This window comes from Pseudomonas sp. GW821-FHT09D08, from assembly GCF_059416305.1.
Genome location: NZ_JBWKOX010000030.1, coordinates 1 through 54,255 on the forward strand (window position 1 = coordinate 1; position 54,255 = coordinate 54,255).

The following is a 54,255-nucleotide window of genomic DNA, read 5'->3' on the forward strand; positions in this document are numbered from 1 at the left end:
AGCCTGTAAACCATGTCCCCGGTTAGAAATGTAAACGATGTCCCCGGTTTGTACCGGGGCAAGCCCCCTCCCACATTTGAATCGTCAACAATCTGCAGAATGCACAAAGGCCACCCGAAGGTGGCCTTTGCTGGTAAAGCGTCAGCTAAGCGCGAGGCTTACTTGACAGCCCAACCGGTCAGCTCGGCCAAGGCCTTGCCGATGTCTGCCAGCGAACGCACGGTTTTAACGCCTGCGTCTTGCAGTGCAGCGAATTTCTCGTCTGCAGTGCCTTTGCCGCCAGAGATGATTGCGCCCGCATGGCCCATGCGCTTGCCCGCAGGGGCAGTCACACCAGCGATGTAGGAAACAACCGGCTTGGTTACGTGTGCCTTGATGTAGGCAGCCGCTTCTTCTTCAGCCGAACCGCCGATCTCACCGATCATCACGATCGCTTCGGTCTTCGGGTCTTCCTGGAACAGCTTCAGGATATCGATGAAGTTGGAGCCTGGGATCGGGTCACCGCCGATGCCGACGCAAGTCGACTGACCGAAACCGGCGTCAGTAGTTTGCTTCACAGCTTCGTAGGTCAGGGTGCCGGAACGGGAAACGATACCGACTTTACCTGGCAAGTGAATGTGACCTGGCATGATGCCGATCTTGCATTCGCCTGGAGTGATCACGCCTGGGCAGTTAGGGCCGATCAGGACTACACCCAGCTCGTCGCACTTAACTTTAGCGTCCAGCATGTCCAGGGTAGGAATGCCTTCGGTGATGCACACGATCAGCTTGATGCCGCCGAATGCCGCTTCCAGGATCGAGTCCTTGCAGAAAGGAGCTGGAACGTAGATCACGCTGGCGGTGGCGCCAGTGGCAGCTACAGCGTCTTTCACGGTGTTGAACACTGGCAGGCCCAGGTGCTCGGTGCCGCCTTTGCCCGGTGTTACGCCGCCAACCATCTTGGTGCCGTATTCGATGGCTTGCTGGGTGTGGAAACTACCTTGCGAACCGGTAATACCCTGGCAGATAACTTTGGTGTCTTTATTGATCAGGACGCTCATTATTTGCCCTCCGCAGCTTTGACAACTTGTTGAGCAGCGTCGGTCAGGCTGGTAGCCGCGATGATGTTCAAACCGCTTTCTGCCAGTACTTTAGCGCCCAGTTCAGCGTTGTTGCCTTCAAGGCGAACAACAACCGGGATTTTAACGCCGACTTCTTTCACTGCACCGATGATGCCTTCGGCAATCATGTCGCAACGAACGATGCCGCCGAAGATGTTGACCAGTACTGCAGCGACGTTGGAGTCGGACAGGATGATCTTGAAGGCTTCGGTTACGCGTTCTTTGGTAGCACCACCGCCTACGTCGAGGAAGTTGGCTGGTTTGCCGCCATGCAGGTTGACGATGTCCATGGTACCCATGGCCAGGCCGGCACCGTTGACCATGCAACCGATGTTACCTTCCAGGGCTACGTAGTTCAGTTCGAACTTGGCAGCGTGCGCTTCGCGCGGATCGTCCTGGGACGGATCGTGGAAAGTCTTCAGCTTAGGCTGACGGTACATAGCGTTGGCGTCGATGTTGATCTTGGCGTCGAGGCAGTGCAGATCGCCGTCAGCCTTGATCACCAGCGGGTTCACTTCCAGCAGGGCCAGATCGTGATCCTGGAACAGTTTGGCCAGACCTACGAAGATCTTGGCGAACTGGGCAACTTGCTTGCCTTCCAGGCCCAGCTGGAAAGCCAGCTCGCGACCCTGGAATGGCTGGGCGCCAACCAGTGGGTCGATAGTGGCTTTCAGAATTTTTTCTGGGGTTTCGTGAGCGATCTTCTCGATGTCCACGCCACCTTCGGTGGAAGCCATGAACACGATGCGACGGCTCGAACGGTCAACGACAGCGCCCAGGTACAGCTCTTTAGCGATATCAGTGCACGATTCAACCAGGATCTTGGTGACTGGCTGGCCATTGGCATCAGTCTGGTAAGTCACCAGACGCTTGCCCAGCCACTGCTGTGCGAAGGCCTTGGCGTCTTCTTTGCTGCGAACCAGCTTAACGCCGCCCGCTTTACCGCGACCACCAGCGTGGACCTGGGCTTTGACAACCCACTCGGTGCCGCCGATTTTGTCGCAAGCTTCTGCTGCTGCTTCCGGGGTGTCTACTGCGTAGCCCTTGGAAACTGGCAGGCCGTATTCAGCGAACAGCTGCTTACCCTGATACTCGTGAAGATTCATGCTTTTTACCGTCTTCGTTAGGTACTGCGCATTCGGCGCTGCGCTCATTATGAGTGCCGCGCCACCTGTGACTGCTGCTTGCGCAACTTGCGGGGCTCAAGGCCCGTAAAGCTGCGCAAGACTGCGTCCAGCGGATATTCCGCGGTGAGTCTTGCGCGCAAGGCTCACGACGGGCAACTCCGCCGTGGTTTCTTATTATCTCGCTTAGCGCTTCTTCTTGTTGGCGATGTGGATGGCATGGCCATTCACTGCCAACGCGGCTTCGTGCAGCGCTTCGGACAGGGTCGGATGGGAGAAGACCATCATGCCGATGTCCTCGGCACTGGTGCCGAATTCCATACCGATCGCGCCCTGCTGAACCAGTTCTGCTGCGCCTGGGCCAATCACGTGGACGCCCAATACGCGGTCAGTCTTGGCATCAGCGATGACTTTGACAAAACCACCGGTGTCGTTGGCTGCCATGGCACGGCCAGAAGCGGCGAACGGGAAGGTGCCGACGTTAACTTCAACGCCTTCAGCTTTCAACTGCTGTTCGTTCTTGCCGACCCATGCAATTTCCGGGTGGGTGTAGATAACCGATGGGATCAGGTCGTAGTTCATCTGGGTCTTGTGACCCTTGATGCGCTCGACGACCATGATGCCTTCTTCGGAAGCCTTGTGCGCGAGCATCATGCCGCGAACCACGTCGCCAATGGCGTAGACGCCCGGAACGGTGGTAGCGCAGTGATCGTCAACGTGGATGAAGCCACGCTCGTCGATGTTCACGCCGCTGTCGGAAGCCAGCAGGTCGGTGGTCACTGGACGGCGACCAACGGCCACGATCAGCTTGTCGAACGTGATGGTCTGTTCGCCATCCTTGTCGGTGTAGGTCACAACGACTTCTTCGCCGTTAACCTTAGAGCCGGTCACGCGAGCGCCCAGCTTGATGTCCAGACCTTGTTTGGTCAGGGTTTTCAGCGCTTCCTTGGATACCGCGGTGTCGGCAGCCAGCAGGAACGTGTCCAGGGCTTCCAGCACGGTCACTTCGGAACCCAGGCGGGACCAGACCGAACCCAGTTCCAGGCCGATGACGCCAGCGCCGATCACGCCCAGGCGTTTAGGCACGGCCTGGAATTCCAGGGCGCCGGTCGAATCAACGATCACGTTCTGGTCAACCGGAGCCGGTGGAATGTCGATTGGACGCGAACCTGGGGCCAGGATCACGTTCTCGGCTTCGATGACTTCTACCGAACCGTCCGGCTTGGTGATTTCAACTTTCTTGCCGGCCAGCAGCTTGCCGTGGCCTTGCAGGGAAGTCACGCCGTTGGCCTTGAACAAGGTCGCAACGCCGGAAGTCAGGCCTTTGACGATGTTGGCTTTACGGCCGACCATTGCTGGCACGTCCATGGTCACGCCGGCATGGTTGATGCCGTGGATCGCGAAGCCGTCCTGGGCTTCGTGGAATTTCCAGGAGCTGTCCAGCAGCGCCTTGGACGGAATGCAACCGACGTTCAGGCAAGTACCGCCCAGTGCCAGTTTGCCTTCCTTGTCGGTGTATTTTTCGATGCAAGCAGTCGAGAGGCCCAGTTGTGCGGCCTTGATGGCGGCAACGTAGCCGCCAGGACCCGCACCAATCACTACAACGTCAAATTTCTGCGACATGAAAATAGTTCCTCTATTTAGCAGCAAGCTTTCAAGCCGCAAGCCCCAAGCCCAACTGCCTTATCCGGCAATCTGTCACTTGAAGCCTGCAGCTGCTTCTATCAGATATCCAGCAGCAGACGAGCCGGGTCTTCCAGCAGGTTCTTGATGGTCACCAGGAAAGTCACGGCTTCTTTACCATCGATCAGGCGGTGATCGTAAGACAGCGCCAGGTACATCATTGGGCGGATCACGACTTGGCCGTTGATGGCCATCGGACGCTGGATGATGTTGTGCATGCCAAGGATCGCGGCTTGTGGTGGGTTAACGATCGGCGTCGACATCATCGAACCGAAGGTACCACCGTTGGTGATGGTGAAGGTACCACCGGTCATCTCGTCGATGGTCAGCTTGCCGTCACGGGCTTTCTTGCCGAAGCCGGCGATGCCGCCTTCGATTTCGGCCAAGCTCATCAGTTCGGCGTTACGCAGGACCGGAACCACCAGGCCACGGTCGCTGGACACGGCAACGCCGACGTCTGCATAACCGTGGTAAACGATGTCGCCGCCGTCGATGGAAGCGTTGACTGCCGGGAAGCGTTTCAGCGCTTCGGTGGCCGCTTTCACGAAGAACGACATGAAGCCCAGGCGCACGCCGTTGTGGGACTTCTCGAACAGATCCTTGTACTTCGAACGCAGGGCCATGACTTCGGTCATGTCGACTTCGTTGAAAGTGGTCAGCATCGCCATGTTCGACTGTGCTTCAACCAGGCGCTTGGCCACGGTGGCACGCACGCGGGTCATCGGTACACGCTTCTCGGTGCGGTCGCCGGCAGCGAACACAGGCGCAGCGGCAGCCGGGGCAGCAGCCTTGGCAGGCGCGGCAGCCGGAGCGTTTTTCTTGGCTTCAACAGCAGCGACCACGTCTTCCTTGGTCACACGGCCGTCTTTGCCGGTGCCTTTGATGGACGCCAGGTTGATGCCGTTTTCTTCAGCCAACTGGCGAGCAGCCGGTGCAGCGATTGGATCTTCTGCGCCAGCAGCCGGAGCGGCAGCAGGTGCCGAAGCGGCGGCCGGTGCAGCAGCGGCAGCAGGAGCAGCGGCAGCGCTGCCCTCTTCGATCGAGCCCAGTACCTGGTTCGACAGAACGGTGGCGCCCTCTTCGGCAACGATTGCGCCCAGCACGCCGTCAGCTTCGGCCAACACTTCCAGCACGACTTTGTCGGTCTCGATGTCGACGATCAGGTCGTCACGCTTGACGGCCTCACCTGGTTTCTTGTGCCAGGTGGCAACGGTGCCATCGGCAACCGATTCCGGGAATGACGGGGCTTTGATTTCGATAGCCATTATCTGTGGGTCCTTAAAATTCGGTTTCAGTCAGCGCGAAGGCGTTAAACAGTGAAAGCATCTTGCAGCAGTTTTTCCTGCTGCTCGGCGTGCATCGACGCATAACCACACGCAGGTGCAGCGGAAGCATCACGGCCGGCGTACTCCAGGCCCAGGGCCTTGTTGTGGTTACCGATGCTGCGACGCAGGTGATGCTGGCTGCTGTACCACGCGCCCTGGTTCATCGGCTCTTCCTGACACCACACCACGTTAGTGAGGTTGGTGTAAGGCGCGATGGCCTCCATCAGGTCGTCTTCCGGGAACGGATAAAGCTGCTCGATACGCACGATGGCGATGTCTTCGCGGCCTTCGGCACGGCGTTTTTCCAGCAGGTCGTAGTAGACCTTGCCGCTGCACAGCACCAGGCGAGTCACCTTGGCCGGGGCCAGCGTGTCGATTTCTGGAATAACGGTCTGGAACGAGCCATCCGCCAGATCTTCCAGGGTCGAGATGGCCAGTTTGTGACGCAGCAGCGACTTCGGCGTCAGCACGACCAGCGGCTTGCGCAGCGGGCGGATTACCTGGCGACGCAGCAAGTGGTAGATCTGTGCCGGGGTGGTCGGCACGCACACCTGGATGTTGTGCTCGGCGCACAGTTGCAGGTAACGCTCCAGACGGGCCGAGGAGTGCTCAGGGCCCTGACCTTCATAGCCATGTGGCAGCAGCATGGTCAGACCGCACAGGCGACCCCACTTGTGCTCGCCGCTGGTGATGAACTGGTCGATAACCACTTGGGCGCCGTTGGCGAAGTCGCCGAACTGGGCTTCCCAGATCACCAGCGCATTCGGCGTGGTGGTCGAGTAACCGTATTCGAACGCCAGTACCGCTTCTTCGGACAGGAACGAATCGTACAGGTCGAAACGTGGCTGGCCTTCGTAGAGGTGCTTCAGCGGAACGTAGGTGCTTGCGTCTTTCTGGTTGTGCAGAACCGCGTGACGGTGCGAGAACGTACCACGGCCGATGTCCTGGCCAGTCATGCGGATCGGGTGACCTTCGAACGCCAGGGTCGCGTACGCCATGGTTTCGGCGTAACCCCAGTTGATCGGCAGGCCGCCGGCTTGCATCTTCTGACGGTCTTCGTAGATCTTCGCAACCTGGCGCTGCACCACGAAGCCTTCCGGAATTTCCAGCAGCTTGGCGGACAGTTCCTGCAGGGTCTTCAGATCGAACGAGGTGTCGTGACGCGCCGTCCAGGTGTGACCCAGGTACGGACGCCAGTCAACGAACAGCTCTTTGTTCGGCTCCTTGACCAGGCTTTTTACGACATGCAGACCATTGTCCAGCGCGTTGCGGTATTCATCGATCTTCGCCTGAACACGTTCATCGTCAACGATACCGGCCTTGGTCAGGCTTTCGGCATACAGCTCACGGGTGGTGCGCTGCTTGGTGATCTGCTGGTACATCAACGGCTGGGTGCCGCTTGGTTCGTCGGCTTCGTTGTGACCGCGGCGGCGGTAGCAAACCAGGTCGATCACTACGTCACGCTTGAATTGCATGCGGTAGTCGACAGCCAGTTGGGTCACGAACAGCACGGCCTCCGGATCATCGCCATTCACATGGAGGATCGGCGCCTGGATCATCTTGGCAACGTCGGTGGCGTACTCGGTGGAACGCGCGTCCAACGGGTTGCTGATGGTGAAGCCAACCTGGTTGTTGATGACGATGTGAACGGTACCGCCGGTCTTGAAGCCGCGGGTCTGCGACATCTGGAACGTTTCCAGGACCACACCTTGACCGGCGAATGCCGCGTCACCGTGGATGGAAATCGGCAGGACCTTTTCACCGGTAGTGTCGTTACGACGATCCTGGCGAGCACGGACCGAACCCTCGACCACTGGGGAAACGATTTCCAGGTGGGATGGGTTGAACGCCATGGCCAGGTGAACTTCACCGCCGGTGGTCATCACGTTGGACGAGAAGCCCTGGTGGTATTTAACGTCACCGGAACCCAGCTCGACCTTCTTCTTGCCTTCGAACTCGTCGAACAGCTCACGCGGGTTCTTGCCGAAGGTGTTGACCAACACGTTCAAGCGACCACGGTGGGCCATGCCGATCACGATTTCCTTGGTGCCGTAGGAACCGGAACGCTGGATCAGCTCGTCGAGCATCGGAATCAGGCTCTCGCCGCCTTCCAGGCCGAAACGCTTGGTGCCCGGGTATTTGGTACCCAGGTATTTTTCCAGGCCCTCGGCTGCGGTCACGCGCTCAAGCAGGTGGCTGCGCACGTCGGCGGACAATACCGGACGGCCACGCACGCCTTCCAGGCGATGCTGGAACCAGTGGCGTTGCTCGGAATCGGTGATGTGCGTGAACTCAGCGCCGATGGTGCGGCAATATGTCTGCTGCAATGCTTCGTGAATTTCGCGTAGGCTCGCTTCCTCTTTGCCGATGAACAGGTCGCCGGCACGGAAGGTCGTATCAAGATCGGCATTGGTCAAGCCGTAATGATTGATCGACAGGTCTGCAGGTGCAGGACGCTGCCACAGCCCCAGCGGGTCAAGCTGGGCTGCCTGGTGGCCACGCATACGGTAGGCCTGGATCAGTCGCAGTACTTCAACTTGCTTCTTCTCGTGCTCACTGCTCACGCTGCCGGCGGAAACCGGTTGGGCGCGGCGCTGGTTCTTTGCCAGCAGCACGAACTGATCGCGAATTGTTGCGTGCGATACATCGGTGGCAGCGTTGCCGTCTGAAGACAACGTCTGAAATTTGGTGCGCCATTCTTCTGGCACAGCGTTAGGGTCGTGCAGGTAGAGCTCATAAAGCTCTTCCACATAGGCAGCGTTACCACCTGAAAGATAGCCGCTGTTCCACATGCGCTGCATCACGCTTTCTTGCATGCTTGGTCACCCTCGATTTGGGGACACCACCGGCGAAAACACCGAGTTTGCTTGCAAAAGGCCAAGTGCAGCGACCAAAACAAGCCACTTAGGATCACGCTGATAGTTCGGGTACCAACCCGAATGCCCCTGCTTGTCTCATTTCTTCAAAATAAGAGCTGCGGCTTTGTAAGTCGCTGCTCAAGTTAAAACTACGGCGCCGGTTGAAGCCTGCGCCGTAGCATTTACGGGCACAACGGTCCTGCTTTGTTACAACGTCAGTTACACACCGCTTTGCAGCAGCATGTTACGGATGTGACCAATGGCCTTAGTCGGGTTCAGGCCTTTAGGACATACGTTGACGCAGTTCATGATCCCGCGGCAGCGGAATACGCTGAACGGGTCATCCAGCGAAGCCAGACGCTCGGACGTCTTGGTGTCACGGCTGTCTGCCAGGAAGCGATACGCTTGCAGCAGGGCAGCAGGACCCAGGAACTTGTCCGGGTTCCACCAGAAGGACGGGCACGAGGTCGAGCAGCAAGCGCACAGGATGCACTCGTACAGACCGTCGAGCTTTTCACGCTCTTCCGGGGACTGCAGACGCTCGATGGCCGGAGCCGGCGTGTCGTTCTGCAGGAACGGCTTAACTTTCTCGTATTGCTTGTAGAAGATGCTCATATCGACGACCAGGTCACGGATAACCGGCAAACCTGGCAGAGGACGAACGATCAGCTTGTTGCCTTTGACAACGGCGGACAGCGGCGTAATGCACGCCAGGCCGTTTTTGCCGTTGATGTTCATGCCGTCGGAACCGCACACACCTTCACGGCAAGAGCGACGATAGGAGAAACCTTCGTCCTGCTCTTTGATCAGTGCCAATACATCCAGCACCATCAGGTCTTTACCACCGGTATCGACCTGGAACTCCTGCATGAACGGCGCAGCGTCCTGATCAGGGTTGTAGCGATAAACACTGACTTTCAACATGGCAGCCACCCTTAGTAAGTCCGAATCTTCGGTTCAAACGTCGGAACCGTCTTCGGCGAGAAGTTCACGGCACGCTTGGTTACGCGCTTGTCACCCGGGAAGTACAGGGTGTGGCACAACCAGTTTTCGTCATCGCGATCTTCAAAGTCTTCACGAGCGTGGGCACCACGGGATTCCTTACGAACCTCGGCGGCGATCGCAGTCGCTTCAGCCACTTCCAGCAGGTTTTGCAGTTCAAGGGCTTCGATACGAGCGGTGTTGAACGCCTGGCTCTTATCGTTGATCTTGACGTTGGCGATGCGCTTGCGCAGATCGGCCAGCTGGGCAATACCCTTCTGCATGTATTCGCCGGTACGGAATACACCGAAGTAGTTCTGCATGCAGCTTTGCAGCTCGCGACGCAGGGTTGCCACGTCTTCGCCATCAGTGCGCTCGTTCAGAGCGTTCAGGCGCGCCAGGGCGGCCTCGATGTTGGCGTCGGTGGCGTCATCGTATTCGATGCCGTCGGTCAGGGCTTTTTCCAGGTGCAGGCCTGCCGCGCGGCCGAATACCACCAGGTCGAGCAGCGAGTTGCCGCCCAGGCGGTTGGCACCGTGTACCGATACGCAGGCCACTTCGCCTACCGCGAACAGACCGTGGATGATCTCGTCCACGCCTTCGGCGTTCTGGGTGATCGCCTGGCCATGAATGTTGGTCGGAACACCGCCCATCATGTAGTGGCAGGTTGGAACAACCGGAACCGGAGCAACCACCGGGTCCACGTGGGCAAAGGTCTTGGACAGTTCACAGATACCCGGCAGGCGGCTGTGCAGCACTTCTTCACCCAGGTGATCCAGCTTCAGCAGTACGTGGTCGCCATTCGGGCCACAGCCGTTACCGGCGATGATTTCCTTGACCATCGAACGGGCAACGACGTCACGACCCGCCAGGTCTTTCGCGTTCGGAGCATAACGCTCCATGAAACGCTCGCCGTGCTTGTTGATCAGGTAACCACCTTCACCACGGCAACCTTCGGTGACCAGTACACCGGCGCCGGCGATGCCGGTCGGGTGGAACTGCCACATTTCGATGTCCTGCACCGGCACGCCGGCACGCAGTGCCATGCCGACGCCGTCACCGGTGTTGATCAGGGCATTGGTGGTGGAAGCGTAGATACGACCTGCACCGCCGGTCGCCAGAACGGTAGCCTTGGCGCGGATGTAGGTGGTTTCACCGGTTTCGATGCAGATGGCGATCACGCCAACGAATGCACCGTCGGCGTTCTTCACCAGATCCACTGCGTAGTATTCGTTCAGGAACGTGGTGCCGGCTTTCAGGTTGCCCTGATAAAGGGTGTGCAGCAGCGCGTGACCGGTACGGTCGGACGCGGCGCAGGTACGGGCAGCCTGGCCGCCTTTACCGTAGTCCTTCGACTGGCCGCCGAATGGACGCTGGTAGATGCGACCCTGTTCGGTACGGGAGAACGGCAGACCCATGTGGTCCAGCTCGAACACCGCGGCCGGGCCTTCCTGACACATGTATTCGATAGCGTCCTGGTCACCGATGTAGTCGGAACCCTTGACGGTATCGTACATGTGCCAGCGCCAGTCATCATTCGGGTCGGCGGACGCGATGGCGCAGGTGATGCCACCCTGGGCCGATACGGTGTGGGAGCGAGTCGGGAATACCTTGGTGATCACGGCAGTCTTGTGACCGCCTTGGGCCAGCTGCAGCGCTGCGCGCATGCCGGCACCGCCGCCACCAATAATGATGGCGTCGAAGGAAATAGTTGGAATGTTAGCCATGAATCAGATACCCCAAAGAATCTGCACACCCCAGACGAAGTAAGCGAACATCGCGACGCCGCATACTGCCTGGAAGAGGAAACGGACTGCGGTCGCGGACTTGCCCAGCGCCATCGGCGTCAGGTAGTCGGTCGCGATGGTCCACATGCCGACCCAGGCGTGAGCGCCCAGGGCTACAAGGGCCAGCAGGCTGAAGATTCGCATCGCATTGTGGGAAAACAGCCCGTGCCATTGCTCGTAGCCAATGCCCGGGTTTGCGACGAGGTATCCGATCAGGAAAATGAAATAAGCCGCGAGAACGACCGCAGACACACGCTGCGCCATCCAGTCATAGAGGCCCGAACGCGATAGGTTCGTAACGCTGGTTACCATATCCAAACTCCTGCCAGAACGATCAGCACCACGGAAATGGCGATGATGATTTTCGAGCCCAGGCGGCCGCCTTCCAGCGTCTCACCGATGCCCATGTCCATGATCAAGTGGCGCACACCGGCTACCAGGTGATACAGCAGAGCGGACAGGAGGCCCCATGCTACGAACTTGGCCAGCGGGCTGGTCAAGCATGCCTTCACCTCGGCGTATCCTTCCTCGGAACCCAGGGATTTGCTCAATGCATAAAGCATGATGCCCAAGCCCAGGAACAGGATGATGCCGGAAACACGGTGCAGGAACGACGTAACGCCGGTGATGGGGAGTTTGATGGTCCTTAGGTCTAGGTTTACAGGTCGTTGGCTATTCACGGCTTTTTTTCACACTGAAGAGCCCCTAACAATCAGGGCAAAGTTGTTGGGGAGTGCGACTGGTCAGGTAAGCACCACCCAGGGAGTGCGACCCCCAATGAAAGCAAGCCCAAAAGCCCTTGGCGGTCGGTGGCCGAGTATAGACAGTTAGGTTACTAATGACAACGCGCGCACCTCACCCTAATAGCGGATTGCGCTGGCGGGATAAAAGGCGTAAATGGCAGGCAATTTCGAGGAAAAAGTCCGGTTAAAGCCTTCTGGGGCAAGACTTTAGGCAAATTGACATCTGAATTTATCTCACTATAGTGGTGCGGGCCCTGCGTGGGGGGTCTGTCTGATGATTTGAAGCATAAATAGGAGGCCACATGGCTGACAAAAAAGCGCAGTTGATCATCGAGGGCGCAGCCCCCGTCGAGCTGCCCATTTTAACCGGCACCGTTGGTCCCGATGTTATCGACGTACGGGGCCTGACGGCCACGGGCCGTTTCACTTTCGACCCAGGCTTCATGTCGACCGCCTCTTGCGAGTCGAAGATCACCTATATCGACGGCGACAATGGCATCCTGCTGCACCGGGGCTACCCGATCGAGCAACTGGCGGAAAAATCGGACTATCTGGAAACCTGCTACCTGCTGCTAAATGGCGAATTGCCAACAGCCGAGCAAAAAGCCCAGTTCGTCAGCACCGTGAAGAACCACACCATGGTTCACGAACAGTTGAAGACCTTCTTCAACGGCTTCCGTCGCGACGCCCACCCGATGGCGGTCATGTGCGGCGTGGTCGGCGCCCTGTCGGCCTTCTATCACGACTCCCTCGACATCAATAACCCGCAGCATCGCGAAATTTCCGCGATCCGCCTGGTTGCCAAGATGCCGACCCTGGCCGCAATGGTTTACAAGTACTCCATGGGCCAACCCATGATGTACCCGCGCAACGACCTGACGTACGCGGAAAACTTCCTGCACATGATGTTCAACACCCCGTGCGAGATCAAACCGATCAGCCCGGTGCTGGCCAAGGCAATGGACCGGATCTTCATCCTCCACGCCGACCACGAGCAAAACGCCTCGACGTCCACCGTGCGCCTGGCAGGCTCTTCGGGTGCCAACCCGTTCGCCTGTATCGCCGCCGGCATCGCCGCGCTGTGGGGCCCTGCCCACGGCGGTGCGAACGAAGCCGTATTGACCATGCTCGATGAAATCGGCGATGTGTCCAACATCGACACGTTCATCGCCAAGGCCAAGGACAAAAACGATCCGTTCAAGTTGATGGGCTTCGGTCACCGGGTCTACAAGAACCGCGACCCACGCGCCACCGTCATGAAGCAGACCTGCGACGAAGTGCTGAAGGAACTGGGCATCAACAACGATCCGCAACTCGAACTGGCCATGCGCCTGGAAGAGATCGCCCTGACCGACCCGTACTTCATCGAACGCTCGCTGTACCCGAACGTCGACTTCTACTCGGGGATCATCCTCAAGGCGATCGGCATTCCAACCAGCATGTTCACCGTGATCTTCGCCCTGGCGCGGACCGTGGGCTGGATCTCCCACTGGAAAGAAATGCTCTCCAGCCCGTACAAGATTGGCCGTCCACGCCAGCTGTACACCGGCTACGAGTCGCGTGACATTACCAAGCTGGAAGATCGCAAGTAAGCAATCAGCCGCTTAGCTGCACTGAACAAGGCCTCCTCTGGAGGCCTTGTTCGTTTTGCCGCAGCGACCATGCCTGCAACGACACATCCCAATCGGTAGCGAGCAACTCGAACGCCGCCGCCCCCGGTATTTGCCGGCGCGACTTGACGCCTCCCCGGTACTGATCTTGAATCCAGCGTACCGCTAGGTATCCGTAGTCAGCGCTCACTTTCCGGCCGATGTGCCCCGCGCTGCCCTCTGCATGCAGCCAAACCCGTCGCCGGGTTTCTTGAACTGGCTCCTGCTTGCAGGTAAAGGATTTGCCATGGCTAATCTGGTGATTTGCTGCGACGGTACCTGGAATACCCCCGACCAACTCGATCAGGGCATCCCCGCCCCCACCAACGTGGTGCGACTGTTTAACGCCCTGGCCGACTTCGACGCCCAGGGCGTCGCGCAAACCAAATACTATCACCCAGGTGTCGGCACCAACGGCAGCTGGTGGGATAAAGCCGTCGGCGGCGGCACCGGCGCCGGCCTTGATAACAACATCATGAGCGCCTACCAGAAGCTCTGTTACTGCTACCAGCCCGGCGATGCGATCTATCTGTTCGGCTTCAGCCGCGGGGCCTACACGGTGCGCAGCCTTGCCGGATTCATCGGCCGCTGCGGGCTGTTGCGGATCGCCGGACTACCGCCAGCAGAGGTCTGGACACGCATTCAGGCGCTGCTCACCTACGGCTACCGACGTAAAACCGAAGAGCGTGGAGACTGGAGCGCCCAGGGCTGGGAATTCCACAACAAGGCCGGCGAACCCATCCCGATTCAGTTCATTGGGGTCTGGGACACCGTTGGCGCGCTGGGCATCCCCGACGACATGGCTTTGCTCAACCTGCTCGACAATCGCGAACGCTACACCTTCCACGACACCACGCTACACCCCTCGGTCAAGCATGCGCGTCACGCACTGGCGATGGACGAACGCCGCGCCTCGTTCCAGCCGACGCTGTGGAACCAGCCATCATCGAAGGACACCGAACTCAAGCAGATCTGGTTTCCCGGCGTGCACTCGGACGTCGGCGGCGGCTATCAAAACTGCGGCCTGGCCGATGGCGCACTGCTGTGGATGCTGGATGAAGCGAGCGCGACGGGCCTGGATTTCGCGGCGGATATTGTCAAGCAGATCAAGCCCGACCTCTACGACACCATGCACGACTCCTGCGACGGCGTGTTCAATGTGCTGGCGACTCAGCCGCGCAGCGTGGCCAACCTCAACACGCAACCGGCACTGTTCCACAGTTCCGCACTGGCGCGGCAGAAAACCCCACCCATCACTCAATCGCCTTACCGCAAAGCGCGCCTGCTGACGCCCCCGACCCCGCTGGTACTGGACATCTCAGCACGCCTGCCGTGGAACGAAACCGGCCTATGGCTCAACGCGGGCACGACGTACACCTTCAGCGCCAGCGGCGAGTGGCTGGACGCTTCGATCGTCTGCGACCCTGATGGCCCAGTTGACAACCATTTCCAACCCGGTGAACTGGCCTACCTGGCCGGCACCGCACTGGGCAAACTGGAAAACTGGTACGGCAAGCTGTTCAACAACAGCGATGCAAACTTTTACTTCACCCGCCGCCACGAGAATTACCCCTGGTTCAGCCTTATCGGCGCCATCACCAACAGCGATGGTGTTGACGCCAAGGGCATCCTGCTGAAACCGGAGTCCTTCCTCATCGGCCACGGCTGCACCTATACGCCCAAACGCTCAGGGTATCTGTATGCCTATGCCAACGACGCGTGGAATTGCTACGGCAATAACAAGGGGCATGTTGCGTTGACGATTCAATAATCCGTGGCTCATCACCCACTCGCTTGAGGGAGTACGCTCCATGACGGATAAACCCGCTGAACAAAAAATGGGCGCCGAGCTGTCTTCGCTGCTCAACTTCATACCCAGCGCTTACTACGACCTGATTGCGCGAGTGTGCCCAGGAATGGCGTTCTGGGTAGCACTGGCCTACAAGATGGATTTCATCATCACGCCCAGCAAACCGAACGCGCTGGCTTCCGGGGCCGATCTGTTCATTCTGATTTTGCTCAGCTACGTATCAGGCATTGTGCTGACCGGCTTCTGTGTCATCTGGGACGCTATATCGATCTTCATCCTGGAGCGCGTGCCCTTCTGCAAGGTATTGAACCTGGACAACGGCGCCACCTTTACCCAGCGCTGGAAGCAGGTCTCCGTGCATATCGATCAGGTGGGCAAAGCAAATGACACCGCCGGCCGCATCCTGGTCAAAGCCATGGCCGAAGTGACACTGTGCCAAAACTTGCTGAGCGGCCTGATCGTGCTCATGTTCATCGGCTTTTTTTCCGACGGCGTAAAATTCTACGCAGTGCAGCCTTACTACCTCTATTACTCGTTCATCGGCGGCGCGCTGTTCCTTGCCATGATGTTTCGCCAAGTGATGTTTCTTGGACGCGTGATGGGCCTGCACGCGCTGTATACCGACAACATTCCCCCGCCAGCTATAACCGTGACCGCCGAAGTAAATCCGCAGCCATAAAAAAATGCCCCGGCCTTTCGACCGGGGCATTCCTTACCCAACAACAAACTTAGTGATTAACCGCCCCACTCGCCCCCAGGCCAGTCTGCGAACGCACAAACTGCGGGAAGTACAGCGCGCGCTCTTTCTCTGCCGCCGCCGACTTGTCGGTGATGGAGAAGAACCAGATACCGATGAACGCAATGATCATCGAGAACAGCGCCGGGTATTCGTACGGGAAGATGGCTTTTTCGTGATGCAGGATCGAGACCCAGATGGTCGGACCCAGGATCATCAGGCCAACGGCACTGATCAGGCCCAGCCAGCCGCCAATCATCGCGCCACGGGTGGTGAGGTTTTTCCAGTACATGGAAAGCAGCAACACCGGGAAGTTGCAGCTGGCGGCAATCGAGAACGCCAGGCCGACCATGAACGCGATGTTCTGGCTTTCGAACAGGATGCCCAGGCCAATCGCCAGCACTGCCAGGGCGATGGTGGTGATCTTCGATACGCGAATCTCATCCTTCTCGTTGGCCTTGCCTTTCTTGATCACGCTGGCGTACAGGTCATGGGACACCGCCGAAGCACCGGCCAGGGTCAAGCCGGCAACCACGGCCAGGATGGTGGCGAAGGCCACCGCCGAGATGAAGCCCAGGAAGATACTGCCACCCACCGCGTTGGCCAGGTGCACCGCCGCCATGTTGTTACCGCCCAGCAAGGCGCCTGCAGCATCCTTGAACGCCGGGTTGGTGCTGACCAGCAGGATCGCGCCAAAACCGATGATAAAGGTCAGGATATAGAAGTAGCCGATGAAGCCAGTGGCATACAGCACGCTCTTCCGCGCTTCCTTGGCATCGCTTACGGTGAAGAAGCGCATCAGGATGTGCGGCAGGCCGGCGGTACCGAACATCAGTGCCAGGCCCAGGGAGAACGCGGAGATCGGGTCTTTCACCAGGCCGCCGGGGCTCATGATCGCTTCACCTTTAGGGTGAACCTTGATCGCCTCGGAGAACAGCGTGTTGAAGTCGAAGTTGACGTGCTTCATCACCATCAGCGCCATGAACGAAGCACCGGACAGCAACAGCACCGCCTTGATGATCTGCACCCAGGTGGTCGCCAGCATGCCGCCGAACAGCACATACAGGCACATCAGGATCCCGACCAGGATCACCGCCACATGGTAGTCGAGGCCGAACAGCAGCTGGATCAGCTTGCCCGCCCCCACCATTTGCGCGATCAGGTAGAACGCCACCACCACCAGGGAACCACAGGCCGACAGGCTGCGGATCTGGGTTTGCCCGAGGCGATAGGACGCCACGTCGGCAAAGGTGTACTTGCCCAGGTTACGCAGGCGCTCGGCGATCAGGAACAGAATGATCGGCCAGCCCACCAGGAAGCCGATCGAGTAGATCAGGCCGTCGTAGCCGGAGGTGAACACCAGTGCGGAAATTCCCAGGAAGGACGCGGCCGACATGTAGTCGCCGGCAATCGCCAGGCCGTTCTGGAAACCGGTGATCTTGCCGCCGGCCGCATAGTAGTCGGCCGCCGACTTGTTGCGCTTGGAAGCCCAGTAGGTGATGCACAACGTCGCGCCGACAAAGGCCACGAACATCAGGATCGCTGCGATATTCAGCGGTTGTTTGTGCACTTCACCGGTCAATGCATCCGCCGCCCACACCGCAGGAGCGAAGACCGAAGCGCCGAATACTGCCAATAGACGACGGATCATTGCGCAGCCTCCTTGAGAATCGCATTGTTCAGGTCGTCGAATTCGCCGTTGGCGCGTCGCACATAGATGCCGGTGAGGACAAAGGCCGACACAATCAGCCCGACCCCGATGGGGATGCCCCAGGTGATGGATGAGCCGGGGCTGAGTTTAGCCCCCAGTACTTGTGGCCCGTAGGCGATCAACAGGATGAATCCGGAGTACAGCCCTAGCATGATCGCCGAGAGAATCCAGGCGAACCTTTCCCTTTTTCTCACCAGCTCCTTGAAACGCGGGCTGTTTTGAATCGAGAGGTAAATGCTGTCGTTCATTGTTTTTATCCTCGCAGCACAGCTTTTTTATTATTGGTACGTATCCACTGTATGCGGCTACGGAACAGGTTCCAGACGACCTTAGTATTAGACGGAGTGTAGCGAGGGATTGAGAGGGCGCAGAAACATTTGCGGGTGACGAAAATAATGTGGGAGGGGGCTTGCTCCCGATAGTGGTGAGCCAGTCAGATCATTGACGACTGACGCACCGCAATCGGGGGCAAGCCCCCTCCCACTGGGGCTGTATCAAGGCATTGGGGAGTTATTTAGCGGTCCACTCGGCAACGCGCTCAGGGTGCTTGGCAACCCACTCCTTGGCCGCTGCATCAGGCTTGGCGCCTTCCTGGATAGCGAGCATGACTTCGCCGATCTCATCCTTGGAGGCCCACTGGAATTTCTTCAGGAACGCCGCGACTTCCGGCGCTTTCTTCTCCAGGCCCTTGCTGCCGATGCTGTTGACGGTTTCAGCAGCACCATAAATCCCTTTTGGATCGTCCAGGAAACGCAGTTTCCACTTGGCGAACATCCAGTGTGGCACCCAGCCGGTGACCGCAATGGATTCCTGCTTGTCTTCGGCACGGGTCAGCTCGGCGATCATCGCCGCACCCGAACTGGCTTGCAGTTTGTAGTCGAGGCCGTACTGCTTGATGGCTTCGTCGGTCTTGAGCATCACGCCTGAACCGGCGTCGATGCCGACGATCTTGTTCTTGAAGGTGGTGTCGGTCTTGAGGTCTTCGATGGACTTGGCCTTGACGTACTCCGGCACGATCAAGCCGATCTTCGCATCCTTGAAGTTAGGGCCGTAGTCGACCACCTTGTCCTTGTTCTTGGTCCAATACTCGCCGTGGGTCACGGGCAGCCAGGCGGAGAGCATGGCATCGAGCTTGCCGGTGGCCACGCCCTGCCACATGATCCCGGTGGCGACCGCTTGCAGTTTGACGTCATAACCGAGCTTTTCCCTGATCACCTCTGCCGCCACATGCGTGGTGGCAACGCTGTCGGACCAGCCATCTACATAACCGATGCTCAGGGTTTTGCTGTCGGCGCTGGCCAGTGTGGAGCTCATCGCAACTACCAGAGTGGCAGCTGCGCCCAAGAGTCGTCGCATCTTCATCGTACTTCCCCGAAAGTGCTGCGCCCGACGGATGTCGAGCGACGTCAACCTGTTGTTATGTGGTGCGCCGCGCCCCCTTCACGCGCATCGATCCGGCTGCTGCGACATCAGTGGAGTGCTGACACCTCGATCATCAACCTGCCGCAGCCTTCGACCTGCTCTGTCAGCGACCTCATGCAAGCAAGAAACGACATCACATCGCCAGTAGGACTTTTTGTAGGATTTAACCCCACGATCCCGCCTGAACTTTGCATGTCAAAATTATGCAGCCCCACTGGGATAGCGCAAATCCGGGTAAGATGCGCGCCTTTGCTCCCCCAGATAAGCCGACCATGCCCGCCACTGCCCGCTTCCCTGCCTTGCCCTATTGCTTCGCTTTGATCCTCGGCCTGCTGACCCTTGTCGGTTACTGGTATGGCCTCGGCCGGCCGGTGGTGCTGCCGGATGTGGCCAGTGCCAGTCACAAACTGCAATGCGCGTCGTACACACCGTTCGACAAGGACCAATCGCCCTTCGACCAACCGTTCACACTGCGCCCCGCGCGCATGGACGCCGACCTCGCCCTGCTGGCCACCCGCTTCGAGTGCATCCGCACCTACTCCATGACCGGCCTGGAAGCCTTGCCGGACCTGGCGCGTAAGCACGGCCTGAAGGTGATGGCGGGCGCCTGGGTCAGCAGCGACCCGGTCGCAACCGAAAAAGAGGTCGACCAACTGATCGCCTCGGCGAATGCCAACCCCGATGTGGTCACCTCGGTGATCGTCGGCAACGAAGCGCTGCTGCGCAAGGAAGTCACCGCCAAACAGCTGGTGGCGCTGATCCATAAGGTCAAAAGCCAGATCAAGCAGCCGGTTACCTACGCCGACGTCTGGGAGTTCTGGCTGCAGCACCCGGAAATCGCTCCGGCGGTGGACTTCCTGACCATCCACCTGCTGCCCTACTGGGAAGATGACCCCTCCGGTATCGACCAGGCCCTCAAGCATGTGGGCGATGTACGCCAGACTTTTGGCAACAAATTCGCGCTCAAGGACATATTGATCGGCGAGACCGGCTGGCCCAGCGAAGGCCGCCAACGCGAAACCGCGGTACCGAGTCGTGTCAACGAAGCCAAGTTCATGCGTGGCTTCGTGGCCATGGCCGAGGCCAATGGCTGGCACTACAACCTGATCGAAGCGTTTGACCAGCCGTGGAAGCGCGCCAGTGAAGGTGCCGTGGGCGGTTACTGGGGCCTGTTCGATGCCGACCGTCAGGACAAGGGCATCCTCGCCGGGCCGGTGACCAATGTGCCGCACTGGCCGCTGTGGCTGGGGGTCGGCGGGATTATCCTGCTGGGCACGCTGGTGCTCGGTGGTCGCGTCCGCAGCACGCGCGCCGCGATCGCCCTGCCCCTGCTGGGTGCTGTGGCTGCCTGCGCCATCGGCACCTGGGCCGAACTGACCCGCGTGACTGCGCGCTTCAACGATGAGTGGGCATGGGCCGGTTTACTCGTGGCGCTGAACCTGCTGGTGCTGGCCCACGCGGCCCTGGCCCTGAGTGCCCGTGAAGGCTGGCGCGAACGCCTGTTCAACTGGCTGGAACAACGCGCCGGCTGGCTGGTGGCAATCGCCGGGTTCGCGGGCGCCGTAATGATGCTGGCACTGGTGTTTGACCCACGCTACCGCAGCTTCCCGAGTGCGGCGCTGCTGCTGCCGGCGTTGGTGTATCTGGTTCGTCCGGTGGCCGGGCCACGCCGGGAGATTGCCTTGCTGACCTTTATCATCGGGGCCGGCATTGCGCCACAGCTGTACCGTGAAGGCCTGCTGAACCAGCAGGCGTGGGGTTGGGCGGTGGTCAGTGGGTTGATGGTTGTGGCTTTGTGGCGGTGCTTGCGGATGCGCAAGGCTTAAGAGCGCCATCGGGGCAAGCCCCCTCCCACCTTTGGACTGCGTTCTCATGTGGGAGGGGGCTTGCCCCCGATTGGCTTGATCAGGCGCGCCGCGACTGCCTGACCAACCGCAACCCCGCAATCACCACCGCAAACACCGCAAACGAGGTGTTGTACAACGCCAGGGCCGGTAGCCCGAACACCAGCCCCAGCACCGCCAAGCCCCATCCCGCACGGCCCGGTACGAAAAACGCCAGCACCGAGGTCACCAGCGCGGCCCAGCCCAGCACCTTGAAGTGAATCATCAAGCCCAGGTTCGAACGTACCTGGCATTCCCAGCGGCTGGCCTCGTCGGCACAAATGCCGACCCACTGGCCATCTTCCATAAAGCCGTAACGCGCGCCATAACTGGCAGCCAGCCATAACGGCAGGGCAATAAGCAGCAAAATCAACGGCAAGCGGCGGGACATGGAGCACTCCGATAGGCAAAAACGGCGCTCAGCTTAATGCGCCGGCGGCCGTTAGCAAGGTGCGTACACACAATTAGTGTTCACTAATGCATGGCAAAGTGTATCGTCTCGCTACTATTACCCCGAATCCGACGTTATTTTCCGACTTTTCGTGCCGAGGGCTGGCACTTCGGTGGCAACGCGGTGGTCATAGCCTGCGAACTTCATTTAGCACGTTTCCTCTTAGGGATTAAGTCATGCTCCGTTCCTTGCGCTGTGCTGCTCTGCTGGGCAGCCTTTTTTTGAGTGCGTCAGCACTGGCCGTCGATATCGACCAAGCCAGCTATGGCTACCCTTTGACCAACCCGTTCGAAGCGACCATCGCCACCACCCCGCCCGACCTTCGGCCGACATTGCCGACCGACGACCAGATCAACCAGTCCGACTACACCCTGAACATGCGCCCCGAGCGCGAGTTCAGCCTGCCGGACAATTTCTGGGCAGTGAAGAAGCTCACTTACCGCATCGCCAAGCAGGACCGCGCCGCGCCGCTGATCTTCCTGATCGCGGGCACCGGTGCGCGGTTTGACAGCAGCATCAACGAATACCTGAAAAAACTGTATTACCAGGCCGGCTACCACGTGGTGCAACTGTCGTCGCCCACCAGCTTCGACTTCATCGCCTCGGCATCGCGCTTCGCCACCCCCGGCATCAGCCAGGAAGATGCCGAAGACATGTACCGCGTGATGCAAGCCGTGCGCGCCCAGAACGCTTCGCTGCCGGTGACCGACTTCTACCTCACCGGCTACAGCCTCGGTGCGCTGGATGCGGCGTTTGTCAGCAAGCTCGACGAGACCCGCCGCAGCTTCAACTTCAAGAAAGTGTTGCTGCTCAACCCGCCGGTCAACCTCTACACCTCGATCACCAACCTCGACAAGCTGGTACAGACCGAGGTCAAGGGCATCAACAACACCACCACCTTCTATGAACTGGTGTTGAACAAGCTGACCCGTTACTTCCAGCAAAAGGGCTACATCGACCTCAACGACGCCCTGCTCTACGACTTCCAGCAATCCAAGCAGCACCTGACCAACGAACAGATGGCCATGCTGATCGGCACCTCGTTCCGCTTCTCGGCGGCCGACATCGCCTTTACTTCGGACCTGATCAACCGCCGTGGCCTGATCATCCCGCCGAAGTACCCGATCAGCGAAGGCACCAGCCTCACGCCGTTCCTCAAGCGTGCGCTGCAATGCGACTTCGATTGCTACCTCACCGAACAGGTGATCCCGATGTGGCGCGCCCGCTCCGACGGCGGCAGCCTGCTGCAACTGGTTGACCAGGTCAGCCTGTACGCCCTCAAGGACTACCTCCACGCCAGCCCGAAAATCGCCGTCATGCACAACGCCGACGACGTGATCCTCGGCCCGGGCGACCTGGGCTTCCTGCGCAAGACCTTCGGCGATCGCTTGACCGTCTACCCCCTGGGCGGCCATTGCGGCAACCTCAATTACCGCGTCAACGCCGACGCCATGCTGGAGTTCTTCCGTGGCTAAATATCTTCTGCTGCTTGCCGCCCTGATGTGCGCAGGCGTTGCCAACGCCGACAACAGCAAGGCTCACGCGCCTGTGGTGATGGACTCCGACGGATTCAAGGAGCCGTTGAGCAAACTCAAGTTCAACCCGGGCCTGGACCAACGCGAATTCGAACGCTCGTCGGTCAACGCCCTCAACGTGTATGACCCGCTCGAATCGTGGAACCGCCGCGTGTACCACTTCAACTACCGCTTTGACCAATGGGTGTTCCTGCCGGTGGTCGACGGTTACCGCTACGTCACGCCAAGCTTCCTGCGCACCGGCGTGAGCAACTTCTTCAACAACTTGGGCGACGTCCCCAACCTGTTGAACAGCTTGCTGCAGCTCAAAGGCCACCGTTCCCTGGAAACCACCGGGCGCCTGCTGCTCAACACCACCGTCGGCGTCGCCGGCCTGTGGGACCCGGCGACCGCCATGGGGCTGCCGCGCCAGAGTGAAGACTTCGGCCAGACCCTGGGCTTCTACGGCGTGCCCGGCGGGGCCTACCTGGTGCTGCCGATCTTCGGCCCGTCGAACCTGCGCGACACCGGCGGCTTGCTGGTGGACTACACCGCCGAGTCCCAGATCAACTTCCTCAACGTCTCCGAAGTCAGCTCCAACCACCCGGAAATCTGGGCCCTGCGCGCGGTGGACAAGCGCTACCAGACCAGCTTCCGCTACGGTCAGATGAACTCGCCGTTCGAGTATGAGAAGGTGCGGTATATCTATACGGAATCACGCAAGTTGCAGATTGCCGAGTAAATAACGCCGACAAAAAAGGCCATTCGAATGAATGGCCTTTTTTTTGCGCGAAGTGGCGGTAACAGCAGCATGACGGGAACCAGCCGCACAGCCACGCCACACAGAGTCCAGGTCCCCCACAGACAAGCCTGACAAACATCAGGCGGATGAGGCGGTTACCCACCTTGAACTTTGAGTGGATATTTCAATATGACGCAATCTATTTCCTCCAGCCCTTCCTCCGCCCCTACTGCGTATAGCCCTCAAGCAGCCGAACCGCAGGCATCGAAGAACGCTGGCACGGGCGCTCCCACAGGTGCTTATGGCAGGCCTGCCGGCGATCACCGCGGCGCAGAAAAAATCTTCAGCGATAATCCGGCGCTCAAAGACGTGCTCAAACAGGACGGCCCTTTCTCCAACGACTTTCTTAACAAGCTCAAAAAGCAGACCGGCGATTGGGGCCCCGCCAACGACAATTCTGAATCCCGTGCGGATGCGGCCTATAACCTGTCGGAAGTGGTGAACCACATCGATGGTCGCGAAGGCCTCAAGCGGCAGGGTTCATCGCAACAAGGCGATCACCGCATGCAGGGCTTTGGCCAGTTCGGCAGTGTGTCCACCGGTTCCGAAGCGCAGTTGCTCAAGGCTTTCAGCGAAAAAGGCTACAGCGCCTTGCAATAACCCCCTGAAGTAAACGCGGCGGGCGTGCCGCTGAACTCAAGTGCTCAGGGTACGCCTCGGGACCGTGTACACCGATACTCACGAGCTTGACGTAAACCGGTAATTTCCCCGACACGCAGACCACTAGATTTCCTAGGTCTACGGGAACCGTTTCATTCGGGAAAACCACTTAAGGCGCGAACCCACGGGTTCCCAATCAGACGCCTAATCATTGAAAAACGGAAAACCTTGATGGATGTAAACAACTCCAGCGGCTCCAATCAATACAATACCGGATACGCCCAGGCAAACGGCCCGGCAGGCTCCCAGTCGTCGACAGGCCAGCAGGGGCACGCCTCTATCAGTGCGCCTACCGGCAATACGGGCAGGGCACCTGGCGATCATCGCAGCGTCGACGCCATTACCAACACCCCGCTTTTTGCGAGCGCGCGCGAAGCGCTCAAGGATGACAAACTGACGGGGATCAAGTCTCAGACAGGCGATTGGGACGACATGAATGCGTCGAACGATACTCGGGCCGACCGGGCCGCAAATGCCGAGCGCGTATTCCAATACGCCGATGCCAAGGGCGGCACCGAGTCGACACCCAATAACAACCAGATAGAAGGGACGCTTTACACCCGACCAATGACTGCAAGCGCCTCCTCTGACAGTAGCTATGACTACGTGAAAGGTTCAGAAGCAAACACGCTTTACAACTTCGAGCAGAATGGCTACAAGGCCTTCGCCCAGTAATCGGCAAGGTTGCAGGCGGCGGGCGTGACGACGCGCGCTGCGCTGATACACGTCGGTGGCCTGACCGAAATGTCAGGCCCTCGCAGTACGCCACAACCGACCGACCACCGACACCACCACCAATACCGCCGCCCCGGCGACAATCCCCACACCCGCGTTCAACAGGGTCGGCATCAGCCACGCCACCCCACCGACACTCTGGCTCACCGTTTCCACCCAATGATGCACCACCGGCACACCATGGGTAAGGATGCCACCGCCGACCATGAACATCGCCGCCGTGCCGATCACCGACAGGCTCTTCATCATGTACGGTGCCGCGCGCAGAATGCCGCCACCGATACTGCGAGCCATCTGGCCAGGCTTCTGGGTAAGCCACAGGCCCAGGTCATCCAGCTTGACGATGCCAGCTACAAGCCCGTAGACGCCGATGGTCATGACGATGGCGATGCCCGACAGGACAATCACTTGCTGCATCAACGGCGCATCGGCCACGGTGCCGAGGGTGATGGCGATGATTTCCGCAGAGAGGATGAAGTCAGTCCGGATCGCGCCTTTGATCTTGTCCTTTTCAAAAGCCACCAGATCAGTAGCCGGGTTAGCCACCGCTTCAACCAACTGCGCATGGTCGGCCTGGACTTCAGCCTTGCTGTGCAGGAATTTATGCGCGAGCTTCTCGAAACCTTCGAAACACAGGTAGGCGCCGCCGAGCATCAACAACGGTGTCACGGCCCAGGGAGCGAAGGCGCTGATCAACAACGCGGTGGGCACCAGGATCAACTTGTTGATGAAGGAACCCTTGGCAACGGCCCATACCACCGGGATTTCCCGCTCGGCACGCACACCGGAAACCTGCTGGGCGTTGAGCGCCAGGTCATCGCCGAGCACCCCGGCGGTTTTCTTGGCGGCCATCTTGGTCATCAGGGCAACATCGTCGAGGACGGTGGCAATGTCGTCGATCAGTACCAGTAAGCTGCTTCCTGCCATGAAACGCACTTCCGTAAGAGAAAAGATGACGCGAGCATAGCGCGGCGCAAGGCGTTGCGGACACATTGTTGAGGCTCGCGGATAGCCGGTGCTAACATGCCCGACCGCCTGCACTGGCAAGGAAAACCCTGGTTTATGAGCACCATTCGCGAGCGCAACAAAGAAAAGATCCTGCGGGCGGCAAGCGAGGAGTTTGCCGACAAGGGCTTCGCCGCGACCAAAACCAGCGACATCGCCGCCAAGGCCGGGCTGCCCAAGCCCAACGTGTATTACTACTTCAAGTCCAAGGACAACCTCTACCGCGAGGTGCTCGAAAGCATTATCGAGCCGATCCTGGCGGCATCCACGCCGTTCAACCCCGAGGGCGAGCCTTCAGCGGTACTGAGCAACTACATCCGCTCGAAAATCCGCATCTCCCGCGACCTGCCCTTCGCCTCCAAGGTGTTCGCCAGCGAAATCATGCATGGCGCACCGCACCTGAGTGCCGAGCAGGTCCAACAACTCAATGCCCAGGCCAAGCACAATATCGACTGCATCCAGAGCTGGGTGGATCGCGGGTTGATTGCAGCTATCGACCCTCATCACCTGATGTTCAGCATCTGGGCGGCGACGCAGACCTATGCGGATTTCGACTGGCAGATTTCCGCGGTGACCGGCAAAGCCAAGCTGGATGAGGCCGATTATGAAGCGGCGGCGCAGACGATTATTCGGTTGGTGCTCAAGGGCTGTGCGCCGGACTGATGCACCGAGATGCCTATGCCAATCGGGGGCAAGCCCCCTCCCACCTATTGAACCGTGAATACGCTCAAGACTGTGGGAGGGGGCTTGCTCCCGATGAGGCCCTTACAGTCACACGCGACTCACGCTGACACCCCCGCATCCGCCCTCAGCCCCAGCCCCTCGATCGCCGTGATCGCACACTGCTCATCAATATCCGACGTATCCCCGCTGATCCCGATCGCCCCCAGTACCGCCCCCGCCTGATCCCGAATCAACACCCCACCCGGCGCCGGCACCACGCTGCCTTGCCCCAGGCTGTTCAACGCCGCGATAAACGCAGGCCGTTGCTGTGCGTCCAGCGCCAGCAAGCGCGAGCCCTTGCCCAGCGCAATCGCGCCCCAGGCCTTGCCGATGGCGATTTGCGGGCGCAGTAGGCTGGCGCCGTCTTCGCGCTGCACGGTGATCAGGTGGCCACCGCTGTCGAGCACCGCAACGGTCAGCGGTGCGGCTGAGATCGTGCGCCCTGCGCTGAGGGCCTGGCCGGCCAGTTGGGTGGCAATCTTCAAGGTTAAAGCGCTCATGGTGCCGTCCTTCTTTTGTTATTGGGAAAGCGGTGGAGGTCTGTTTGATCAGATGCTCGATCAAACAAATAGAACACAATGATATTTATTTTTGTATACAATATTTTCAAACAAAGGCTCCATACGTCGAAAAAAGCGGTTCCGACGAACGCAAAGACCAACCAATAAAATGGATTGACCTGTGCCTCCCGCCGTGAATACACTTTGGACAGACACCACTTGTATACAATTACAAAACGCAAGAGGCACCAAAATCATGAGCAAAATGAGAGCAATCGAAGCCGCCGTCCTCGTCATGCGCCGTGAAGGCGTGGACACCGCCTTCGGTATCCCAGGCGCTGCGATCAACCCGCTGTACTCAGCCTTGCAGAAGGTGGGTGGCATCGATCACGTCCTTGCTCGCCACGTTGAAGGCGCCTCGCACATGGCCGAGGGTTACACCCGCACCAAGGCCGGCAATATCGGCGTGTGCATCGGCACCTCGGGCCCGGCGGGCACCGACATGGTCACCGGCCTCTACAGCGCCTCCGCCGACTCGATCCCGATCCTGTGCATCACCGGCCAGGCACCGCGGGCCCGCCTGCACAAGGAAGATTTCCAGGCCGTGGACATCACCAGCATCGTCAAGCCGGTGACCAAGTGGGCGACCACCGTCCTCGAGCCGGGCCAAGTGCCGTATGCGTTCCAGAAAGCCTTCTATGAAATGCGCTCCGGCCGCCCTGGTCCGGTGCTGATCGACCTGCCGTTCGACGTGCAGATGGCCGAGATCGAATTCGATATCGACGCCTACCAGCCGCTGCCACTGGCCAAGCCATTGGCCACCCGCATCCAGGTCGAAAAGGCCCTGGCCCTGCTGGATCAGGCGGAACGCCCGTTGCTGGTGAGCGGCGGCGGTGTGATCAACGCCGACGCCAGCGAGCTGTTGGTGGAGTTCGCCGAACTGACCGGCATCCCGGTGATCCCGACGCTGATGGGCTGGGGCACCATTCCCGACGATCACCCACAGATGGTCGGTATGGTTGGCCTGCAAACCTCCCACCGCTACGGCAACGCGACGCTGCTCAAATCGGACGTGGTACTGGGTATCGGTAACCGTTGGGCCAACCGCCACACCGGTTCGGTCGAGGTCTACACCGAAGGGCGTAAATTCATTCACGTCGACATCGAGCCGACGCAGATTGGCCGCGTATTCACCCCGGACCTGGGCATCGTGTCCGACGCCGGCTCCGCGCTGACGATGTTCATCGAAGTCGCCCGCGAGTGGAAAGCCGCCGGCAAGCTCAAGGACCGCAGCGCCTGGCTGCATGACTGCCAGCAGCGCAAGGCGACCCTGCAGCGCAAGACCCACTTCGACAACGTGCCGGTCAAGCCGCAACGGGTGTACGAAGAGATGAACCAGGTGTTCGGCAAAGACACCTGCTACGTCAGCACCATCGGCCTGTCGCAGATTGCCGGCGCGCAGTTCCTGCATGTGTACAAGCCCCGCCACTGGATCAACTGCGGCCAGGCCGGCCCGTTGGGCTGGACCATTCCTGCGGCGCTGGGCGTGGTCAAGGCCGACTCTAGCCGCAAGGTGGTGGCGCTGTCCGGCGACTATGACTTCCAGTTCATGATCGAAGAACTGGCCGTGGGCGCGCAGTTCAAGCTGCCGTACATCCACGTGGTGGTGAACAACTCTTACCTGGGGCTGATCCGCCAGGCCCAGCGCGGGTTTGAAATGGACTACTGCGTGCAGTTGTCTTTCGACAACCTCAACGCACCAGAGCTGAACGGCTATGGCGTCGACCACGTTGCCGTCGCTGAAGGCCTGGGTTGCAAGGCCCTGCGCGTGTTCGAGCCAGGGCAAATCCAGCCGGCATTGCGCCGCGCCGAGGAAATGATCGAAGAGTTCAAGGTGCCGGTGATCGTCGAGATCATTCTGGAGCGCGTGACCAATATTTCCATGGGCACCGAGATCAACGCCGTCAACGAATTCGAAGACCTGGCCCTGGTCGGCAACGATGCGCCGACCGCCATTTCCCTGCTCGATTAAGGAGAACCCTATGCCACGCTTTGCCGCCAACCTGTCCATGCTGTTTACCGAGCAGGACTTTCTCGCGCGCTTCAAGGCTGCTGCCGATGCCGGTTTCCAGGGTGTCGAGTACCTGTTCCCCTATGAATTCAGCTCGGCTGAAATCAAGGCCCAGCTCGATACCCATGGCCTGACCCAGGTGCTGTTCAACCTGCCGGCCGGTGACTGGGCCAAGGGCGAACGCGGCCTGGCGTGCCACCCGGACCGGGTCGAGGAGTTCCGCGCCGGGGTCACCCTGGCCATCGCCTACGCCCAGGTGCTGGGCAATACCCAGATCAACTGCCTGGCGGGGATTCGGCCCCAGGGTGTGGATGATGAAACCGTGGAAAGGACCTTTGTCGCCAACCTCAAGTACGCCGCCGACAAGCTGCAGGCGGCGGGCATCAAGCTGGTGATGGAAGCGATCAACACCCGCGACATTCCGGGTTTCTACCTCAACAACACTGCACAGGCCCTGTCGATTCGCGAACAGGTGGGCAGTGACAACCTGTTCCTGCAGTACGACATCTACCACATGCAAATCATGGAAGGCGACCTGGCCCGGACCATGGCGGCGCATCTGGAGGAGATCAATCACATCCAGCTGGCGGACAACCCTGGGCGCAATGAGCCGGGAACCGGGGAGATCAACTACCGCTTCCTGTTCGAACATCTGGACCGCATCGGGTACGCGGGCTGGGTCGGCTGTGAGTACAAGCCGCTGACCACCACCGAAGCGGGTTTGGGCTGGCTTAAAGCCCACAACGCCATCTAACCAACACCACACAAAACCTTGTGGGAGGGGGTTGCTGTAGTGAGGGGGCTTGTCCCCCGACGGGTTCACCACAGACCCCATGGGGCTGCTACGCAGCCAGCGCGGGACAAGCCCGCTCACCACAACAAGCCCCTCACCACTGCAAGCCCAGCGCCCACAGAGCATAAAAAGAGGATTTCATCATGGCTAAAATCGGATTTATCGGCACCGGCATCATGGGCCAACCCATGGCCGCAAACCTGCAGAAAGCCGGTCATCAACTGTTGCTTTCCGAACACCACGGCAAGGCACCGGCCGAGCTGATCAGCGCCGGCGCAGTGGCCCTGGCCACCCCGCAGCAAGTGGCCCAGGAAGCCGAGTTCATTATCGTCATGGTCCCCGACACCCCGCAGGTCGACGACGTGCTGTTCCGCGCCGACGGTGTGGCCGCGGGCCTGTCGCCGAACAAGGTGGTGATCGACATGAGTTCGATCTCTCCCACAGCCACCAAGGCGTTTGCGGCGAAGATCAACGAGCACGGCGCGCAGTACCTCGACGCCCCGGTGTCCGGCGGTGAAGTCGGCGCCAAGGCCGGTACCTTGAGCATCATGGTCGGTGGCGAACCACAGACCTTCGAACGTGCCCTGCCGCTGTTCAAGAGCATGGGCAAGAACATCACCCTGGTGGGCGGCAATGGCGATGGCCAGACCGCCAAAGTGGCCAACCAGATCATCGTCGCGCTGAATATCCAGGCGGTGGCCGAAGCGCTGCTGTTCGCCTCCAGGAACGGCGCCGACCCGGCCAAGGTGCGTGAAGCGCTGATGGGCGGCTTTGCCTCATCAAAGATCCTCGAAGTGCACGGCGAACGCATGATCAAGGGCACCTTCGATCCGGGTTTCCGCATCAACCTGCACCAGAAGGACCTGAACCTGGCCCTGGCCGGTGCCAGGGAACTGGGGATCAACCTGCCGAACACCGCCGGCACCCAGCAGGTGTTCAGCACCTGCGCGGCGCTTGGCGGCGGTAACTGGGACCACTCGGCGCTGATCAAGGGGTTGGAGCATATGGCGAACTTTTCGATTCGCGATAAGTAACCCCCCTTTGAAAGGGCTGTACCTCTAATAACAAAAATACCCGGGAGCCCGCTTATGTCGGTCGATCCGCAACACCTGCTTCGCGAGCTGTTTGCCACAGCCATCGATGCCGCCCACCCCCGGCACGTCCTCGAACCCTGCCTGCCCGCCGACCGCAGCGGCCGCGTGATCGTGATCGGCGCCGGCAAGGCGGCGGCCGCCATGGCGCTGGTCGTCGAGAATTGCTGGCAAGGCGACGTCTCAGGCCTGGTGGTGACCCGCTACGGCCACGGCGCCCCTTGCCAGAAAATCGAAGTGGTCGAAGCCGCCCACCCGGTGCCCGATGCCGCCGGCCTTGCAGTGGCCAAGCGCGTGCTGGAATTGATCAGCAACCTGGGCGAAGACGACCGGGTGATCTTCCTGCTCTCCGGCGGCGGCTCGGCACTCCTGGCACTGCCTGCCGAAGGCATCAGCCTGGCCGACAAGCAGGCCATCAACAAAGCCCTGCTCAAATCCGGCGCCACCATTGGCGAGATGAATTGCGTACGCAAGCACCTCTCGGCAATCAAGGGCGGTCGGCTGGCCAAGGCGGCCTGGCCGGCGACGGTCTACACCTACGCGATTTCCGATGTGCCGGGCGACCAGGCCACGGTCATCGCCTCCGGCCCCACGGTCGGCGACCCGAGCACTTCGCAACAGGCTCTGGCAATCCTCAAGCGCTACGGTATCGATGCCCCGGCGTCCGTGCGCAGCTGGTTGCAGAACCCGGCCTCGGAAACCGTCAAGCCCGGCGACCCGGTACTCGCCCGCAGCCACTTCCAGCTGATCGCACGCCCGCAACAATCCCTGGAAGCGGTGGCGGTGAAAGCGCGCCAGGCCGGTTTCAGCGCGCTGATCCTCGGCGACCTGGAAGGCGAAGCGCGGGAGGTGGCCAAAGTGCACGCCGGCATCGCGCGGCAAATCGTGCAGCACGGCCAGCCGTTGGCGGCGCCGTGCGTGATCCTCTCCGGTGGGGAAACCACCGTCACCGTGCGCGGCAATGGCCGTGGCGGGCGCAACGCCGAATTCCTGTTGAGCCTGACCGACAGCCTCAAAGGCCTGCCGGGCGTGTACGCCCTGGCCGGCGACACCGACGGCATCGACGGCTCGGAAGACAACGCCGGCGCAATCATGACCCCGTGCAGCTATGCGCGCGCCGAAGCCCTGGGCCTCTCGGCCAGCGACGAGTTGGATAACAACAACGGTTATGGCTACTTCGCCGCCCTCGACGGCTTGATCGTTACCGAGCCGACCCGCACCAATGTCAATGACGTGCGCGCCATCCTGATTCTTGAGACTGCCCACCATGACGCCTGACAAGAAGGTCAAGATCCTCGCCACCCTGGGCCCGGCCACCGACGGTATCGACGATATCCGTGAGCTGGTGCAAGCCGGGGTGAATATCTTTCGCCTCAACTTCAGCCACGGTGAGCATGCCGATCACGCCCGGCGCTACCACTGGATTCGCCAGGTGGAGCGCCAGCTCAACTACCCGCTAGGCATCCTCATGGACCTGCAGGGACCGAAGCTGCGCGTCGGGACGTTTGCCGAAGGCAAGGTGCAACTGGTGCGTGGCCAGGCCCTGCGCCTGGACCTGGACCCGACGCCGGGTGACCAGCGCCGGGTCAACCTGCCCCACCCGGAAATCATCGCCGCCCTGGAACCGGGCATGGACCTGTTGCTCGACGACGGCAAGCTGCGCCTGCGCGTGATCACCCGGCACGCCGCTGCCATCGACACCACCGTACTGAATGGCGGCGAGTTGTCCGACCGTAAAGGCGTCAACGTCCCACAAGCCTTGCTGGAACTCAGCCCGCTCACCGCCAAGGACCGTCGCGACCTGAGCTTCGGCCTGGAGCTGGGCGTGGACTGGGTGGCGCTGTCGTTTGTGCAGCGCCCGGAAGACATCCGCGAGGCTCGCGAGCTGATCGGCGACAAGGCCTTCCTGATGGCCAAGATCGAGAAGCCCTCAGCCGTACAACGCCTGCGGGAAATCGCCGAGCTGAGCGACGCGATCATGGTGGCCCGGGGCGACCTGGGCGTGGAAGTGCCGGCCGAGAGCGTGCCGCAAATCCAGAAAGACATCATCCGCACCTGCCGCCAGTTGGGCAAACCGGTGGTAGTGGCGACGCAGATGCTGGAGTCCATGCGCTTCTCGCCGGCGCCGACCCGCGCGGAAGTGACGGATGTCGCCAATGCCGTGGCCGAAGGCGCGGATGCGGTGATGCTGTCGGCGGAAACCGCGTCGGGCGAGTACCCGCTGGAAGCCGTGCAGATGATGAGCAAGATCATCCGCCAGGTGGAAAACGGCCCGGACTACCAGACCCAGCTCGACGTCAGCCGGCCCAAGGCCGATGCCACGGTGTCGGACGCCATCAGCTGCGCGATCCGGCGCATCAGCAGCATCCTGCCGGTGGCGGTGCTGGTGAACTACAGCGAGTCGGGCAGTTCCAGCTTGCGCGCAGCGCGGGAACGGCCGGTGGCGCCGATTCTCAACCTCACGCCGAACCTGTCCACCGCACGCCGCTTGAGTGTGGCGTGGGGCGTGCATTCGGTGGTCAATGATCGACTGAGGCAGGTGGATGAAGTGTGTTCCACCGCGCTGGAGATTGCCCAGGCCCAGGGCATGGCGCAGCGCGGGGATACCTTGGTGATTACTGCCGGGGTGCCGTTCGGGCAACCGGGGTCGACCAACTCCTTGCGCATAGAGACGCTGATCTAGCGCCTGTAGAGGCCCCATCGGGGGCAAGCCCCCTCCCACATTGGACGGCATTCACACATCTAACTATGTGAACCCAATCAAGTGTGGGAGGGGCTTGCCCCCGATGGGCCCAACTCGGTCCCACTGAATACCCATCATGCACACCCCAACCTGCCCCGACTGGGCCGAAGCCCTGCTCAACGGTTTCAGCCAGATCTTCCTGCAACGCCATCCGCTGTGCGGCCTGCTGTGCCTGTTGGCGATCCTGGTCAGCGCCCCTGCCTTGCTTGGCGGGGCGCTGCTGGGGGGTGTCGCCGGGTTGCTCACGGCCCAGCGTCGCGACTATCCCAAGGCCGAGCGCCAGGCCGGGCTGTATAGCTACAACGGCGTATTGCTAGGCCTGTTGATCAGCCAGCATTTCGCCTGGTCGGCGTTGTTGCCGCCGCTGATCCTCGCGTGCGGCGGATTGAGCGCGATCCTCACGCGGCAGTGGCTGAAACACGCCAGCCGGCCGCACGACCTGCCCGCCTACACCGCGCCCTTTGTCGGCCTGGGCTGGCTGCTGCTGGGCAGCGTCCCACACAGTGCCTTGGCCCTGGGCGAGCCCGAGACCCTGGCGGTGCTCGGCGCGCTGTTCACCGGCCTCGCGCAAATCATGCTGCTGGACCAGCCGCTGGCGGGCGTGCTGATTGCCCTCGGCCTGTGGCTGGCGAACCGGCGTGCCGCGGTCTGGGCCATGATCGGCGCCAGCAGCGGCGTACTGATCGGATTGCTGCTGGACGACAGCAGCGCCGCCCTCCTCGGCCTGCACAGCTACAACCCGGCTCTGGCGGCCCTGGCGCTGAGCCAGGCACGGCGCCAACCCTGGCTGCCGCTGCTCGGCATCCTGCTGGCGATCGCCCTCACACCGGGCTTTGCTGCCCTGCACCTGCCCGCACTCACCGCGCCGTTTATCCTCGCCTGCTGGCTGGTACGCGCCGGCGCCCGAATACTCAGGAAACCCCGCATGGACAGCCCCTTCGAATCCCCCTAGGCTTGCTCGATATTCGATTCAGGCGGGCTTTATGGACAGCAACAACGACTGGCGTCAGCGGCTCTACGTCATGGTTTTTCAAAGCGACACGGTCGCCGGGCGGCGCTTTGACGGCATCCTGCTGTTGATCATCCTCGCCAGCCTGGTGATCGTGATGCTCGACAGCATCGACCAGGTCCACCAGAACTACGCCGATGTGCTGGCCTACATTGAATGGGGCTTCACCCTGATCTTCCTGATCGAGTACGGGTTGCGCCTGTACTGCTCGCCCAAGCCGTTGCGCTACGCCTTCAGCTTTTACGGGCTGGTGGATCTGCTCGCCATCGTGCCCGGCATCCTTGCGCTGTACTACAGCGACGCGCAGTACCTGCTGATCATCCGCATCATCCGGATGCTGCGGATTTTCCGCGTGCTCAAGCTCAGCCCGTACCTCAAGCAGGCCAACTACCTGATGGCGGCGCTGCGCGGCAGCAAGCAGAAGATCGTGGTGTTCCTGGTGAGCGTGTGCACCCTGGTGACGGTGTTCGGCACCTTGATGTATGTGATCGAAGGCCCGGAGCACGGCTTCACCAGTATCCCCAAGGGCATCTATTGGGCGATCGTGACGCTGACCACCGTAGGCTTTGGCGATATCGTGCCCAAGACGCCGTTGGGCCAGGTGATTTCGTCGCTGGTGATGATCACCGGTTACTCGATCATCGCCGTGCCCACGGGTATTTTTACGGCCGAACTGGCCAGTGCCATGCGCGGTGAGCAACTGCAACACGACTGCCCGGTGTGCAGGAAAAACAGCCACGAGCCCAACGCGGCGTTCTGTTCGCGCTGTGGCAGCGCCCTTTTTAAGAAAGTGGAATAAGCAAAGTTCTTTTTAATCTTTAAGCGACTAAGTGCCCCCGGCTATAGTCGCTGGCAATGTGCCTCCCCTCTTCTCCCGAACAACAAGGAATGAGCAGTGAAAAAACTCGTAAGCGCCTCTCTCCTGGCCGCCGGCCTTGCCCTCGCGGGCGCCGTCCAGGCCGCCCCGGTCACTCTGCTCAACGTCTCCTACGACGTGATGCGCGATTTCTACAAGGACTACAACGCCGCCTTCCAGAAGCACTGGGAAGCCGAGCACCCGAACGACAAGCTGACCCTGCAGATGTCCTTCGGCGGTTCCAGCAAACAAGCGCGCTCGGTGATCGACGGCCTGCCGGCTGACGTGATCACCATGAACATGGCCACCGACATCAACGCCCTGGTCGACAACGGCAAACTGGTGCCGGACAACTGGGTCACCCGCCTGCCGAACAACAGCGCGCCGTTTACCTCGGCCACCGTGTTCATCGTGCGCAAGGGCAACCCGAAAGCCCTGAAAGACTGGCCGGACCTGCTCAAGGATGGCGTGCAGGTGATCGTGCCCAACCCGAAAACCTCGGGTAACGGCCGCTACACCTACCTGTCGGCCTGGGGTTATGTGCTCAAGAACGGCGGTGACGAAGACAAGGCCAAGGCCTTTGTCGGCAAGCTGTTCAAACAGGCGCCCGTGCTGGACACCGGTGGCCGCGCCGCCACCACCACGTTCATGACCAACCAGATCGGCGACGTGCTGGTGACCTTCGAGAACGAAGCCGAAATGATCGCCCGTGAATTCGGCCGTGATCAGTTCGAAGTGATCTACCCAAGCGTCTCCGCCGAAGCCGAGCCGCCGGTGTCGGTGGTGGATAAAGTGGTCGAGAAGAAAGGCACTCGCGTGGCGGCAGAAGACTACCTGAAGTACCTGTGGTCGCCGCAAGGCCAGGAAATCGCCGCCAACAACTACCTGCGCCCGCGGGATCCGAAGGTGCTGGCCAAGTACACCGACCGCTTCCCGAAAGTCGACTTCCTGTCGGTGGAGAAGACCTTTGGTGACTGGCGCACCGTGCAGAAAACCCACTTCAATGATGGTGGGGTTTTCGACCAGATCTACTCCGGTCAGTAACTGACAAATGTGGGAGGAGGCTTGCCCCTCCCACATTTAGATCTGGGTTTTGCAGTTACATCGGCGGTGTCACGCCATCCTTGCCGGCTGAAATGGCTTGGGCAGTGATTTTCCCATCCGCCCCCTGCGCGGCAAACAACACCACCTTCACCCCCGGCTTGAGCAAGCTGCGGTCCCCCGGTTCCAGGTTGACGATCGGCACATCCTCCGGCACCACGATCTTCTGTTCGCCGCCTTTGTATTTCACGGTCAACGTCCGCCCTTTGCTGACCACCAGGTCGCCGACGGTGCCGTTGGTCATGCTGCTGCCTTCCTTCAGGTCAAACGCCCGATGCCCGTCGCCGGTGCCGGCCATGGCCGGTGGGAACACATGCACTTCCAGCGCCGTCAGGGTACCGTCGGCGTTGGGCATGGCGGCCGAGCCGATGTAGCTGCCCGGCTTGATTTCATCGATCCTGGCCAGGGTGACGGCGCGCACCTGGGTGTCCTTGGTCAGGTGCACGGTGACGTCTTCACCGCTGTTGACCTTGACCTGCATCGCATCACCGTCCATCGCGGTGATTGCCCCGCGTACGCCTACGCGCGGCGCATCGGCGGCATTGGCCAGGCCCAGGGCCATCGCAGCAGCGAGGCTTGAAGCCAGGAGCATCTTGTTCAACGTGATTTTCATGGCGCTGGATTTCCTGTTTCGGCAGTTGTGTCTGAATGTATCATCACCCGGCATAAGTGATATCACCACAAGCGGCCTACTCGCCGTTGAGCCTTGTCTTTACTCTCGCTCGCCATCCTCCTTCGCTTTTATGAGAACACCATGAATGCTACCCCCCACGCTACGAGCACCATGACCCGCGCGATGGTGATGCTGTTTGCGTTTTGCTGCGGCGCCATCGTCGCCAACATCTACTACGCCCAGCCGATCATCGAACTGATCGCACCGGACATCGGCCTCACCCCCGCAATGGCCAGCCTGATCGTGTCCCTGACGCAGATCGGCTATGCCCTCGGCCTGTTCTTCCTGGTGCCTTTGGGCGACCTGCTGGAAAACCGCAAGTTGATGATCATCACGACCGTGGTGGCAATTGCCAGCCTGTTGGGCGCGGCCTTTACCGAACAACCGAACCTGTTCCTGCTGGTGTCGTTGCTGATCGGCTTCAGTTCGGTGTCGGTACAGATCCTGATCCCCCTGGCCGCACACCTGGCGCCCGCCGAGTCTCGGGGTCGGGTGGTCGGCAGCATCATGGGTGGGCTGCTGTTGGGCATCCTGCTGGCGCGACCAGTGTCCAGCGTCGTGGCTGACCATTTTGGCTGGCGCGCGATGTTCATGGCCGCCGCCGCGTTGATGGTATTTATCAGCGTGGTGCTGATGCTGACCATCCCCAAGCGCCAGCCGGACCACAGCGCCAGCTATGGCCAATTGCTGCGCTCCCTGGGCACCCTGCTGCGTGAACAACCGTTGCTGCGTCAACGCGCGTTTTACCAAGGCTGCATGTTCGCCACGTTCAGCCTGTTCTGGACCGCCGCCCCGCTGGAACTGGTGCGCAACCATGGCCTGAGCCAGACCCAGATCGCGATCTTCGCCCTGGTCGGTGCCATCGGCGCCATTGCCGCCCCCATCGCCGGACGCCTGGCCGATGCCGGCCACACCCACCGCGCGTCGCTGCTGGCCATGGTCTTTGCGGTGTTGAGCTTCCTGCCGGCCTTTGTGCACCCACTGTACAGCGTGATCGGCCTGGCGGTGACCGGCGTGGTCCTGGACTTCTGCGTGCAGATGAACATGGTCCTCGGCCAACGCGCCATCTATGCACTCGACGCCAACAGCCGCAGCCGCTTGAACGCGCTGTACATGACCAGCATCTTCATCGGCGGTGCCTTCGGCTCGGCGATTGCCAGCAGCGTGTACGAACACGGCGGCTGGCTGGGTGTGATGCTGGTGGGCAGCGCGTTCCCGCTGCTGGCCTTGGTGCGGTTCCTGAGCGCCTCGCGTCGGGGAGCCGTCGCCACTGCCTGATTGCTCTTAAGAACGCACCAACTTCTCCAAAGCCGCATCCGCCAGAAATGACGAGCGGCTTTTGACCTTGTGCTCGCGCACATAGCGGTCGATTCGCTGGATGACATAGCCGGGCAAGGTCACATTGACCTTCTCGGTCTTGCCCAGATAGGGCGAGATGTCCAGTTCGAGCATACCCCAGCCCATCCCGGCGTAATCTTCGTGGGTGTGATGATCGGCCACCGACGTTGGCATCGGAATCACCCCGCCCTCTGCGGCGATCTCCTGCAGCAGGATGTGCGCGACTTCTACCGCGGCGTTGTAGGCCTCTTCGAAACTGTCCCCGGCGGTGACTGCGCCTGGAATATCGGGGATCTGGATACCGGTGGCGGTGAAGTCATCGCCCCATTCGATACAGATTGGGTATTGCATGAATACTCTCCTTAAAACTGAAACAGCCCGGCACGTTTCCTGATGCTTCTGATGGTGCCCAGCGGCAGATCCTTCTTCGGATGCGGCACCGGGATCGTGTACGGGCTATAGCGGTGGGTAAAAATATGATGACTGCCCGTGACCCGATCCAGCACCCAACCCGCCTCTTGCAGCTCCTTGATCAATAGCCTGCTTTGCACCCCAGCCTCCTTGGCTTGGCCTAAACAAAAGTAACCCTAGAGTTATCTTCACTCAAGCACAAAATAGGTCAGGCTGACTGATGGTTGTTTTGCGCCATGTTGAAAACCACCAACCGGATGACACTCCATGGGCATTACCCTTAGGCTTGTACGCTGCGCTGCCTCGCGATGCGCTCAATCCAGCAAGGAACACCCGATGGACCGTCTCACCGCCATGGAAACCTTCGTCCACGTTGTCGAGACCGGCTCGTTCTCCGCCGCCGCCAAGCGCCTGGGCATCGGTCAACCGGCCGTGTCCAAGAGCGTCGCGCAATTGGAGGCACGGCTGGCGGTACGCTTGGTGATGCGTTCGACAAGAGGCCTGACGCCAACCGAGGCGGGGCTGGCGTTTTTCGATAAAGCCAAGCGCGCCATCGATGAGGCCAACGCGGCCGACGAAGCGGCGCGCGGTGCCGGCTCCGGACTCTCGGGGAACCTGCGGATCAGCGCGCCGGTGACCTTCGCCCGCCTGCACATCATTGCGCACCTGGGGCCGTTCCTGGCGCAATTTCCCGGCATGAACGTGGACGTGGTGCTCGATGACCGCAGCCTCAACCTGGTGGAAGAAGGTATCGACGTTGCCCTGCGCATGGGCAACCTGAATGATTCAAGCCTCACGGCGCGCAAGATCGGCGAATCGCCCTGCGTCATCCTCGGCACCCCCGCCTACTTCGAACGCTTCGGCGAACCCGCTACCCCCGCCGACCTGCTGCAACACCAGGCGATCATCTACACCCGCGGCGAAGGCGCGCACTGGAACTTCACCCAAGGCGATACCCTCGCCCCCATCGTCGCCCAGGGCCGTATGCGCGTCACTGCAGCTGAAGGTGTGCGCGCAGCCGTGCTGAGTCATTTGGGGCTGACCCTGTCGTCAACCTGGATGTTTTCTCCGGAGCTGGCCAGCGGCGAGGTCAAGGCCGTGTTGACTGACTGGGCATTGCCGTCGCGGGATTTATGGGCGGTGTTCCCTTCCGGGCGCATGGCAAGTGCCAAGGCGCGAGCGTTTGTCGACTATGTGCAGGCGCTGATCAAGGCCTGAGCCTGTCAGCGCCTCGTTATGTGGCAATGTTATCTGCGGGCATCCGACTGGACGATACCTTGCATCCATTGCAACAAGGCCGCCAACGCCTTGGCCATCACCTCCCGCAACGCGGCAAGCGGGTCCGTGTTGGTATCAAGCGGGGGCGCAGGGGCTGGTGTGGGGACAACCCTCGGTGCGGGGCTCACGTCCGGCTTTTGCCCCTGCCACTGCACATCGCCCGGTTTGATCTGGCCAATGCTCTTGACCACCAGGTCGGCGCTGCCGCTCCCCTTCAGATCTATCTCCAGGCTTGAACGCCCCGTGGCCGCGTCGTGCCTGAGCAATGCCTCGCCGGCGCGACCCGTGAACCGATCAGTGAACGTCAGGGCTCCGACGCGCGCCTCTCTCAATGCACCCGAGACGTCAATCTTGTCCGTCCCGCTGGTAAAGTCCTCGATCAGGTCAGGCTGCTGCGGTGTGGAGTCGCTGGCCTTGTCGTAGTCAAAAATATCCGCCCCGCCGCCGCCCCGCAGCCTGTCTGCACCCAAGCCGCCCTTGAGCCGATTGTCTGCCTCATTCCCCGTCAACACGTCACGTCCGGCCCCACCGATGGCGTTTTCAAGCACGCAGCCCTTGGCGATGGAAACATTGCCCTTCAAGCCGCCCACATCGGAAAACGACTCGGCGTTCAAATTGATGTTCTGGTTCTGGGAAAACCCGGAACAATCCAGGGTGTCGTTACCGCCACCATCCCATACGCAAAAGATAGGTTTATCCCTGGCGCTGGTGAGGGTCATGGCTTCGCAGCCGGTATTGGAATTGAAGCCGTAGGTGGTGTCGGTGTTGCGGGTTTTGTGATTGGCCCCATAGAGCCGCTGAACGGCTGCGATGTCATCCATCATCGGGGCAGAGGGATTCGAATACCGAAAGTCGTGACCAGCCTGGTTTTTCTCCGACCAGTAGCTCATCACACTGCGCGCCTTTGTATCGCCGGCATATTTGGCACCATTGTTGTAATCAGCACCGCCGCCATTGTAATCACCCGGATGCTGCAGGCCGATGGCGTGGCCGACCTCATGCACGGCAGTGACTGAAAAGTGGCTGCCCAGCGCCGGCGAACTACTTTCTCGCAGTGTGCCGACCGTGGCGGTGGTGCTGGTAATCCCGCGCGAGGGTGAGCTGGCGACGCCACGGTCACCTTTGGGGTTGTTTCTGATGTGGACCGTGCCGTCGGCACCGGCTGCCCGTTCCTTGAAACTGATGTTGGCCACGTCCTCCCAATGTTGCACCGCCTGGCGCACTCGGCGTTGCTGCGCGGCGCTGAACGTCGGGTCTACCGTATAGGAGAGGTCGATGCGCTTGTCGCCATTACGGTCGTGGAAGTGCAGGTTGTCGCGGGTAATGTACTTTCCGGCCTGTTCCGTCGTGAAGGTTGGTTTGCGACCGGCGCCCACACCATAGGGGCCAGGATCGGAAGGCGGCAGGTTTTCAAGTGATACGTTGAGACGAGAACATTCAGAGTTAATCATGAGATAGCGCTCCCTACAGCAAGTTAATGAGCCGAGTCAATCAGATTCGACGCAATAAGCTCCCATGTAGAAAACACTCAGGACAGCACTGTTTTAGTTCCTACTGAAACACACTAAGGTGGCGCAACATGCGCTAAGACACGCAATAAACCGCTTGCACTTTAAACAACTGAACACACACTTTCGCGCCAAAAAACTTATTGGATTCTCAGAAAAAAAACAAAATCCTACACAATGGCGCTGATTTGACTACACCAAATCTGCCCTCAGACAGATACATGCACTTAACTTTTTCCGCCGAGTTCACGGCCTGTCAGGATTTCGCCGCTTGACACGCCCCATGCCGCACGCGATCAATGCGCTGCACGGTTGGCAGCACAGGCTTGCATCGTTGGTCAGGCGCATACGGAGTGCCCCGGGTTCAGGCAACACAGCAGGCGCTCGACCGTGTGTTCCAGTGGCCCGGAGTTATCCAGCACAAACAACCCTGAGCCATTGCCGGTGATCAGTTCGGTGGTGAACCGCGCATTGCGCGCCAGGCGCTCCTCGATATCCGCCAAGGCCTCACGCCCCCGCGCCACCAGGCGCTGGCGCAATACGGCTTGATCCACCGTCAGCAACAGCACCCACATATCCGGGTAACGCTCGCGGGTCTGCGCCAGGTGCGCGCGGGAACCATTGACCAGTACGTCTTCCCCCGCCGCCAGCCATTCGTCGATGACCTTGGGAATGCCGTAGGACAACCCGTTGGCGTGCCAACTGAGGGCAAACGCGCCCTCGGCCTGCATCACGGCGAATTGCTCCGGGCTGACACCCTGGGCCGCCTCACCCACCGCTTCCGCCGAGCGTGTGATCACGCGGCGCACAATCCGGCAACCGCGTTCGGCCAATCGTGGGCGTGCAGCCTCCAACAGGCTGTCCTTGCCCGAACCCGATGGCCCGATGAGATAGATCAACCTGCCCGCCATCAAAACACCCTCTTCGCTTGTCGCCAGACGTGTTGCACCACGGGAAGCCCTGCGCGACTCCTGGCTTGGGCCAGGTCGGCGCGCAGGCCAATGGCGATTTTCCCCGCACTGGAAAGTATATCCGGCAATCCCTCGGCAGCGACCACGTTACTGAAGCGCGCGCCGCCTCAATATTTGCCGGGCTTAATACTTGCTCAACCCTGACAGGTTGGTGAGGTTTTTTGAAAGTCGCGTGTTGCGGTGATTCAGTCCGTTTCAAAGGGCGAGATAGCCGGAAGTATCTTCAATTCAAAATCCTCCAGAGCCAACATCGCCCCATTTGAAAGCTGCCAGGTGTAGAAATCCGAGAAGTCCCCTCTGGCCAATGCACGAATCACCTTTGCCACAAAACCATGTGCCACCAGCAAAACAACCTGTGTTGGATAAAGCGACGTTAACTGGACCAAGCCTTGGTGTACTCGCGTGACCACATCAGCTATCGACTCACCACCGTCAGGCCCTGCCGCCCATTGGCGCGTGATGTCCTGTGCCCAAAGCGCTGGATGCATGGCCTTGGCCTCCGCCTGAGTCAACCCTTCGAACACACCCACATCGCGCTCGCGGAAGCTGTCAATCGTCACAGGTTCAAGGTTTAACACACGGTTAAGAATCTGCGACGTTTGCCGCGCCCGCAAGCGTGGAGAAACGATCAACACTTCAATACCGCCGGGTAGTTTTTCGCTGAGCAAAACAGCCTGTTCCCGGCCCCGCTCGGTCAGTTCCGGGTCGAGTGCGCCGAGGTAGCGGTGCTCCGCGTTGGCCCACGTTTCGCCGTGGCGTATGACGTAGAGGTTCATGAGGGTCCGTCTCGTTGAAGGGTGGGGAGTTAATCTGGTCCTGATGATAGTGCCGCCTATCGCCTAATGATCGCTCCCATGCTCCGGGTGATCAATCAAATCAGCGAAACGCTAACAGGACGTTTCCTACGATCTCTGTGGCTTGCAGTAGCTATAACGCACCGTTAGCCTCTCGCAGTCGCTGCTCATCAGCGATCAGGCTTGGTCGCCTGGATTAGAATGGCGCACAGTGCCGCGCAAGCGGCATTATTGTGTTCGCGTTATGGCGAGCTGTGCGTGGGAGGGCTTAGGGCCCTGCCGGGTTTCCATTCCCTGGTCGACCAACCTGCGTACAGCTCGCCGCCTTTCCGCTTGGTCGCGGATGTGGTGAGCTCCAACTGAATGGAGATTTACTGCATGAAAAAAGTCACGCCAAATCCCCCGCCATCCTCCATGGATGACACCCCGCAAACCCCACCCAACCTCATCTTCAGCGTCCACCCCGGCCTCAGCACCGAAGCTGCCTTGAGCAATGCCAGCGAGATGCTGGAGTCGGCGACTGTGTGTGCCTACGACTGTGCCGAGCACTTGGATGGTTCAAGCCGCAGGCAGGTGCTGGCGGTGGTACAGATGGTTGAGATTGCGCAGTTGTTAGTGGGGGCGGCGCTGGAGCGGGAGTGTCCCGTGGCTTGATGGCTGAGGAGATCTCCTGTGGGAGGGGGCTTGCTCCCGATAGCGGTAGGTCAGTCAGACATTAATCAACTGAAACACCGCTATCGGGGGCAAGCCCCCTCCCACATTTGCCCTCCAGTGTCTGGAAGAATGGGTTTCACAGGCATGAAGAAGGCGACCCGAAGGTCGCCTTTTGTCATTGCGCGTACTGCTTGCTCAACCCCGGCGGCACGCCGTGCACATCGGTGTCTTCCCATGGCCCGTTGGGGCTGATGGAGCGGCTCCAGCCGTTGCTCCAGCGGTAGTAGGTGCGCTGGCGGTAGAAGGTGTCGGGCTGGTCGTCGAGCACGTACACCTGCATCTTGCCGTCCCAGTGGCTGGCGGCGCCCGGTGGTGGGGCGAAGGTGGGCGATTGGGTCGGCAGTGGCTTCGGCGGCGGGGTCACCGGGCCAGAGGGCCTGGTGCTCGGCTGGGTCGAAGGGCCTGACGGCGGGATGGTCGGGCCGGTCGGCGCAGGCGGTGGGCGGTGGACCGCACAGGCGCTCAGGCCCACTACCAGGCTGAGCAGGGTGATGCGTGCAAATGCGGTCATGGGCTTTTCCTCGAAATTACTGGTCCGGACTGTCGATGGTCAGCTGCTGCAGCGCAGTGGTGCTGCTGGCCAAGGGTTGGCTGCGGCCGATCCACTCGCCGGTGGTCGGTTGACCGGCCCGGGATATGCGCGCAACCAGTTGGACTTCGGGGAAGTTGGACAGTTTCAACTGCGGCATCATCGCGTCGGCATCGCCGAGTTCAACGGTGACGGGCAGTTCGGCGACGGTGACGCGTTTGGCCGCCAGGGGTGCCGGCGGGCCTTTTACCGCGCGGGCGAAGATGAATACGCTGTCGGTGGGCAGGGCCTTGGCCTTGACCTCGGCGGACAGGTCCACGCGGACGTTCATCACCGCTTTCTGCGCCACGCTACCGCCGCCTTCCTTGAGTTTTTCCGCAGCACGGTCAATGCCGCCTTGCAGCGCCACGCGGGAATTGTCTTGCGGTGGCAGTTGCGCCAGCAGGCGGCTCCAGTAGTCGATGGCCTCTTGATAACGCTGGCCTTCGAAGGCGGCGATACCGAGCAGGCCGAGGCTGGTGACTTCCTTCGGGTCAAGCTTCAAGGCTTCGTCGGTCAGCGCCTGGACCTTGAGCGACCACTGTTTGTTGTCGGCAAAGTACTGCGCCTGGGCCCACTGGCCGAGCAGTTCCGGCTGGCGCCCGGCCAGCGCCACGGTACGCTCGAAGACCTTGGCGGCATCGGCGGAACGGTCCTGGGCCATATAGGCGCGACCGAGGAAGTACAGGCCTTCCGCCGAGTCCGGTTGGGCGGCGGCGGCGCGTTCCAGACGCCGGGTCATGTCTTCCATGGACACCGGCGGCTGGGAAAATTCGCGGGTCAGTTCAACCTTGTCGCTGGCACCGAAATGCATATACAGGCCCAGGCCGAGCACCGGCACAAGGACGGCGGCGAGCAACGGCAGCGGCTTGCCCAGGCGCGATTCGCGGGGCTTTTCCACGCCTTCGGTGTCGGCCAGCAGCTCGCGGGCGGCTTCGGCGCGGCCGCTGTCGAGCTGCGCGGCGTTGAGCACGCCTTCGTCCTGCTGCACTTGCAGCTCGGCCACACGTTCTTGGTAAAGCGCCACGTTCAGCGCGGTGCGATCCTCTTCACGCTGGGCGCGGCGGCCACGCAACACAGGGATCAACAGGAAACTCAGGGCAATCAGAAGCAGCAAGCCGGCTGCGAGCCAGAAATCAATCATCAGTCTTGGTGTCCAGCAATTGGTCGAGGCGTTTACGCTCTTCGGGGGATAGCGCGTCGGAACGATCGGTAGGCGCGGCGCGGCGACGGCGGACAATCACGGCCATCACCACCACGCCGGCCAGCAGCAGCCCGGCGGGGCCGAACCAGAGCAGCGCGGTCTTGCCGGTGAGGGCCGGTTTGTAGCGCACGAAATCACCGTAGCGGTCGACCATGAAGTCGATGATCTGCTGGTTGTCCTTGCCCTCCCCCAGCATGCGGAAGATTTCCTTGCGCAGGTCGGCGGCGATGGGCGCGTTGGAGTCGGCGATGTCCTGGTTCTGGCACTTGGGGCAGCGCAGCTCCTTGGTCAGTTCGCGGAAACGCTCGCGGTCACTGTCCTTGGCGAATTCGTAAGTGTCGATGGCGGCGTGGGCCATCCCGGCCAAGCCCAGCACCAGCACGGCAGCAGCTAACAGACGCTTCATGGCTTGGCCTCATCGACCAGCGCCTGGTACTTGGCGGCCAGCTGCTCGCGCCACACCACTTCGTCGATCACGCCGACGTATTTGTCGCGGATCACACCCTTGGCATCGATGAAGAAGGTTTCCGGTGCGCCATACACGCCGAGGTTCAAACCGAGGTTGCCGTCTTCATCACGGATATCCAGCTGGTAGGGATTATGGAATTCCGCCAGCCACTTCAAGGCCGCCGCGTTGTCGTCCTTGTAGTTGATGCCGTAGATCACCACGCCCTTCTCGGCCAGCTTGTTCAGCACCGGGTGCTCGACGCGGCAGGAGATGCACCAGGTGCCCCACACGTTGACCAGCGCCGGTTTGCCGAGCAGGTCGGCCTGGGTCAGGGTCTTGTCACCCTGCACGGTCGGCAGGCTGAACGCGGGGAACGGCTTGCCGATCATCGCCGAGGGCAGTTCGGCCGGGTCCAGGTACAAGCCGCGATACAGGAATACCGCCACTACCAGAAACAGGGCCAGCGGCACGACCATCAACCAACGCTTCATACCGCCGCTCCTTGCATACCCAGCGCTTCACGCACCCGGCTCTTGACCTTGACCCGATACCGGCGGTCCAGTGCCGCGAGCAAACCACCAAAGCCGGTGAGCAAGCCACCGAACCAGATCCAGCGCACAAACGGTTTCACATGCACGCGCACGGCCCAGGCGCCATCGCCCAAGGGTTCACCCAGGGCCACGTAGAGGTCACGGGTGAAACCAGCGTCGATACCGGCTTCGGTCATCATCGAACTCTGCACGGTGTACAGGCGTTTTTCCGGGTGCAGCACAGCGATCTCTTTACCGTTACGGACTACGCGCACGGTGCCTTTGTCTGACGTGAAGTTCGGCCCTTCGAAGTGCCTGGCGCCTTCGAAGATGAACTGGTAACCGGCCAGGTCCATGGACTCGCCCGGCGCCAGGCGCAGGTCGCGCTCGGCACTGTTCTGGCTGGACAGCACCACACCGAGGGCGCACACGGCGATGCCGATGTGGGCGATCTGCATGCCCCAGTAGCTGCGGGTCAGGGTCGGCAGGCCTTTGACCAGGCCTTTGTGGCGGGTCTTGTCGACGATGTCACGCACACCGGCCAGCAGTACCCAGGCGGCGAGCAGGAAGGTGGCGAGCACCGCCCAGTTGAAGTCGCCATAGGCGATACCGGCGACCACGGCCAGGGCCACGCTGCCGAGCAGCACCGGCATCAGCATACCGGCCAGCCATTTGACCGGGGTGTCCTTCCAGCGCACCAGCACACCCACCGCCATCACCACCATCAACAGCCCCATCAACGGAATAAACAACGCGTTGAAGTACGGCGGGCCGACGGACAGCTTGGCGCCGCTCAGGGCATCCAGCACCAAGGGGTACAAGGTGCCGAGCAGGATCATCGACGCGGCCACCACCAGCACCAGGTTATTGCCCAGCAGCAGGGTTTCCCGCGACCACAGGTTGAAGCCGACCTGGCTCTTGACCACCGGTGCGCGCAGGGCGAACAGGGTGAGGGAGCCGCCGACCACAAACAGCAGGAAGATCAGGATGAACACACCGCGCTCCGGGTCGGACGCAAACGCATGCACCGAGGTCAACACGCCCGAACGCACGAGGAAGGTGCCGAGCAGGCTGAGGGAAAAGGCCGCGATGGCCAGCAACACGGTCCAGCTCTTGAACACGCCGCGTTTTTCGGTAACGGCCAGGGAGTGAATCAGTGCCGTGCCGACCAGCCATGGCATGAAGGACGCGTTTTCCACCGGGTCCCAGAACCACCAGCCGCCCCAGCCGAGTTCGTAGTAGGCCCACCACGAACCGAGGGTGATGCCGATGCCGAGGAACGCCCAGGCGACGATGGTCCACGGCCGCGACCAGCGCGCCCAGGCCGCATCGAGACGCCCGCCGAGCAAGGCGGCGATGGCGAAGGCAAAGGCCACGGAGAAACCCACGTAGCCCATGTAGAGCATCGGCGGGTGCACGATCAGACCGATGTCCTGCAGCAGCGGGTTGAGGTCGTGACCGTCCGCCGGGATCTGCGGCAGGATGCGGGTGAACGGGTTGGAGGTCATGATCAGGAACAGCAGGAAGCCGATGCTGATCATGCCCATCACCGCCAGCACCCGTGCGAGCATGACTTGCGGCAACTGGCGCGAGAACACCGACACCGCGAAGGTCCAGCCGCCGAGGATCAACGCCCACAGCAGCAGCGAGCCTTCGTGGGCGCCCCACACCGCGCTGAACTTGTAGTACCAGGGCAAGGCGCTGTTGGAGTTATTCGCTACATAGGCGACGGAAAAGTCGTCGGTCATAAAGGCGTAGGTCAGGCAGCCGAACGCGAACACCAGGAACGCGCACTGGCCCCAGGCGGCCGGCTGCGCCAGGCTCATCCACAGGCGGTCACCGCGCCAGGCACCGAGCAACGGCACCACCGCCTGGACGATGGCAAAGCACAGGGCGAGGATCATCGCCAACTGGCCCAGTTCCGGAATAAACAATGCAGACGTCATCACTTAGCCCTCCTTGGCGGGGGTGGGTGCGGACTGGCCGCTGTCTTTCAAGGCCTTGGTGACTTCCGGCGGCATGTATTTCTCATCATGCTTGGCCAGTACTTCATCGGCCACCACCACGCCGTCGGCGTTGAGCTTGCCCAGGGCGACGATGCCCTGGCCTTCGCGGAACAGGTCCGGGAGGATGCCGCGATAAGTGATGGTCACGGCCTTGTTGAAATCGGTGACCACGAAGGTGACGTCGAGGGAATCGCCGGAACGCTTCAGCGAGCCCTTCTCTACCATGCCGCCGGCGCGGATGCGCGTGTCCAGCGGCGCTTCGCCGTTGGCGATCTGGGTCGGGGTGTAGAACAGGTTGATGTTCTCCCGCAGGGCGCTCATCGCCAGGCCCACGGCAATACTGACGCCGGCCAGGATGGCAAGGATGATCAACAGACGCTTTCTACGCAGCGGATTCACTTTTCGGTCTCCCGGCGCAGACGACGCGCCTCTTGTTGCAGGTAACGCTTGCGGGCCAGGATCGGCGCGGCGACGTTGAGGGCCAGCACGGCCAGGCAGATGCCATAGGCCGTCCAGACATACAGGCCGTGGTGGCCCATGGCGAGAAAATCACTGAAAGAAGCAAAACTCATCCGCGCGCTCCCAGGCAGCTTTGCACTTCGGCCTTGACCCAGCTGGCGCGGGCTTCACGCTTGAGCACTTCGAGGCGCATGCGCATCAGCAGCACGGCGCCGAAGAAACAGTAGAAGCCCAGCACCATCAGCAGCAACGGCGCCCACATTTCCACGGGCATCGCCGGTTTTTCGGTGAGGGTGAAGGTGGCGCCCTGGTGCAGGGTGTTCCACCACTCCACCGAGTATTTGATGATCGGGATGTTGATCACGCCGACAATCGCCAGCACCGCGCAGGCCTTGGCGGCGCTGTCACGATTGCTGATCGCGTTGCCCAGGGCAATAAGACCGAAGTACAGGAACAGCAGGATCAACATGGACGTTAGTCGCGCATCCCACACCCACCACGAACCCCAGGTGGGTTTGCCCCAGATCGCACCGGTGACCAGCGCCACGGCGGTCATCCACGCCCCGATGGGCGCGGCGCATTGCAGGGCGACGTCCGCGAGTTTCATCTTCCACACCAGGCCGACGACGCCGCACACCGCCAGCATCACGTAGCAGGACTGGGCCAGCATCGCGGCGGGCACGTGGATGTAGATGATGCGAAAGCTGTTGCCTTGCTGGTAGTCCGGCGGCGCGAAGGCCAGGCCCCAGACCAGGCCGATGCCGATCAGCAACACGGCGGCGATGCTGAACCAAGGCAGCAGTCTGCCACTGATGCCGTAGAACCATTTGGGCGAGCCGAGCTTGTGAAACCAGGTCCAGTTCATTGCTGTTTCCATCACGGTTGCTTCTTGTCTTGGCAAGAAGCGTAGGGTCTTTACTGACTATGCGTATACCGCCCAGTCAGACCTCATTATTCACCGACGCTGATCTTCAGGCCGGCGGCTATAGCAAAGGGTGTCAGGGTTACCGCCAGGGCGGTCAGGCTGCCAAGCCACAGGAGGTAACCGGTCGCCGGCATGCCCATGAGCGCGGCTTGCAACGCGCCGCTGCCCAGGATCAGTACCGGGATGTACAAGGGCAGAATCAACAGGGCCAGTAACAGGCCACCCCGTTTCAAGCCGACGGTCAACGCGGCACCCACCGCCCCCAACAGGCTGAGTACCGGGGTGCCGAGCAGCAGGCTCAGCAACAGGATCGGCAGGCATTCGCCGGGCAATCCCAGCATCATCGCCAGCAGTGGCGAGAGCAAGACTAGCGCCAGGCCGGAAAAAGCCCAGTGTGCCAGTACCTTGGCCAGGACCAGAAGTGGCAGGGGGTGCGACGAAAGGACCCACTGTTCGAGGGAACCGTCTTCGAAATCACTGCGAAACAGCCCGTCCAGCGAGAGCAGGACGGACAAAAGGGCCGCGACCCACACCAATCCCGGAGACAAGGTTTGCAACAGTTTAGTCTCGGGGCCGACCGCCAACGGGAACAATGCGATCACGATGGCGAAGAACACCAGCGGGTTGGCCAGTTCGGCCGGGCGACGGCACAGCAAGCGGGCTTCGCGGGCGACCAACAGGGCAAACACACTCATACCGACCACCGCCCCAGATCGAGGTCACGGTAACCGACGGGCATGCGCGCCAGGGTGTGGTGGGTGGTGAGCACCACCTGGCCGCCCTGCTCGCAGTGCTGCGCCAGGTGCTGTTCCAATTGGGTGACGCCTTGTTTGTCGAGGGCCGTGAAGGGTTCGTCGAGAATCCACAGCGGCGGGCCAGGCAGGTACAGGCGCGCCAGGGCCACGCGGCGCTGCTGGCCGGCGGACAGGGTGTGGCAGGGCACGTCTTCGAACCCCTTGAGGCCGACGGCGGCCAGGGCCTGCCAGATGGCGTCGCGGGTAGCAGGGTGATGCAGGGCGCTGAGCCAGCTGAGGTTTTCTTCGGCGGTGAGCACGTCCTTGATGCCGGCGGCGTGGCCGATCCAGATCAGGTTACGTGCCAGCTCGGTACGTTGTTCGTTGAGGGGCCTGCCGTTGAGTCGAACTTCACCGGCCGTGGGCTGCATCAGGCCGGCCAGCAGGCGCAGCAAACTGGTCTTGCCGCTGCCGTTGGGGCCGCTGATCTGCACCATGTCGCCGCCCGCCACACGCAGGTCGAGGTGCTCGAACAGCAGGCGCAGGTCGCGTTCACAGGAGAGCGCTACGGCTTCAAGAAGAGGGCTGGTCAAGAGATCGCGGGCCTTTACGGTTCAAGTCGGCGGTGCAGCGGCCGTTATAGAAAGAAGCACAATAACGGCTTTGGCGACCGATTTTAGAGAGCTGGATCAAATAGTTGTGAGGTTTTTACCGCTCTCTTTGCAGACGGGCGGCATTATACATGCGATGCCCTACGCTAAAGAGGGCTATTTCCCAGAGACGATGCGCACGATGACCGGCGAGATCAACCTTCCTACGCTTCCTCCCACCCCGGCAGCCGGGCAAAGCCCTGCGCCTGCGCCCGGGGCTCTGCTGAAACTGCTGGAGCCGCAGATCGGGCTGATCGACCCGGGCAAAACCGTGAATGCCGAGGTGCTCGCCCTGAAACAAGGCGGTGAGGCGTTTCAGCTGTTGCTCAAGCTGACCCTTGAAGGCGGCCGCCAGACGCTGGTGCAAGCCAGCAGCCCACAACCCTTGCCGTTGGGCAGCAATGTGGCCGTGAGCCAGACGCCCGCAGGCAACCTGGCCATCAGCCTGCAACAAGCCCTGAGCGCCAACGTTGCCGCCCTCACCCGTATCGATACGGCCAGGATGCCGGAAGGCACCCTGCTGCAGGCCAAGGTGCTGACCACCCAGGCCCTGCCCCAAGGCACCACGCAGCCGGCGATCTACCGTTCGTTGGTGAGCGTACTCAATAGCGCCATGGCCGGTGCGACCCTGACGCTGGAAAGCCCGCAACCGTTGCGCGTGGGCAGCTTGCTCAGCGCCGTGGTGCAGAACGCGCAAACCCTGAATTTTGTGCCGTTGAGCGGGCTCAAGGATCAACTGGCCGTCACCCAGCAACTGGCGACCCAGCAAAGTCGCCAGGGCTCCCTGGATGCGGTGTTCACGGCGTTGCAAAATCTGCCCCGCGGCGACAGCACCTCCGCCGACCTTCGCGCTGCCGCCGACCGTTTGCTGGCGGCCTTGCCCGACCTGGCACAGGTGAGCAACCCCAAGGTGCTGGCCCAGGTGATCCAGAACAGCGGCGCCTTTCTTGAAGCCAAGTTACTCGCCGGGCAAAACCCGCAGGTGCCACCGCTGGATATGAAGGGCGCGCTGCTGCGCCTGGTCGCCGACCTGCTGCCCGCCCTGCCCGCGAGCACCAACCTGAATGCCATTCTTGCCGCCAACACCCTGGCCCAGGTGCTGCCCAACTTTGTGCGCAGCCCATTGGGCACCCTCGGCCAGGTCGGCGCGCGGCAGGCGCCGGTCAGCTTCCCACTGCCGGAGCGGCTGATGGCGAAACTGGAGGGCGAAGGCGACCTGGAAAACCTGCTGCGCCTGGCCGCCGGGGCCATTTCCCGCCTGCAGAGCCACCAGCTGTCGAGCCTGGAGCAAACCGGCACCACCGCCGATGGCCGCCTGCAAACCACCTGGCAGTTGGAGATCCCCATGCGCACCCTGCAGGACATCGTGCCGTTGCAGGTCAAGTTCCAGCGCGAAGAGCCGGCGCCGGACAAGGACCAGCCCGAACGCAAGGATTCCAAGGAGCCCAAACAGATGCTCTGGCGCGTCGAACTGGCCTTCGACATGGAGCCCCTGGGGCCGTTGCAGGTCCAGGCGCAACTGACCCAGGGCAAGCTGTCCAGCCAACTGTGGGCAACCCGCGCTTTCACCGCCAGCCTGATCGAAAGCCATTTGGGCAGCCTGCGCGAGCGCCTGGTGTCGTCGGGGCTGAATGTCGGCGACCTGGACTGCCACCTCGGCACCCCGCCACGCGGGCCGAAAACCGGACTGGAACAACGCTGGGTGGATGAAACCGCATGAACAACGCCAACCCGCCACGCCAGGCGATTGCCCTCAAGTACGATGGCCAGCAGGCGCCGACCCTGACCGCCAAGGGCGACGATGCCCTGGCCGAAGCCATCCTCAAGTTGGCGCGGGAAAATGAAGTGCCGATCTATGAAAATGCCGAGCTGGTGAAGCTGCTGGCACGCATGGAACTGGGCGACAGTATTCCGGAAGAGTTGTACCGCACCATTGCCGAGATCATTGCGTTTGCCTGGACGTTGAAGGGCAAATTCCCGGTGGGCTATGACCCGGATGCCGGGCCGGTGGAGCGGGATGTCACGGAGCGTGGCGACGATTACTGAATAGCCACGGGCATATACAGGTTCAAATGTGGGAGGGGGCTTGCCCTAAGGCTTTTTGTAGGAGCGAGCTTGCTCGCGAAAAACTCACAGGCGCCGCGTTCATTCAGGAAGCACGCGTTATCGTTGACGTTT

Annotated in this window: 53 protein-coding genes and 1 pseudogene; 22 read left to right on the forward strand and 32 right to left on the reverse strand. The window is 61.0% G+C overall.

From position 1 onward, the window contains the following. Positions 1–158 precede the first annotated feature (158 nt). The 9 genes from sucD to sdhC all read right to left on the reverse strand — a co-directional run bounded on the left by sucD (position 159) and on the right by sdhC (position 11,538). Positions 159–1,040 (reverse strand): succinate--CoA ligase subunit alpha, encoded by an 882-nt coding sequence (sucD, locus tag AC07OP_RS29435; protein ID WP_003172813.1) that lies wholly within the window; start codon positions 1,038–1,040, stop codon positions 159–161. Further along, on the reverse strand, positions 1,040–2,206 hold the full coding sequence (gene sucC / locus AC07OP_RS29440) for an ADP-forming succinate--CoA ligase subunit beta (RefSeq protein ID WP_003233235.1): 1,167 nt from the start codon (positions 2,204–2,206) through the stop codon (positions 1,040–1,042). The genes sucD and sucC overlap by 1 nt, the downstream gene beginning before the upstream one ends. Positions 2,207–2,410: 204 nt before the next feature. Continuing rightward, on the reverse strand, positions 2,411–3,847 hold the full coding sequence (gene lpdA, locus AC07OP_RS29445; RefSeq protein ID WP_027607060.1) for a dihydrolipoyl dehydrogenase: 1,437 nt from the start codon (positions 3,845–3,847) through the stop codon (positions 2,411–2,413). Positions 3,848–3,948: 101 nt separating this feature from the next. Continuing rightward, complete coding sequence (gene odhB / locus AC07OP_RS29450; protein WP_092490345.1) at positions 3,949–5,172, reverse strand: 2-oxoglutarate dehydrogenase complex dihydrolipoyllysine-residue succinyltransferase; 1,224 nt, start codon at positions 5,170–5,172, stop codon at positions 3,949–3,951. A 44-nt stretch (positions 5,173–5,216) separates the two neighbouring features. Beyond that, complete coding sequence (locus AC07OP_RS29455) at positions 5,217–8,048, reverse strand: 2-oxoglutarate dehydrogenase E1 component (RefSeq protein WP_495101309.1); 2,832 nt, start codon at positions 8,046–8,048, stop codon at positions 5,217–5,219. A gap of 261 nt (positions 8,049–8,309) precedes the next feature. Beyond that, positions 8,310–9,014: a succinate dehydrogenase iron-sulfur subunit gene (locus tag AC07OP_RS29460; protein WP_003172807.1), complete on the reverse strand. Its 705-nt coding sequence runs from the start codon at positions 9,012–9,014 to the stop codon at positions 8,310–8,312. 11 nt (positions 9,015–9,025) lie between these two features. After that, on the reverse strand, positions 9,026–10,798 hold the full coding sequence (gene sdhA / locus AC07OP_RS29465) for a succinate dehydrogenase flavoprotein subunit (RefSeq protein WP_027607057.1): 1,773 nt from the start codon (positions 10,796–10,798) through the stop codon (positions 9,026–9,028). 3 nt (positions 10,799–10,801) lie between these two features. Further along, positions 10,802–11,170, reverse strand: coding sequence for a succinate dehydrogenase, hydrophobic membrane anchor protein (gene sdhD / locus AC07OP_RS29470; RefSeq protein ID WP_003172805.1), 369 nt, complete (start codon positions 11,168–11,170; stop codon positions 10,802–10,804). Further along, entirely contained in the window at positions 11,164–11,538 is a 375-nt protein-coding gene (gene sdhC / locus AC07OP_RS29475; RefSeq protein ID WP_003172804.1) for a succinate dehydrogenase, cytochrome b556 subunit, read from the reverse strand. The genes sdhD and sdhC overlap by 7 nt, the downstream gene beginning before the upstream one ends. Positions 11,539–11,903: 365 nt before the next feature. Here sdhC and gltA point away from each other — a divergent pair, with 365 nt between their 5' ends. The 3 genes from gltA (at position 11,904) to AC07OP_RS29490 (ending at position 15,739) form a co-directional block, all read left to right on the forward strand. Then, complete coding sequence (gene gltA / locus AC07OP_RS29480; protein ID WP_027607056.1) at positions 11,904–13,193, forward strand: citrate synthase; 1,290 nt, start codon at positions 11,904–11,906, stop codon at positions 13,191–13,193. A 304-nt stretch (positions 13,194–13,497) separates the two neighbouring features. Beyond that, positions 13,498–15,021, forward strand: coding sequence for a T6SS phospholipase effector Tle1-like catalytic domain-containing protein (locus AC07OP_RS29485; protein ID WP_115488111.1), 1,524 nt, complete (start codon positions 13,498–13,500; stop codon positions 15,019–15,021). Between the two features lie 40 nt (positions 15,022–15,061). After that, entirely contained in the window at positions 15,062–15,739 is a 678-nt protein-coding gene (locus AC07OP_RS29490) for a hypothetical protein (RefSeq protein ID WP_141157154.1), read from the forward strand. A 49-nt stretch (positions 15,740–15,788) separates the two neighbouring features. Here AC07OP_RS29490 and AC07OP_RS29495 read toward each other — a convergent pair whose 3' ends face one another. The 3 genes from AC07OP_RS29495 to AC07OP_RS29505 all read right to left on the reverse strand — a co-directional run bounded on the left by AC07OP_RS29495 (position 15,789) and on the right by AC07OP_RS29505 (position 18,869). After that, positions 15,789–17,447 (reverse strand): cation acetate symporter, encoded by a 1,659-nt coding sequence (locus AC07OP_RS29495; RefSeq protein ID WP_027607055.1) that lies wholly within the window; start codon positions 17,445–17,447, stop codon positions 15,789–15,791. Then, positions 17,444–17,755: a DUF485 domain-containing protein gene (locus AC07OP_RS29500; RefSeq protein ID WP_027607054.1), complete on the reverse strand. Its 312-nt coding sequence runs from the start codon at positions 17,753–17,755 to the stop codon at positions 17,444–17,446. The genes AC07OP_RS29495 and AC07OP_RS29500 overlap by 4 nt, the downstream gene beginning before the upstream one ends. Before the next feature lie 262 nt (positions 17,756–18,017). Further along, positions 18,018–18,869, reverse strand: a complete 852-nt coding sequence (locus tag AC07OP_RS29505) for a glycine betaine ABC transporter substrate-binding protein (RefSeq protein ID WP_495101308.1) — start codon at positions 18,867–18,869, stop codon at positions 18,018–18,020. Between the two features lie 332 nt (positions 18,870–19,201). On the opposite strand from AC07OP_RS29505, the gene AC07OP_RS29510 reads away from it, so the two are divergent. Continuing rightward, entirely contained in the window at positions 19,202–20,755 is a 1,554-nt protein-coding gene (locus AC07OP_RS29510) for a glycoside hydrolase family 17 protein (protein WP_495101307.1), read from the forward strand. Positions 20,756–20,834: 79 nt separating this feature from the next. Here the strand turns inward: AC07OP_RS29510 and AC07OP_RS29515 are convergent, their stop codons facing one another. Next, entirely contained in the window at positions 20,835–21,203 is a 369-nt protein-coding gene (locus AC07OP_RS29515) for a hypothetical protein (RefSeq protein WP_065924484.1), read from the reverse strand. Positions 21,204–21,439: 236 nt separating this feature from the next. Here AC07OP_RS29515 and AC07OP_RS29520 point away from each other — a divergent pair, with 236 nt between their 5' ends. The 4 genes from AC07OP_RS29520 (at position 21,440) to AC07OP_RS29535 (ending at position 24,914) form a co-directional block, all read left to right on the forward strand. After that, positions 21,440–22,738, forward strand: a complete 1,299-nt coding sequence (locus AC07OP_RS29520; protein WP_065939932.1) for a serine/threonine protein kinase — start codon at positions 21,440–21,442, stop codon at positions 22,736–22,738. Continuing rightward, on the forward strand, positions 22,731–23,519 hold the full coding sequence (locus tag AC07OP_RS29525; RefSeq protein WP_065924483.1) for an MlaA family lipoprotein: 789 nt from the start codon (positions 22,731–22,733) through the stop codon (positions 23,517–23,519). The genes AC07OP_RS29520 and AC07OP_RS29525 overlap by 8 nt, the downstream gene beginning before the upstream one ends. 369 nt (positions 23,520–23,888) lie before the next feature. Continuing rightward, on the forward strand, positions 23,889–24,179 hold the full coding sequence (locus AC07OP_RS29530; RefSeq protein ID WP_495101306.1) for a hypothetical protein: 291 nt from the start codon (positions 23,889–23,891) through the stop codon (positions 24,177–24,179). A gap of 231 nt (positions 24,180–24,410) precedes the next feature. Then, on the forward strand, positions 24,411–24,914 hold the full coding sequence (locus AC07OP_RS29535) for a hypothetical protein (protein WP_115488106.1): 504 nt from the start codon (positions 24,411–24,413) through the stop codon (positions 24,912–24,914). Positions 24,915–24,986: 72 nt separating this feature from the next. Here AC07OP_RS29535 and AC07OP_RS29540 read toward each other — a convergent pair whose 3' ends face one another. Then, positions 24,987–25,901 (reverse strand): DUF808 domain-containing protein, encoded by a 915-nt coding sequence (locus tag AC07OP_RS29540; protein ID WP_495101305.1) that lies wholly within the window; start codon positions 25,899–25,901, stop codon positions 24,987–24,989. A gap of 135 nt (positions 25,902–26,036) precedes the next feature. Here AC07OP_RS29540 and AC07OP_RS29545 point away from each other — a divergent pair, with 135 nt between their 5' ends. Continuing rightward, a complete protein-coding gene (locus AC07OP_RS29545; protein ID WP_065939935.1) occupies positions 26,037–26,642 on the forward strand; it encodes a TetR/AcrR family transcriptional regulator in 606 nt (201 codons plus the stop codon). 119 nt (positions 26,643–26,761) lie between these two features. Here AC07OP_RS29545 and AC07OP_RS29550 read toward each other — a convergent pair whose 3' ends face one another. Next, positions 26,762–27,202 (reverse strand): GlcG/HbpS family heme-binding protein, encoded by a 441-nt coding sequence (locus AC07OP_RS29550; RefSeq protein ID WP_495101304.1) that lies wholly within the window; start codon positions 27,200–27,202, stop codon positions 26,762–26,764. A 256-nt stretch (positions 27,203–27,458) separates the two neighbouring features. Here AC07OP_RS29550 and gcl point away from each other — a divergent pair, with 256 nt between their 5' ends. The 8 genes from gcl to AC07OP_RS29590 all read left to right on the forward strand — a co-directional run bounded on the left by gcl (position 27,459) and on the right by AC07OP_RS29590 (position 36,809). Then, positions 27,459–29,234 carry a glyoxylate carboligase gene (gene gcl / locus AC07OP_RS29555; protein ID WP_495101303.1) on the forward strand — a complete coding sequence of 592 codons (1,776 nt, stop codon included), beginning with the start codon at positions 27,459–27,461 and terminating at the stop codon, positions 29,232–29,234. 10 nt (positions 29,235–29,244) lie between these two features. Beyond that, complete coding sequence (hyi, locus tag AC07OP_RS29560; protein WP_495101302.1) at positions 29,245–30,027, forward strand: hydroxypyruvate isomerase; 783 nt, start codon at positions 29,245–29,247, stop codon at positions 30,025–30,027. A gap of 182 nt (positions 30,028–30,209) precedes the next feature. Then, positions 30,210–31,100 carry a 2-hydroxy-3-oxopropionate reductase gene (locus AC07OP_RS29565; protein WP_495101301.1) on the forward strand — a complete coding sequence of 297 codons (891 nt, stop codon included), beginning with the start codon at positions 30,210–30,212 and terminating at the stop codon, positions 31,098–31,100. 54 nt (positions 31,101–31,154) lie between these two features. Further along, positions 31,155–32,435 carry a glycerate kinase type-2 family protein gene (locus AC07OP_RS29570; protein WP_495101300.1) on the forward strand — a complete coding sequence of 427 codons (1,281 nt, stop codon included), beginning with the start codon at positions 31,155–31,157 and terminating at the stop codon, positions 32,433–32,435. Further along, a complete protein-coding gene (gene pyk, locus AC07OP_RS29575; protein ID WP_495101299.1) occupies positions 32,425–33,840 on the forward strand; it encodes a pyruvate kinase in 1,416 nt (471 codons plus the stop codon). Before AC07OP_RS29570 ends, pyk begins: the two co-directional genes overlap by 11 nt. Positions 33,841–33,976: 136 nt before the next feature. Beyond that, complete coding sequence (locus tag AC07OP_RS29580) at positions 33,977–34,852, forward strand: urea transporter (RefSeq protein ID WP_495101298.1); 876 nt, start codon at positions 33,977–33,979, stop codon at positions 34,850–34,852. A 31-nt stretch (positions 34,853–34,883) separates the two neighbouring features. Next, positions 34,884–35,708: an ion transporter gene (locus AC07OP_RS29585; RefSeq protein WP_115488098.1), complete on the forward strand. Its 825-nt coding sequence runs from the start codon at positions 34,884–34,886 to the stop codon at positions 35,706–35,708. A 96-nt stretch (positions 35,709–35,804) separates the two neighbouring features. Beyond that, a complete protein-coding gene (locus AC07OP_RS29590) occupies positions 35,805–36,809 on the forward strand; it encodes a sulfate ABC transporter substrate-binding protein (RefSeq protein WP_027607038.1) in 1,005 nt (334 codons plus the stop codon). A gap of 55 nt (positions 36,810–36,864) precedes the next feature. On the opposite strand, the gene AC07OP_RS29595 is transcribed toward AC07OP_RS29590, so the two are convergent. Beyond that, positions 36,865–37,479, reverse strand: coding sequence for a DUF5666 domain-containing protein (locus AC07OP_RS29595; protein ID WP_065939944.1), 615 nt, complete (start codon positions 37,477–37,479; stop codon positions 36,865–36,867). A gap of 141 nt (positions 37,480–37,620) precedes the next feature. Between AC07OP_RS29595 and AC07OP_RS29600 the strand changes: the two genes are divergently transcribed. Continuing rightward, complete coding sequence (locus AC07OP_RS29600; protein WP_495101297.1) at positions 37,621–38,817, forward strand: MFS transporter; 1,197 nt, start codon at positions 37,621–37,623, stop codon at positions 38,815–38,817. Positions 38,818–38,823: 6 nt separating this feature from the next. Here AC07OP_RS29600 and AC07OP_RS29605 read toward each other — a convergent pair whose 3' ends face one another. After that, positions 38,824–39,228 carry a type II toxin-antitoxin system HicB family antitoxin gene (locus tag AC07OP_RS29605; RefSeq protein ID WP_065924469.1) on the reverse strand — a complete coding sequence of 135 codons (405 nt, stop codon included), beginning with the start codon at positions 39,226–39,228 and terminating at the stop codon, positions 38,824–38,826. An 11-nt stretch (positions 39,229–39,239) separates the two neighbouring features. Further along, entirely contained in the window at positions 39,240–39,428 is a 189-nt protein-coding gene (locus tag AC07OP_RS29610) for a type II toxin-antitoxin system HicA family toxin (protein WP_495101296.1), read from the reverse strand. 196 nt (positions 39,429–39,624) lie between these two features. Between AC07OP_RS29610 and AC07OP_RS29615 the strand changes: the two genes are divergently transcribed. Continuing rightward, positions 39,625–40,506 (forward strand): LysR family transcriptional regulator, encoded by an 882-nt coding sequence (locus AC07OP_RS29615; protein ID WP_495101295.1) that lies wholly within the window; start codon positions 39,625–39,627, stop codon positions 40,504–40,506. Positions 40,507–40,535: 29 nt separating this feature from the next. Here the strand turns inward: AC07OP_RS29615 and AC07OP_RS29620 are convergent, their stop codons facing one another. The 4 genes and pseudogenes from AC07OP_RS29620 to AC07OP_RS29635 form a co-directional block, all read right to left on the reverse strand. Then, complete coding sequence (locus tag AC07OP_RS29620) at positions 40,536–42,017, reverse strand: M10 family metallopeptidase C-terminal domain-containing protein (RefSeq protein WP_495101294.1); 1,482 nt, start codon at positions 42,015–42,017, stop codon at positions 40,536–40,538. Positions 42,018–42,412: 395 nt separating this feature from the next. Further along, positions 42,413–42,985: a phosphonate metabolism protein/1,5-bisphosphokinase (PRPP-forming) PhnN gene (gene phnN, locus AC07OP_RS29625; protein WP_115488094.1), complete on the reverse strand. Its 573-nt coding sequence runs from the start codon at positions 42,983–42,985 to the stop codon at positions 42,413–42,415. Next, positions 42,985–43,083 (reverse strand): annotated as a pseudogene (locus tag AC07OP_RS29630) (PhnM protein); the annotation flags it as partial. The pseudogene AC07OP_RS29630 and the gene phnN, both read right to left, overlap by 1 nt. A gap of 147 nt (positions 43,084–43,230) precedes the next feature. Then, positions 43,231–43,821 carry a histidine phosphatase family protein gene (locus tag AC07OP_RS29635; protein ID WP_495101293.1) on the reverse strand — a complete coding sequence of 197 codons (591 nt, stop codon included), beginning with the start codon at positions 43,819–43,821 and terminating at the stop codon, positions 43,231–43,233. A 396-nt stretch (positions 43,822–44,217) separates the two neighbouring features. Here AC07OP_RS29635 and AC07OP_RS29640 point away from each other — a divergent pair, with 396 nt between their 5' ends. Next, entirely contained in the window at positions 44,218–44,493 is a 276-nt protein-coding gene (locus tag AC07OP_RS29640) for a DUF6124 family protein (protein WP_027607032.1), read from the forward strand. Positions 44,494–44,668: 175 nt separating this feature from the next. Here the strand turns inward: AC07OP_RS29640 and AC07OP_RS29645 are convergent, their stop codons facing one another. From AC07OP_RS29645 to ccmA, 10 genes are all read right to left on the reverse strand, one after another. Further along, positions 44,669–45,064, reverse strand: a complete 396-nt coding sequence (locus AC07OP_RS29645; protein WP_495101292.1) for a hypothetical protein — start codon at positions 45,062–45,064, stop codon at positions 44,669–44,671. Positions 45,065–45,080: 16 nt separating this feature from the next. Then, positions 45,081–46,265 (reverse strand): c-type cytochrome biogenesis protein CcmI, encoded by a 1,185-nt coding sequence (gene ccmI / locus AC07OP_RS29650; protein ID WP_495101291.1) that lies wholly within the window; start codon positions 46,263–46,265, stop codon positions 45,081–45,083. Continuing rightward, positions 46,258–46,731: a cytochrome c-type biogenesis protein gene (locus AC07OP_RS29655; RefSeq protein ID WP_495101290.1), complete on the reverse strand. Its 474-nt coding sequence runs from the start codon at positions 46,729–46,731 to the stop codon at positions 46,258–46,260. The genes ccmI and AC07OP_RS29655 overlap by 8 nt, the downstream gene beginning before the upstream one ends. Further along, on the reverse strand, positions 46,728–47,264 hold the full coding sequence (locus tag AC07OP_RS29660) for a DsbE family thiol:disulfide interchange protein (RefSeq protein WP_010211784.1): 537 nt from the start codon (positions 47,262–47,264) through the stop codon (positions 46,728–46,730). The genes AC07OP_RS29655 and AC07OP_RS29660 overlap by 4 nt, the downstream gene beginning before the upstream one ends. Continuing rightward, a complete protein-coding gene (locus AC07OP_RS29665) occupies positions 47,261–49,249 on the reverse strand; it encodes a heme lyase CcmF/NrfE family subunit (protein ID WP_495101289.1) in 1,989 nt (662 codons plus the stop codon). The genes AC07OP_RS29660 and AC07OP_RS29665 overlap by 4 nt, the downstream gene beginning before the upstream one ends. Positions 49,250–49,252: 3 nt before the next feature. Next, complete coding sequence (gene ccmE, locus AC07OP_RS29670) at positions 49,253–49,708, reverse strand: cytochrome c maturation protein CcmE (protein ID WP_027607026.1); 456 nt, start codon at positions 49,706–49,708, stop codon at positions 49,253–49,255. Beyond that, positions 49,705–49,881 carry a heme exporter protein CcmD gene (ccmD, locus tag AC07OP_RS29675; protein ID WP_003172771.1) on the reverse strand — a complete coding sequence of 59 codons (177 nt, stop codon included), beginning with the start codon at positions 49,879–49,881 and terminating at the stop codon, positions 49,705–49,707. Before ccmD ends, ccmE begins: the two co-directional genes overlap by 4 nt. Beyond that, positions 49,878–50,633 carry a heme ABC transporter permease gene (locus AC07OP_RS29680; protein ID WP_065924459.1) on the reverse strand — a complete coding sequence of 252 codons (756 nt, stop codon included), beginning with the start codon at positions 50,631–50,633 and terminating at the stop codon, positions 49,878–49,880. The genes ccmD and AC07OP_RS29680 overlap by 4 nt, the downstream gene beginning before the upstream one ends. A gap of 86 nt (positions 50,634–50,719) precedes the next feature. After that, positions 50,720–51,388 carry a heme exporter protein CcmB gene (ccmB, locus tag AC07OP_RS29685; RefSeq protein ID WP_065924458.1) on the reverse strand — a complete coding sequence of 223 codons (669 nt, stop codon included), beginning with the start codon at positions 51,386–51,388 and terminating at the stop codon, positions 50,720–50,722. After that, positions 51,385–52,020: a cytochrome c biogenesis heme-transporting ATPase CcmA gene (gene ccmA, locus AC07OP_RS29690; protein ID WP_065947258.1), complete on the reverse strand. Its 636-nt coding sequence runs from the start codon at positions 52,018–52,020 to the stop codon at positions 51,385–51,387. The genes ccmB and ccmA overlap by 4 nt, the downstream gene beginning before the upstream one ends. A gap of 199 nt (positions 52,021–52,219) precedes the next feature. On the opposite strand from ccmA, the gene fliK reads away from it, so the two are divergent. After that, positions 52,220–53,797 (forward strand): flagellar hook-length control protein FliK, encoded by a 1,578-nt coding sequence (gene fliK, locus AC07OP_RS29695; RefSeq protein WP_495101288.1) that lies wholly within the window; start codon positions 52,220–52,222, stop codon positions 53,795–53,797. After that, positions 53,794–54,123 carry an EscU/YscU/HrcU family type III secretion system export apparatus switch protein gene (locus AC07OP_RS29700; protein WP_065939955.1) on the forward strand — a complete coding sequence of 110 codons (330 nt, stop codon included), beginning with the start codon at positions 53,794–53,796 and terminating at the stop codon, positions 54,121–54,123. Before fliK ends, AC07OP_RS29700 begins: the two co-directional genes overlap by 4 nt. Positions 54,124–54,255: the final 132 nt, after the last annotated feature.

Excerpts from the sequence above, each read along its gene's own strand:
- AC07OP_RS29550 (WP_495101304.1), bottom strand. The coding sequence starts at position 27,202 with ATGAGCGCTTTAACCTTGAAGATTGCCACCCAACTGGCCGGCCAGGCC.
- AC07OP_RS29655 (WP_495101290.1), bottom strand. The coding sequence starts at position 46,731 with ATGAAGCGTCTGTTAGCTGCTGCCGTGCTGGTGCTGGGCTTGGCCGGG.
- AC07OP_RS29700 (WP_065939955.1), top strand. The coding sequence starts at position 53,794 with ATGAACAACGCCAACCCGCCACGCCAGGCGATTGCCCTCAAGTACGAT.
- sdhD (WP_003172805.1), bottom strand. The coding sequence starts at position 11,170 with ATGGTAACCAGCGTTACGAACCTATCGCGTTCGGGCCTCTATGACTGG.
- AC07OP_RS29595 (WP_065939944.1), bottom strand. The coding sequence starts at position 37,479 with ATGAAAATCACGTTGAACAAGATGCTCCTGGCTTCAAGCCTCGCTGCT.
- AC07OP_RS29520 (WP_065939932.1), top strand. The coding sequence starts at position 21,440 with ATGCTCCGTTCCTTGCGCTGTGCTGCTCTGCTGGGCAGCCTTTTTTTG.
- AC07OP_RS29460 (WP_003172807.1), bottom strand. The coding sequence starts at position 9,014 with ATGTTGAAAGTCAGTGTTTATCGCTACAACCCTGATCAGGACGCTGCG.
- sucC (WP_003233235.1), bottom strand. The coding sequence starts at position 2,206 with ATGAATCTTCACGAGTATCAGGGTAAGCAGCTGTTCGCTGAATACGGC.
- AC07OP_RS29515 (WP_065924484.1), bottom strand. The coding sequence starts at position 21,203 with ATGTCCCGCCGCTTGCCGTTGATTTTGCTGCTTATTGCCCTGCCGTTA.
- gltA (WP_027607056.1), top strand. The coding sequence starts at position 11,904 with ATGGCTGACAAAAAAGCGCAGTTGATCATCGAGGGCGCAGCCCCCGTC.
- AC07OP_RS29665 (WP_495101289.1), bottom strand. The coding sequence starts at position 49,249 with ATGACGTCTGCATTGTTTATTCCGGAACTGGGCCAGTTGGCGATGATC.
- AC07OP_RS29680 (WP_065924459.1), bottom strand. The coding sequence starts at position 50,633 with ATGAACTGGACCTGGTTTCACAAGCTCGGCTCGCCCAAATGGTTCTAC.
- AC07OP_RS29570 (WP_495101300.1), top strand. The coding sequence starts at position 31,155 with ATGTCGGTCGATCCGCAACACCTGCTTCGCGAGCTGTTTGCCACAGCC.
- AC07OP_RS29660 (WP_010211784.1), bottom strand. The coding sequence starts at position 47,264 with ATGAAGCGTTGGTTGATGGTCGTGCCGCTGGCCCTGTTTCTGGTAGTG.
- pyk (WP_495101299.1), top strand. The coding sequence starts at position 32,425 with ATGACGCCTGACAAGAAGGTCAAGATCCTCGCCACCCTGGGCCCGGCC.
- odhB (WP_092490345.1), bottom strand. The coding sequence starts at position 5,172 with ATGGCTATCGAAATCAAAGCCCCGTCATTCCCGGAATCGGTTGCCGAT.
- AC07OP_RS29585 (WP_115488098.1), top strand. The coding sequence starts at position 34,884 with ATGGACAGCAACAACGACTGGCGTCAGCGGCTCTACGTCATGGTTTTT.
- ccmD (WP_003172771.1), bottom strand. The coding sequence starts at position 49,881 with ATGAGTTTTGCTTCTTTCAGTGATTTTCTCGCCATGGGCCACCACGGC.
- AC07OP_RS29545 (WP_065939935.1), top strand. The coding sequence starts at position 26,037 with ATGAGCACCATTCGCGAGCGCAACAAAGAAAAGATCCTGCGGGCGGCA.
- ccmB (WP_065924458.1), bottom strand. The coding sequence starts at position 51,388 with ATGAGTGTGTTTGCCCTGTTGGTCGCCCGCGAAGCCCGCTTGCTGTGC.
- AC07OP_RS29490 (WP_141157154.1), top strand. The coding sequence starts at position 15,062 with ATGACGGATAAACCCGCTGAACAAAAAATGGGCGCCGAGCTGTCTTCG.
- AC07OP_RS29580 (WP_495101298.1), top strand. The coding sequence starts at position 33,977 with ATGCACACCCCAACCTGCCCCGACTGGGCCGAAGCCCTGCTCAACGGT.
- AC07OP_RS29540 (WP_495101305.1), bottom strand. The coding sequence starts at position 25,901 with ATGGCAGGAAGCAGCTTACTGGTACTGATCGACGACATTGCCACCGTC.
- AC07OP_RS29615 (WP_495101295.1), top strand. The coding sequence starts at position 39,625 with ATGGACCGTCTCACCGCCATGGAAACCTTCGTCCACGTTGTCGAGACC.
- AC07OP_RS29485 (WP_115488111.1), top strand. The coding sequence starts at position 13,498 with ATGGCTAATCTGGTGATTTGCTGCGACGGTACCTGGAATACCCCCGAC.
- AC07OP_RS29635 (WP_495101293.1), bottom strand. The coding sequence starts at position 43,821 with ATGAACCTCTACGTCATACGCCACGGCGAAACGTGGGCCAACGCGGAG.
- sucD (WP_003172813.1), bottom strand. The coding sequence starts at position 1,040 with ATGAGCGTCCTGATCAATAAAGACACCAAAGTTATCTGCCAGGGTATT.
- AC07OP_RS29510 (WP_495101307.1), top strand. The coding sequence starts at position 19,202 with ATGCCCGCCACTGCCCGCTTCCCTGCCTTGCCCTATTGCTTCGCTTTG.
- AC07OP_RS29565 (WP_495101301.1), top strand. The coding sequence starts at position 30,210 with ATGGCTAAAATCGGATTTATCGGCACCGGCATCATGGGCCAACCCATG.
- lpdA (WP_027607060.1), bottom strand. The coding sequence starts at position 3,847 with ATGTCGCAGAAATTTGACGTTGTAGTGATTGGTGCGGGTCCTGGCGGC.
- ccmI (WP_495101291.1), bottom strand. The coding sequence starts at position 46,265 with ATGATTGATTTCTGGCTCGCAGCCGGCTTGCTGCTTCTGATTGCCCTG.
- fliK (WP_495101288.1), top strand. The coding sequence starts at position 52,220 with ATGACCGGCGAGATCAACCTTCCTACGCTTCCTCCCACCCCGGCAGCC.
- AC07OP_RS29455 (WP_495101309.1), bottom strand. The coding sequence starts at position 8,048 with ATGCAAGAAAGCGTGATGCAGCGCATGTGGAACAGCGGCTATCTTTCA.
- AC07OP_RS29640 (WP_027607032.1), top strand. The coding sequence starts at position 44,218 with ATGAAAAAAGTCACGCCAAATCCCCCGCCATCCTCCATGGATGACACC.
- hyi (WP_495101302.1), top strand. The coding sequence starts at position 29,245 with ATGCCACGCTTTGCCGCCAACCTGTCCATGCTGTTTACCGAGCAGGAC.
- AC07OP_RS29600 (WP_495101297.1), top strand. The coding sequence starts at position 37,621 with ATGAATGCTACCCCCCACGCTACGAGCACCATGACCCGCGCGATGGTG.
- AC07OP_RS29505 (WP_495101308.1), bottom strand. The coding sequence starts at position 18,869 with ATGAAGATGCGACGACTCTTGGGCGCAGCTGCCACTCTGGTAGTTGCG.
- AC07OP_RS29500 (WP_027607054.1), bottom strand. The coding sequence starts at position 17,755 with ATGAACGACAGCATTTACCTCTCGATTCAAAACAGCCCGCGTTTCAAG.
- sdhA (WP_027607057.1), bottom strand. The coding sequence starts at position 10,798 with ATGGCTAACATTCCAACTATTTCCTTCGACGCCATCATTATTGGTGGC.
- AC07OP_RS29645 (WP_495101292.1), bottom strand. The coding sequence starts at position 45,064 with ATGACCGCATTTGCACGCATCACCCTGCTCAGCCTGGTAGTGGGCCTG.
- AC07OP_RS29605 (WP_065924469.1), bottom strand. The coding sequence starts at position 39,228 with ATGCAATACCCAATCTGTATCGAATGGGGCGATGACTTCACCGCCACC.
- AC07OP_RS29495 (WP_027607055.1), bottom strand. The coding sequence starts at position 17,447 with ATGATCCGTCGTCTATTGGCAGTATTCGGCGCTTCGGTCTTCGCTCCT.
- gcl (WP_495101303.1), top strand. The coding sequence starts at position 27,459 with ATGAGCAAAATGAGAGCAATCGAAGCCGCCGTCCTCGTCATGCGCCGT.
- phnN (WP_115488094.1), bottom strand. The coding sequence starts at position 42,985 with ATGGCGGGCAGGTTGATCTATCTCATCGGGCCATCGGGTTCGGGCAAG.
- AC07OP_RS29535 (WP_115488106.1), top strand. The coding sequence starts at position 24,411 with ATGGATGTAAACAACTCCAGCGGCTCCAATCAATACAATACCGGATAC.
- AC07OP_RS29620 (WP_495101294.1), bottom strand. The coding sequence starts at position 42,017 with ATGATTAACTCTGAATGTTCTCGTCTCAACGTATCACTTGAAAACCTG.